The organism is Candidatus Omnitrophota bacterium (assembly GCA_041650805.1).
Classification (GTDB): Bacteria; Omnitrophota; Gorgyraeia; order 2-01-FULL-45-10; family 2-01-FULL-45-10; genus JBAZKM01.
This window is the reverse complement of the sequence record JBAZKM010000012.1, coordinates 1-57,671: the sequence shown is the minus strand read 5'-3', so window position 1 is coordinate 57,671 and position 57,671 is coordinate 1. Positions and strand designations below refer to the sequence as shown.

The following is a 57,671-nucleotide window of genomic DNA, read 5'->3' as shown; positions in this document are numbered from 1 at the left end:
CCGGGAAAGAGCTCCGGCCTCGCCGTATTCACCTTATCGGCCGCTATTATCGTGCACCTGTCATCGAGCACCCCCCTTATGATATGCGGCAGTTCCCATTCGTTGCCCGGGCCGCATACGAGATCGATGAGAGCGCTCCTTTCAAGCGCCTTCTCCATATACTTCTGGGCGGTACAGCCGATGAGCCCTATGACGATATCCGGCCTTCTCTTCTTCAGCTTCTTCAGGTCCGCGATATTGCTGAATAAACGGTCTTCGGCATGCTTCCTCACCGAGCAGGAATTGAAGAGGATGACGTCCGCCTTATCCATAGAATCGGCAAACGCGAACCCGTCCTCAAGCAGCAGTCCCGCCACGAACTCCGAGTCGCGGATGTTCATTTGACAACCAAAAGTTCTAATGTATATTCTTTTCATGGCCTGAACTTTTGGTTGTCATGCCGAATTTTAGTCCAAAAAATGTGGAGCTCCCGAAGGAGCGACAGATTTTTTGGACACGTTTTAAAATTCGGCTCCGTTAGTGGCGAGAGAATTTTGGGCCGTTTAGGATTCGGAGTTGACACCGACGAGAAATTGGACCGCCGCTTAGAAGCCGGCACTGACTTTACTATTCTTTTCATGTCTTGAACTTTTGGTTGTCAGTGGCGAGAGAATTTTGGGCCGTTTAGACGTCTGCGTTACCTTCACCATATTTTTCATATCTGACAACCGAAGGTTTTTATGTACACACTAGGCTTAGTCATATGGTTTCAATAAGTTATATGAATTAGACCATGCTTGAGGAATATAACTCATATTATTAATCATGTTTTTGATATTGAATAGTATCTACATACTCACCATTTAAATAAAACACAATCTCACCTGTTTTCCATGTAAAAGCAACCATTACTCCTGGTCTCGTACCTGTCGGTATTAATTTTCTAGTTGTAATAACAGCCCCTGCAAGACCATCTATTGATATTTCCATAGATTTATCTGAATGTTTAATTAAATGAATAGACAAAGGTCCTTTTTTCAATAATCCAAAGTCGTAAACATCTTTGTTGGTGCACCAATCTGGATGAGGGTGATTGATTTGAAAAACTATTGATCCCTCTGAAGGTAAAGCGTTATCATTGCCCTCAAAATCCATATGTTTCGCATCTGAATCATATTTAATTTTAAGATCCGGCATTACTACCCTTGGACGGCTTGTTCTTTCGAATCCGATATTTTGCTTTGCCATAGCAAGCACTCTCTCACCTATTTCTAATACGAGATCGGCTTCGGACATTAAAACCATATCGAGAGCCACTTGATTAGATATAACAGTCCCTTCGAGTTCGACTAAATGTGGCTCTACACCATCATCTTCATGGGCAGATCCCATTTGTTCAGCTACATTACGAATCAGCTTTTCGTGACTATGTCCCTCTCCGGCAACCACAATAGCTTCGCATTCTTTAATAATCATTTTTAAAGAATATTGTGCTGAAGGAAGCTTTGGGTCACCATACCCAGCACGAAATATAGGAATGAATAAAAAATCCAGCCCTTTGCTAAGAGAGTGATTATGATCTACATTGCCAGCAAGATGAACATGTACATCATCGGATAAATGCATTTCATCTATCAATCTCCATAATAATCCTTCTGTTCTGCTTGACTCGCAAACCAAAACCCTTAATTCCGCTGCCAAAGATTTAATATAGGCATTATCGCCAGTCGCTAACTTTGCTAAAGATTCTTTTAAAAAATGCAGATGCGCTTCTAAATCTTTTAATTTGCGATTCAAGGTTTTTGAAATTCTATTTTTTTTAGGCATAATATTTATCAACTAACATAAGCTACTTTTCAATTACGTCCGACTCCTTCTTAATCCTAGACGCCATCTTAATTGGGAATAGCCTGATGGTATGTTTATACTTGCAGCATCTTCTGTATATCTATTGCCATGGCTTCCGCCAAGGCATTCATAATTTTCATCTGCCATTTATGCGGCATTGAATCAAAAACCTCTTTGACTAAATCAGCATCTCCTTTAGAAGCCAAAGCGTTTAATATCTCTATAGCGGCGCTTCTATCTTTATCTGCTTTCTCTTCTTTGAGTCTGCGTTGAAAAATAATCAACTTATGAAGTGCAAAATTGGCGGGATGCGGCAAGGTAAGATAGAAATCGTCAACCTTAACCTTTATAGTATTATCAGACAAGAAATGAAGATACCGTAAGGCAGTTGCATTTATACCCAAACGCGGTATTTGAATTGGAGCATCCGTTCCCTTACCTCTTTCCGGCACTAAAAACTCCACCATCAGTTCCGGATGCTCTAACTTTATGTAACCCTTAGATCCTTTATATCCGGTTACAAAGCCGAGATCTTTAAGCAATTCCGGCAAATTAACATCTTTTTTGAAACTACTGGGAGACGGGATTAAAAAATCCACATCCCTTGTTCTGATTGTTTTACGATATTTAACTTCTGCAAAATACCCCTCATAGAAAGGGATACACCAGCTGCCAATCATTATCATGCCATCCAGCACGCTGGCATCACGCAAGCGACGCAAAACTGCAAGGCATAATTCATACTGCTTCTTTTCCACGTAAAGCTCCTTTTAAGAATCTGATCTGCTTCTTTACTTGAGATAATAACTTTCTATATTTTGCCCTGTACTCCTTAACCTCCTTGTATTTCTGTATGACATCATCAGATACCTTGCCTTTATATTTCATCTTTACCTTGCCGGCTTCACGCACTAAGAGGTAATAATATTCATGCCCCTTGATTTTCTTTTTTATAAGGCTCCCCTTGGGCAATTTTGCCAATTCTCTCTCGTAGTCTTTTTTCATCTGGAGAGAGTTTGCAAGCTCTTCCCTCATCACGCCTTTTATCGCCGCCATATCGCCCTCTTCGTTGGATTTACATATAAATAGTTATCATACAAACTATAGAGTATTGTATATTGTATGGTAACTTCTGTCAAATAAAAAGTTACTATACAAACATGTGAATTACCAATGTTGTATAGTAACTACATTTTTCACTTACGTACGGTTCCCCTACCTTCAATTCTCGTAACTCGTTATATCTGAAGCACTAAACACTATTATATACGTCGTCCAGAAAATGTACGATCAGTATGTAATACTGTAACCAACGGCCATCCGAAAGTTTTGATCTTACGTTCCGCTACTTCTTCGCGACAACGAGCATTTCGAAATCGTCAGTGGCCAGTTTGTCGTTTCTTGAATACGCCCCAAGCTTTGCGCCAAAGATGTCTATTCTTTTATATCCCAGCGTCTTTAAAAGCCACCTTATCTCACTGGGCACATAATAGCGCTCATTGCTTTTGAGTTCTATTTTATTGCCGGAGTCATCTTCAATAACTGTTGTATTATGGTCTCGGAAAGTCATCAGATCAAAGGAGCACTCCTTGCACTGGGATTGGCTTTCTTTCTGCGCCGACTTATAGAATTCACTGACCGAATGGAACAGCGGGAACAACCCGTTTAATGTGGTGAAAATGAACATACCTTTATCTTTCAGCGATTTTGTGGCGTTCCTTAGTATCTCAAAATTCATCTCATCTGTTTCCATAAGAGAGAATCCGCCTTCACATAACATGATCGCCAGATCGAATTCACCGTCGAACGAAAGATCGCGCGCATCCTGTATTTGGAAATCGATGGCCACCCCTGCTTCCCGCGCCTTTTCCCTTGCCCTTTTTATCTGATTCCCGGAAAGGTCAACGCCGGTAACGTTGTATCCCCTTTTCGTAAGTTCGATCGAATGCCTGCCTGTTCCGCATCCGACATCAAGTATTCTTACATTTTTGTTATGCCCTAACTCCTGTTCGATAAAATCGCATTCCCCGAGTGTCCCTTGAACGTAACATTCTTTATCATATTTTTGTGCGTAATTTTCAAATAATGATTCATACCATTGCTTCATTGCTATCCTCCCGTTTATTTCTCTCCGATCACCCGGATCATAGAAGTTATCCACAATGCAGCTGACGTTTAAACGTCAGCTGCTTTCTTAAGCCGTGCCAGTATTTTTTGAAAAGCAGAAAAATCCGCGGCATTTGCAAGCACCAGCAGGACATCGCCACCCTCTATAACCACGGATCCGGACGGTATTATAAATTTTTCTTCCCGGGAAATAAGCATTATAAGGCACTTTTCGGGTACGTTTAACTCGCCGATCCTCTTACCTGCCGCTTCTGAATCGTATGGGACGATGGCTTCCGTCAATTCCGCATCAATAGCCGCCGTCTTTTCAAATTCGATCGGATATTGTCTCCTGTAGGCCAACGGCACATCCAGCCTTAATATCCTTGAAACGACCGGTATGGATGTCCCCTGGATCAGAACAGACGCAAATACGACAAAAAATACGACATTAAAAATGGTGTCTGCCTGCGGGATGCCTGCCATAAAAGGGAATGTTGCCAGGATGATAGGCACCGATCCCCTCAATCCAACCCAGGATATCAGTGCCTTTTTCCATATATTCATCTTAAACGGCAACAGGCATAGTAACACACTAACAGGGCGAGCAACCACCATGAGAAGGAGCGTAAGCAATGATCCTGCCCCCATTAACGGGACGATGTGCGAAGGGAAAACGAGTAAGCCCAACGTCACGAACATAACGATTTGCATAAGCCACGCTAACCCATCATGGAATTTCATGATCATTCTTTTATTTGGAAACTCCGCCTGACCCAGCATCAAACCTGCGATATAGACCGCGAGGAACCCGTTGCCCTTCAGAAAAACGGCGATCGCATACGTAAGCAGAACAAGCGAAATCATTATAACCGGATAAAGCCCTTCATATTCCAGCTTCAGACGGTTAATGAGCAATACAATAAATCTTGCCATTAAGTAACCTGCAAGAGCACCTATCCCCATATCCATCACGAATCTGGGGATCAATGCGGCAATGCCCATGCCTTTCACTGTCAGCATGCTGATAAAGCCGACTGTCAAAAAAACAGCCATCGGATCGTTACTTCCCGATTCGAATTCAAGCAACGCCTTTAAAGGGCTCTTCAGGCTTATTCGTTTTGACCTTAAAATGCTGAATACTGCGGCGGCATCTGTCGAAGAAACGATGGATCCCAGAAGCATCCCTTGAAGAAAAGAGAACTTCAGTATATATATGGCAAAACATCCGGTTATAACAGCGGTCAGCAAAACTCCGAGCGTTGAAAGTATGACACCTGGCCAAACAACCGATTTGGTATCTTTCCAATTAGTATCAAAACCTCCGGAAAAGATGATAAAGATAAGGGCGACGACGCCGATGGATTTCGCCAGCTGCGCGTTGTCAAAATAGATCCTGCCTATCCCTTCCGAGCCGGCAAGCATCCCTATCCCTAAGAATAACAATAGTACAGGTATGGCGAATCGATCCGAGAGCTTACTCGATACGACGCTCACGAAGATCAATACCGCAACCCATAATAAGACTGTGTCGATCGGTATCACAATGAGGGACCCCTTCGTCGCTTAAGACGTTTTCCCATCAGTTCCTCTTTCTGCGCTCTAGTCAGGCCTTTTATCCTTTTCTCTTCCAGGAAAGCCCTCTTAAAGTGTTTATACTCTTTCTTCCATATCAGCTCCACGGGCCGCCTGTCCCGCGTATACTTGGCTCCCCTGCCCGCGTTATGGAGCTTTATCCTATTTTCAATATCCGGGGTATATCCCGTATAATACGTCCCGTCCCGGCATTCCACGATATATACATAGAACCTGCCCGAACGCTTGAATTTGGCTTTCATATATACGCCTATGACCCGGCGAAGATCCTCTGTATCTCCCAGAATATCCCGGAGTAAAATCCGCACCATACGACCGCGCATAGAAAAGCGCAGAAGACGGAATAGAGATAGGCCTTATTTCTCCCTGTGCCCAGCATGAGCATGAGGACCGCGGAGACCATCGGCCCCAGGAACACAGCGGTGTTGAGCACCGCCAATACCTTGCCGCCGCCCACAGCCGTCTTAGCCCCGGGCGAAATGCTATCCTCTTTCTCCTTAAGCCATTCCCGGAAACGGCCGATATTCCCGGCGCCCGATGCGACGTAGATCACAAACCACGATAGTATTATCAATATGAGCGTGACTATCACCGTCGAAAGCGAAAAGCCGAATATCCTGACCATCAGGATCAGCCATCCTTCTGCGAAGATATACCATATGGCGGCGAGCGTAATACCGCCCAGCCAGTACAGGTCTTTCCTGACGCGCTCTTTCCAGCCCATTTAAACCGCCTTTCAGCGTTGCATCGTCTCTCCCGGGCGCTATCCCTGCTAATTACTAACGAATAATCCGCGGAACATGAAGAAGGCCGCCAGCATTATGAAGACCGCCGCCCACAGATAATCCTGTTTCAGGCCTTCCTTCATGTAAAATAGCGAAAAAGGCACAAAGATGGAGAGCGTTATGACCTCCTGGAGGATCTTAAGCTGTCCCAGGTTCAAAACCTGATGGCCTATCCTGTTGGCCGGGACCTGTATCAGGTACTCAAATAACGCAATGCCCCAGCTTATGATGGCCGCTACGATCCAGGGTTTGTGGTTATAATTCTTCAGGTGACCATACCACGCGAACGTCATGAATACATTGCTTCCTGCGAGCATCAATGTCGTAATTACCAATTTATGCATCTATCATCTCCTTTACCTTTCTTTTATCCATTATTTTACCTCATTCTACCTTATATAGGACTATTTTCTTTGGTTCCCTGATCACGTGCACCCTGCTCAACCCGTCGTGTCTCCCGGCATCGTCGAGAAGCGGACGCAGAAGCGGACGGACACCCGAGGTGAACCTTTCATCGATTATCAGGTAATCGATGCCTCTGCTCCTTAAATATGACGGCAGGCTCTTATCGTCCTTGCTGAATGGTATGCCCTCGCGCGCCCCGCCCGAATAGAACGGGACCCAGGGCTTCCTGGAAGCTATCTTCCTGCTCTCAATCCCCTCGATATTATCTTTCATCCATAACCCCATCTCTTTATGTTCATACGCGAGGCCGGTATTTTTGCCGAAAAATAAGAACCTGGCCGTAGGCAGGGCGAGCAGTACCACAACGCAGCAAACGACCGCCGCAGATTGCCTGACGGGACATTTGAGGCGCCCCTTCATAAGCAGATAAACGTTCTCCAGGCCCCTGCCCATCCATACCATGAATACCGGCACGACGCTCAAAAAATATCTCACCCTCATATTGCCGAAAGGTACGATCACCAGGGGAGAGAGGCAGGATAATAGCAGCACCTGGACCTTAAGTTTGTCCTTGTCCAGCTTCTGCCAGAACAATCCCAGGCATATTAAAAGAAACCCGGGCGCTCCGAACAGAATACCGCTCAGGACACCGGGCAGCTGCTTCGCGCCCTGAAGATATCTCGCCGCGAGCGCCTCCTTCTCTTTCTTTATGTATCTCAAAAGGTCAAAGTCGGAAACGCGGGCTTTGGTCATCTTCTCCCTGCCCAGGGGATCATTGGAATAGAGGTACTCATAATGCTGCAAATTTGTGACCTTAGCGGTAAGGGTCCATTCGCCGGTATGCCTATGGATAAAATTGACATAAGGAAATACGGTGATGCCGAAGGCCAATATCAGGCAGGAAAAGGCGGCCAGCCTCCTGAGGAGACGGCCGCCTGTCTGAAAAAGAAGGCAAGATACAACGGCTACGGATAAAATTATGTTTTCAGGACGGTTCAGGCTGGCCCCCGCCAGGACGATGCCCAGCAGGACAAAATACCTGAAAGCCGGCCCATTCTTATTTATGATGGTAGCGGCAAGACAGGCGGCTGCGGTCACGAGGGCCATATCCAGGGAATGAGCCATGGTCGCGTGCGAATTTTCCAGTACGGACCTATTCACCATGAAAAGGATGACCGCAAGCAGGGCCGCGGACCGGCCATACACCATACTGGACAGCCTGAAGAGTAAGAGCGTGGAGATCAGGAAAGATACAATGGAGACCGCGTGAGCGGCCAATTCCGGGTCGCCCGTGATGAGATAAAAAGCACCTATCGCCAAAGGGTAGCCCGGCGGGAACCACAGGTGCGGGCCTCCCCATGAAGTATACCCGAGGCCGCTTGCGAGGTTCTTTCCGAGTAAAACATACGCACAACCATCCGTTGAGACGAAAGCATCGCGCCTGAAGAGAAATAGAGAGAGCGCTAAACCGAGCACAAGGCACAGGCCCAGCATCAACCGGACATTATCGACACCGTCTTTTTTTGCCATCACCATAACCCGCTGAAATCGCACCGGGCGCAAAGAGCGTTATTCGCCCGGTCAGAGTTCAATAGACCGTTCCTGACCCTTACATACTTCTCGCCGGCCCATATACCCAGAAGCGTCTCACCGGAGAGGTCCCCCATTACCTGAGAAAATTGCCAATCCTGGCAGCATAGTATCGCTTTACCGTCATAAGCTATGGAGATCTGCCTGAACGGTTTAATACACGGGATCCTGAGCGGTTCGCCGGGGACGGGATATATGCCGACATTGCCGGCCCGGTTCGACAACCGCTCTTTGAAAGAACGGCCCTCCGGGGTGATATGCGCCCGATAACCCTTACCCAGAGGCATACTCGCCAGACGGTCCAATACTACATGCCCTTCCGTATAATCATTGACGTATATCTCATCCATCCCCGCGTCGATGAGCTCCATGATCAGGCTCCTGTCCAGCAATGAACCGTTCGTTTGAATGAACAAGAATGCGCGGGGACATCCTCTCTTCAGTATAGAGACGAACTCGACCAGCCTTTCATCCATCAGGGGTTCGTTCAAGAGATCGGGCGAGATCCTCCCCCTGAATCCCGATCTTGACAACTGCCCGGCGATATCCTTAAGGATTGCGGGATCCATCTCTGCTCCCGGCGGCGCCCCGCCGTATAGGCCCCGGCCCGGTTTATTGCCCGGGCAGAATGGGCAGCTATAATTACAACCTGTCTTCGTCTGGATGGAGACGACATCGAAGCACTTATTCCCGGGGTCAAAACTTCTATACAAACCTTTTAGCACCCGGTGGGCAAAGATCATCCCGGCATCAAGGTGCCTCATATCCACCGACTCATACCTTGCCCTGAGGAATCTCCTCATGGAACGGCGCATCCTCTTTCTCTTAAGAGTAGCCAGAGAGACCCTGTTAAACACGCATCCCTCCCCTCCCCCGGGATAGCTTAGCGGCGATCTTGAGACGATAGATGACCCGCCAGTAACTCCTGATAAAGTTTATGGTGTAAGCGGCTATCTCCACGTTGGATCTCCCGGCCCTTCCCGAATAGCCGACCTCGACATATCCTATCTTATGCCGGCCCAGGAGCATTGCCAACGTACTGCTCGCCGTGAACGAGAAACCGTCGGATAGCACAGATAGGTACTTCTCCACGACCTCCCGCTTCATAACTCTCAGCCCGGAATTGATATCGGGGACCTTCTGCCTGAATATAGCCGCCATTACCGAGGTGACGAACCCTTTGGCGAACTTTTGATAAAAAGGAAAATGACCGAGGTCGCGCACCCCCACCACCATATCATACCCTCCGGCCTCAAAGGATTTCAGCAACCGTTTGATGTCACCGGGGGAGTATGTATCATCGGCATCAAGAATTATGATGATATCGCCGCGCGCATATTTTATACCCGTCTTAAGCGCCGCGCCATATCCTCTCCTCGTCTCATGCCTGATGACCTTGACCCGGAGCTCCTCTGCCAGAAAGCCGGTCTTATCGGAAGAGCTGTCATCGACCACTATGATCTCTGGATACCGCCGCTCATCCAATAAGCCGCTGATGACCTGCCTGATCGTCGGCTCTTCATTATAGGCAGGGATTATGACGGAGGTCGGGCTCTTTACGCGTTCGGACATGGCGATATCTCCGGGATCCATTGAATACCCCGCCTATTGCAGATAACCTAATGATCTCAACTCTTCTTCGGTCCGGGCGTCCGGCCACACAGACGCGGCAAGCCCCCCGTACACCGGGGACCCTTTGATGAATGCCTCCAACTCCTTCCTCAGCTCCGAAACGATATCCGGTCTGGCGCCTGAGAGATCCATCACCTCATTAAAATCCGCATTCATATCATAGAGCTCTTCACGCATCACATTGTCATTGTCCGCGGGACGCATGCAACTGGCGGTCTTATTCTTCAAGTCGATATAATACTTGTATCCGCCCCTGATCACAAAGCCCCTGCCGTACTTACCGCCGCCATATACAGGACGATGGCCGTCATCCTCTCCGTTTATAACGGGCAGAAGGGTCATGCCCTGGAATCGGCCGTATCTCTTCCGATCGATCTTCAGGATATCGCAAAGGGTCGGGGCGATATCGATAAGCCCGACATACGCGCCTATCCTCTTCCCGGCAGGAAGTCCGGGTATGGACATTATGAGCGGGACATGTATCAGCTCATTGTATAAAGTCCTGCCGTGGCCCCCCGGGGAGCGTTTATCCGGCGGAGGATCATCATAAAATTCCTCGCCGTGGTCTGCCGTGACTATGATAACAGAATTCCTGTTGTCGATCCCGTATCCTTTCAGCAAGGTAAATAGCGCCCTGATACTATTATCCGCGTACCGTATCTCTCCGTCATATGCGGAATCCGGCCCTGGGAATACACTGTCATAAGGCGGAGGGGGCATATACGGGCCGTGCACATCCCTGTAATGGAGATATAAGAAGACGGGCCTTTTGCCGCCGGTCCGCTCAAGATATCTTTTCACCTTGGCTGAGATCTTCTTCGCGGTCTCATGTGAACCCGGATCCCGGAGCACGACCTTCAGGCCTTTCCCGCCGTCGCTGTAGAGATCGAACCCCTGGCCGAAATTGAATATCGCCTTGAGGTGCGGGTTAAAGACGAAGGCCGCGGTATCGTAACCGGCCTCTTTTAATATCTCCGCGATAGTTACAAAGGCCGGGTCCAATACATCTATCATAGGTTTATCGTAAAGGACTTTATTGACCCATGGATATGTGGATGTAAAGAACGACGCCACGGACGCCTGTGTATATGACTCCTGGCTGAAGGCATGCTCGAAGAGGATGCCTTTACCGGCAAATCCATCGATGAACGAGCTCGTATCCCTTCCGTAACCGTAACACCCCAGGTGGTCGGCCCGCAGCGCGTCTATGACGATCCATACTATATTCGGCCGCTCTCCCCGGGGAACATTATTCCTGGCAATAACAACAAATATAACAAACGCTGAAAAAAGAACTAAAAAAAATAAAGGATTTATATATCTTTTTAAAGTCTTAGTCATCGATCTTCCTGAACCAGAAGAAACCGTTCGGATGCCTGTAATAGTCCTCTTCCAGCTTATATCCCTTGATCGTCCTCTGCAGGGGTCTGCCTTTTACGCGCCCTCCGCTTATTTTATAGACCATAAAAATTGACGTAAAGTTACCGGCGGAAACGCTGTTTTCCATATCCCTGATATATTCCAACGGTTCTATCCTATAACCCTTAATGTAGTACCTGAAGACCGGGGGAAGGTCCGTAACTATCAATGGATCGCTGCCGGCCCTCTGACGTATCTCATTCGATAGGTTCCTCCAGTTATCATCGAAGACCACGCCGCGAAAAGTGAAGGTCATCTTACAATCGGCTTTATAAAAAGGGCGCAAATGGTAAAGGAGGGTCATGCCAAGCAGAAGGACCAATATGACGGATATATATCCGGCTTTGTATTTAGATATCCCCCTGCTCATCAGTATGATCAAGGGGATATGTATAACGCCGATATATCTGTCCGAGAACTCGCTGAGAATAGGATATGCCGAGATATAGGTCAGGTAATATACAAAAACGGGCACTGCTATCCATGCGAAGAGCAGGCTAAAACTGATAGAATATCTTTTTTGCCTATCGCCTGCCAACTTTACGACCGCGGATATTATCAGAAGGGAGCATATGACCAACTCCGCATAGCCCGGGTTCCCGAAATAACCCGTCAGCATTCTCGGGAAGACAGAGCCGATAAGTCTTATATAATTATCCACGGCGGGGATCCAATCCAACCCTGTCCTGTTTATCGCGTTATATTGGAATATCCCCAGCCATGGCAGGAAGAATAAAAATATCAACGCCTGGCCCAATAACCATCTCCTGACCTGCCTCTCCCTGTTAAAGCAGAAGAAGAGTATATTCTGGGTCAGTATGAGGATGAACCCTATATATGTGGTATAGATCGATAATGTGGTAAAGATAACGTACAATAACAGGCTGACTCTTCTTTTATCTCTCGTGAACCTGTGAAAAAAGAGGAATGAGAGTATCGCGAAGAACCATGACATGGAGTACATCTTTGCCGTCTGGGCAAACCAGATGCTATATGGTGAAACGCTCAGGAATAACGCGGAAAAGAACCCCGCATCCTCATCGAAGAGTTCCCTTGCCAGGTAAAATACGGCTATGACCGATCCTACGGAAAACATCAGGGACGGGAGACGCAAAAAGAATTCGCTGTTCCCGAAGGCCTTTACCCAGAGGTTCATCAGGATATAATAGAGCGGCGGAAAAGGAGATATGAAGAGGTTCCTGACCACCTGGACGAGCGGATAGTCGATACGGCTTACGGTCATGAGTTCATCCCACCATAAACTGGAATTGCCCAGATGGTAGACCCTCAGGAGGAACCCGAGGGCTACTATGGAACATAGGCCGGCATATTTAAAAAATTTCATCGTCTCCTTATTATCTCTTCTATCTCATAACCATTTCCCTGCCGCATCAGGTCATCCATATCCGATCCGGCTATCCTTATAAGATCCGTCACCCATCCGAGCCTGTTCAGTATGCCGTACTTTGACTTCCCGGACTTCCTCCGGGAGTGGCTGACCTTCACTTCCCCTATACTGTAACCGCGCCTGGCCATTATCAATGTAAAGAACCTGTGCATGTTTTCAGACAGGCGGACATCTTTCAGAACGGATCTTTTAAAGACCCTGAGGGTGCATCCGGTGTCATGGATCTTCTCTCTCGCGGCGATACGGCACACAAGATTAGCGATCCTTGACGCCGCTATCTTATGCCATGGGTCTTTCCTGTCATATCTCCATCCGCAAACGACATCATATCCCGACTTAATCTTATCCAATAAGCATGGTATATCTCCGGGATCATTCTGAAGATCTCCGTCAATGGTAATGATCGTCTCCCCTCGTGCTGCATCAAACCCTGCCTGGAGGGCCGCCGACTGGCCGCTGTGTCTTCGTAAACTTACGATGGTTAAATGAGCCGGCGCGGCGTCAATATTTTTCAGGGCCTGCAGGCTCCCGTCCCTCGAGCAGTCATTAACGAAAATTATCTCATAAGGCTCTTTCATCCTGTCCATGACGCTTTTCAAAGAAAGGTATAACGGCTCGACCGAGCCCTCTTCATCATATATGGGTATAACGACCGAGAACTTTATCATATGACTATCTCGTAGATATATAATACGTCTAACCCCGCCACGCTGACCGTATGGATCCGCCTGAGTGTCCCGTTCTTATCCGTCGGGCGCCTCTTCAACAACGGCGAAACGGCCAGATAATCATATGCGTCTATCTTTTTCGTATCAAAGGCGTAATCATACTCTATCGTCCTATTCCTGGCATGGATCCCGGCAACCCACCGGAAAAGATAGCCGGCAAGATGGTCGTTGATCGGCCTGAGATTAATGAAGAATCCCACCCTTGAACGGTCCGGTATATTTTTTTCAAGCCAGGCGATGGCGTCTTTTACGCCCTCCGTCGTCAGGAACGACGGCTTATTCAGCCCTATAAACCTGCTCCCGAACCTGTAGCCGTCTATCTGATAATACGGCGATATCCTTAAAAGGTTCGGCAGCTGGAGGGCGATAGAGACGGATATCAGAAAGAGAGCGACCGGATAAGCAGTCTTTCTCCGTAATTTTTCAATCCATAGAACGGTAAAATGCGAACTCATGATAAGCGCGAGCGGCATAAGGGGCATCACATACCAGCTCATAAACCATTTAAGGCTCGATAGGAACGCCAGATACAGAATGAAGACCATTGAGATCAACAGATCGGAGCCGTTCCTGGAACGGCTTACAGTATAGAGAAAGGCCGGTATGAATATAAGGTTGAACGGCGGCGCCATCCTGAGGAAAATGGTTGCTATCGGATTTAAAAAATATAAGGGCCCTGTCTCCAGAGAATTGTTATACCCAAATTCACCGAACCATCTTAAAGCACCGGTCAGATTGGCGGGGTCGAGATGTACCGGTGATCCTATAAAGGTAAAGGCCGCGCATGTTAAGACCATATTAAAAAAGATGGGCAACGCGTCGTTCTCATCGAAAAGGCGGCCCGTCCTGAATATGGCTATGAAAAGAAGGGGCAGATAAAAGAGAACCGCGGATAGGAACAGGATGAAGATCCTGTCCGCAGATAAGCCGCCCGGCGCGTGACCATACAGATTAAAAGAGATGAATGCAAAAGAGATGATAACGGCAAGATTGAGATATGTTATTCGAAGCAGTATTTTGTTTATACGGCTTATCTTGAAACAGTTGCCTCTGAAAAGAGATAACATGTATAAAAAAAATACAGGGATGAGGAGTGCCATGCTGAATTTTGAAGCAATGGCAAGGCCCGTCGTTATCCCCGAGAATAGGATCGGCCTTGTCTCTCTCCCGGTAATACCTTTAAAAAAAAGCAAGAGGCTCAGGAGAAAGAAGAAGAGGTCATGACTTTCGCCTGTCGTTGCGGAAAATCTCGAGAAACCTATATGATAAGTGGATATGGCCAGAAGGAGAGCGCTCAATATACCCGTCTTCACATCATAAAGCTCTCTCCCGATAAGATACGTGATCAATACTGCGAGGACGCCGAATATGGCCGACGGAAGCCTTGCCCTGGATAACGGGTCGCCCGATAAGCGGAGGCTCAATGCTGTTATATAATAAGGCATCCTTGCCTGCGATATGTCGTCGTTCTTCTGGACGCCCGGTATGAACGGATTGGGATCCGCCGCGTAGGCCCTGGCCGCGGGTATATCGCGATATTCATCCGCTATCATCTCCACTGCACCTAAATGATAGAACCTGAATACGGAAGCGGCGGCAATTATGAGAAATATGACCGTGTATAGACGAACGCGGGGAATGGCATACATTAGCGTTTTATAATTTTAATTTCGCCGGATCACGGCACTATCGTGAAATTGAGCAGCGTCCCTACAATGATACTGATAGCCACCATGATCGTCGTAGCTTTCATCAGATCTTTAAAACCCAGCTCTTTCCATATCACTACGAATGTCGCTATGCACGGGAAAGAGATAGCCAGTAACGTTGCCCCTATGAAGAGCTGTTTGGCCGAAAGTCCCAGCGGCATGAGCATGCCGACCGCGACGTCTTTTCTTATGAACCCGATGACCAGGGCGACCACCGACTCTTTGGGCAACCCGAAGAGGCCGTGGATCACCGGCGCCGATATCCCGGTTATGAAATCGAATAGTTTGAAATAGATGAGCAGGTTAACGAATAGGACACCCAGCATGACGACCGGCACCGCCTCTACCAGAAAACCTTTGACGCGCAGGTAGAGTTTGGCGAGGAGCGTGGCAAGCGGCGGAAACCTATACGGGGGTATCTCCAGAAGGAACTCCGGGCTGTACCCGGTCAGGAGACGGTTCAGGATGACCCCCAGTATTATTATCAGTGAGAACAAGACTAGATATACACCACATACGTAAAATCCGCCGAATTTGCCCAATAGCCCGAATATCATCGCCTGCAGCGGCACGCACGGCACGCCTATCGATATTATGGTAGCTGCGATAAACCTTTCCCGTTTCGATTCCAGGGCGCGCGTCGCCAGTATGCCCGGCACGTTACACCCGAAACCCAAGAGCACCGGTATGACCGCGAAACCGTGCAGTCCCAGGCGGTGCATCAGGTTATCCAGCAATATCGCAAGACGCGGCAGATACCCTATATCTTCTAAGACGCTGAGTATAAAATAGAACGATATGACATACGGGAGGACCATACCGAATTCTATGTAAGGGGCCGTGGTCAATACACCCAGCGACTGCTTGAAATCTATCTTACCGTCGATCAGGTCGCCTATTAAGAGATGGAACCAAAACCCGTCTTCCTTCCAATATCGCGTCAACCTTTCCAATACCGGCCGGTAAAGATCTATGAATATAGGGTCCGTTATCCTGCCGATGATGAATTCGCCGACAAAACGTACGATCTTGAACGAAGCATAGATGACCGCCGCGGCCATCACCAGCCCGGTAAAAGGCCGGACCGATGCATCCTCTATCATCTCCCTTAAAGTATGATGCCTGTGTTCGAGGAGCTGGCCCTGTTCAACTCTCCTGCCGACCTCGGCCCACCTCTCCCTGCTGGCGATCCTGTCCCTTGAAACCGGGGCTGCACTCTGTATCCTCTCTATCAGCGACTTTATCCCCACGCCGGTTACGGCGCAGGTGGAGACCACCGGGATCTCCAGCAGCCTTTCCAGGGCTTCGGTGTCTATATGGACGCCCCTGTGGCCGGCCTCATCGCACATATTAAGACAGGCGATCACAGGGAACCCTTCTTCTATCAATTGCAGGGTCAGGAGCAGGTTGCGCTCCAGGTTGGTCGCATCGAGAATATTGATCACCGCTATCTCGCTTTTGGAATTCTCTTTTAATAACGAGACGGCTACACCTTCCGCGTGCGAAGTCGGCTCCAGCGAGTAAGTTCCGGGCAGGTCAACGACCTCGATCTTCTCATCCCCGAGATCGACATACCCTTTGTATATCTCTACGGTCGTGCCCGGATAATTAGACGAAATGACATTGACGCCGGTGAGCCGCGAGAAGACCACGCTCTTACCCACATTGGGGTTCCCTATCAGGTATATCTTCTTTATCATTCGACCTCGACCATCACCTTTACCGCTATGCCGTGCCCCAGTGCCAGGATGCTCCTCCCGGCCCTGATGACGACCGGCCCCCTCAAACCGATATGGCTGAGCTTGGTGACATCCTTGCCCTTAAAGACACCCATATGCATAAGCTTATTATGCAGATTTGAGCCGCCCTGTATCTCGGCTATCCTGCACTTCTGATCCGCTTTAACCTGTGCCAGAGAGATCTTTTTCATAATTGAGCGCCCGCTCCGACCTTTCTCTATTTCTATAATAAAGGCAGCATTATGGTGAACGTTGCGCCCTTATTGACTTCGCTTTCCGCCTCAATAGTGCCTTCGTGATGACGTATTATATTATAGACAACGGATAAACCGAGGCCGGTGCCTTCACCCACTCTCTTTGTGGTAAAGAACGGCTCAAATATCTTTTGCAGGTTATCTTTTGGGATGCCTACCCCGTCATCCGAAACGACGAGGCATGCCTTCTTTGAGCCGGGCTCGACACAGGTCTTGACGGTTATCGTGCCCGCGCCCTGTGCCTTTTTCTCTATTGCCCACATTGCGTTGGAAACGATATCCAGCAATGCATGCTGGAGGAGTTGAAAACTACCCCTGGTCCTCGGCGGTTCTGGCGCAAGTTCAAGACGGATATCGATATTCCGCCGCTTCATCTCCTGCCCGATAAGCGCCACCGACTTTTCCACGACCTCGTTCAGAGAGACCCCGGAAAACGTCTCTGCCGAGATACGCGAAGATTCCAGGAGCAATTTCGTTATATTCTTACAGCGTAGGGATGACTCCTCTATGATATCGATAAGTTTCCTGAACTCCTCCATTTTGAATTCCTTTTTCTGCTCGGCCGTCATCTTTATCAGCTGGACGTTATTCAGGATACTGGTGAGCGGATTATTTATCTCGTGGGCGACGCCCCCGGCCAGGACACCGACAGATGCCATCTTGGCCGCCTGGACGACCTGGGCCTGGGCCTCTTTGAGCCTCTCGTAAGCGCTCTTCAGCTCCTCTTCTGCGACGGTCTGCTGCACTACGAAAGAGACGGCATTGCTGAGACCGTCAAGTATCGTGTCTTCGGTAGGGGATATCGGATGCTTCGCAAAGAGGGCCATGACCCCGATCGTCTTCCCGCCGGGGACCTTGAGCTGGTAACCTGCGAACGACACAAGCCCCAATTGGCGCGCCCAGTCATGGTTATGGACACGCGGATCGTTCTGCACGTCGTTTGTCAGGAATTTATGCGCTTCGCCGGACGCGACAAGGCCGATCTTGTAACAGCCGAACGGGACCCGGGCATGGCCTTTTCCGTCCAGGTGGGTATACCTCCCCGAGCTTGCCAGGAGATGCAGGCACCTGTCCCTGAAACGGCAGACATGAGGCCCTTCCGTCACTTCGGCATGGACACATCCCTTCTCGCACAGGTCTCCCGGGCGGATCAGCCAGATACGGCAGAAATCGGCGCTGAAGAGACGAACGACGCTGTCTGTTATGGTCTTGAGCTTGGCCTCGATCCGGGCCGGCGCAAGCAGGGCTCGCTGGAGCAGGTTTACGCCATCCTGCCACAGGAGCGTCTTCTCGCGTTCCTCTTCCGCTATCCTGCGCTCGGTGATCTCTCTGTTCAGGTCGTCGATAGAAGCGGTGGTGCGCTTTATGTTTTCAGTCATTGCATCAAATGCGCGCGAGAGCTGTCCCACCTCATCCCTGGCGTCAGTGCCTACCTTGTAGTCCAGGTTCCCTTCGCCGATTATTTCGGTCCCCCTGTGCAGCCTGTGGAGCGGTCCGGTGATCAACCTGGCTATGGATATCCCCAGGAGCCATGCGGAGAGAGGCACTATAAGTAAGATCAGGATAAAAACGAGGCGCAGGAAAACGAGCGGGCGGAGCGCCTCTTCTTCGTCTATCTCAGCCAGGACCCCCCATCGCATCCTGGGTATGTATTCGTGTGTCCCCAGGACGGGCACTCCTCGGTAATCGGGGAATACCCTGAACATCCTGTCCCCGGACATCACATGTTCTTTGGTCTTATGCGAAAGCGCCATCTTCGCGTTCTCGGTATCCACCTTCTGCTTTAAGAATGTGTTCACTATAAACCTGGAAGGGGTGATCATATAACCGTCCTTGTTGATTATATAGATCTCGCCCGTATCGCCCATGCCGGCCCTCTCCATAACGATAGCGTTCAACTCATCCAGCTTAACGCTCGCCTCAAGCGCGCCCAAAATTTTACCGGTCTGGCTGTCCAGAAGCGGCGCCGCCACAGCCATCAAAGGCATCTTCGCCAGCCCGGAAAAATAAGCGTCCTTGATGTATACCCCTTCCCTCGCGCCGAGGAGGTAAATATCCTCTGATTTATCGACTCCGAGCATGCCCTCGTCGCTTGAAGCCACCACCTTGCCGGCCGCATCAAGCAGCAAAAACTGGAATATCGAAGGGTTGGCATCTTTTGTCCTCTTGAGCCTCTTCATCGCCTGGCGGAAGGCGTCGTCCCGCTGGGGTTCTTCTTTACCGCCTGCCTTCAGCAGGTTCTCCAGGACGACGCTTTTCGATAACTGCCCCACAGAGGTCTCCAGCATCCTGAGGTAGGTCTCTATATGGTTGGTCCGGTCTACGACCGCTGTGCCCAGATTGTTATAGATAGATCTCCGGAGGCTCTCTTTCGCTATAATATAAAAAATAGACACGGCGACGGTGGCAATGATCAGGGCAACGGCTAAGAATGAAAGGCCTATCTTATTTGCCAGTTTCACAGCATCCCTCCGTGACCGGATGGTCTTTGGCCCGTATCATCGCTATTTCTCTCCCTCGGCATACAACGTCTCAAGCCCCCTCCCGGGGTCGGACGGTTCCAGTAACCCGATATCGGGGATACTGCTGCTAGACTGTATCTTCTTCGAGACCCTGACGAAACCCGCCCTCTCCATCATATCCTTAAGCGACTCAAAGTCATAATTCCACTTATGGCTGAAGCCGTGGCATTGCCCCATGAAGATATCGCCTTTGGTCCTTGCGGGGCTATCCTGCAGGTAGATGGACCTGTACGTATTGAAAAAATCCTTATCGTTTTCGTAATACTTCTTTACCCAGAGCTCCAGGTCTGGGCACGCCAGACGGATGACCCCGCCTTTGGCCATCGCCCTATAGGCCTTCTCTAACAATGCCGTCGCTTCCTCATGCGTCAGATGTTCGATCAGGTGGCTGGCATATATGTACTTTATATCTCCGAAATATGACATACTCACTTTATTGATATCGACGTTCAGGACGAGAGAACCTTTATCGTCCTTTCTGACCATGCCGGCCGGGTATTGCCTCCATGAAAAGAGACCTATATTCAGCCAGCCCTCCACAGGCCGGTCGCCGCATCCGATATTCAGCTTATCGGCCTCTTCAAGCCGCCTTCTCTGAGAGACTAGGAGAATCTCCAGTAACTTTGCCGATATGACACCGTTACATCTTTTTATCTCACCGGAGATCTTGTCGATCACCTTTATGACGTAAAGGCAGCAAACGACCGGCCATCTCAGGAAATTCATAGCTGTAACCATAAATATTTCAATGCGTTATAGTCATTATATACCCCATGATAGAAAGAGACAATCATTTTTTGACGACTCGCTCTGCGTCTTCTTTATGGGACAGTATAAAATCGAGGTTCCTCTTCGCATTTTTATGACCCGGGTCGAGTTCGAGCGCCTTCCTGAAATATCCTTCGGCCCCGGCCACATCGCCTTTCAGGTAATAGGAGAACCCCAGGTTGTTATAGGATTCGGCGTATGACGGGTCGAGCTCCGCGGCCTCCCTGAATAACGCTATAGCCTTATCGATATCGTTGGACTGCCCTTCCGCCAGGCCCATCTCATTCAACAACTTAACCTTTTCGCCGGCATCTTTTGCGCCCTCAAGCCGGGCCTTGAAAGCGGGCTCTCCCTCTTCCCTGACCGCCCTAAGACGCTTATCTTCCATAGTGCTTGCGAGGTTCTCTTTGGCGGCCTTATAGTCAGGGTAAAATGCGAGCGCTATACCGAAACACCTTATCGCCTTATCGAGGTCGCCCCTCTCGGCGAAATGGGCCCCCAGGTCATTATATAACGGGGCGCGGTCAGGATATCTCTTCAGCACATCCATATATAAGGTCTCTGTATCTTTCCATACTCCGCATCTCTGCCACGTCAAAGAGGCCAGTATGATAATAACGGCGCTCAGCAGAAAGACGGCACCCCATCTTGCTATGCCGAATTTACTTTCCAGCAGGCGCCCGAAAAATACCGCCGCGAGATAGAATACCCCGATGGACGGGATATACATATACCTGTCTGCCGCAAAACAGTCGCCGGCCGGCACTATCTTCAGGACCGGCAATACGGTCATTAAAAAAAAGAGGGTGCCGAATATCGCCTCTTTTGAGCGCCTGCCGAAAAATATCACCGCAAGGAGGAGAAGGGCCAGGACCGCCAAGTAATATTTCACTTCCGCCGAATGGGCGGCGTTTATATTATGATACAGGTACATGGCCGACAGGTTTACAGGAGCGAAGATCTTTGCCAGATAGAACGGGATCGCTTTCAAAAGAAAATATATCTTTACCCCGGGCGTTGCTACCAGGCCGGTCGCGCCGGAGGCCGACTGAAAAGATATGTTGATAACGGTAAATACGGCTGAGGCGATAAAGAACGGCGCCTTTTCCAACAGGCTGCGTATACTCAGGAGATCCCGGCCGCAAAAATGGTCAAGCAGTATGAGCACCAGCGGAACGGTCACTGCCATAGGTTTCGAAAAGAGAGCAAGCACAAAATATAAAATGGAGAGGATATAATGGCGCCGTCTTTTTATGTCAAGATAGCGGAGATAGCTTATCAGGGCAAGGATATAGAAAAGCGCGCAGAGCAGGTCTTTCCTCTCCGATATCCAGGCGACGGACTCTACATGCATAGGGTGTATGCCGAATAATACGGATACGATGAAAGCCGCGCGCCGGCTGGCGGAGAGCTTATATATGAAAAAGAAGACCGCTGCCGTCACGGACAGATGGAGCAGATAATTGGTGAGATGGTAAAAAAAGGCGTTCAGCCCGAAAAGGCGATATTCGGCAGAATAAGATATGACCGCCAGCGGGCAATAGCACCCCACAAAAGCGCTCCTGAATATCCTGTCGAGGTTCGCCGGGGAGAAACTTCTGATAAGAGTGTTATTGATTACGTAAGACGGGTCGTCGAAATCTACGAATCCGTTCGACAACGATGGCAGGAAGGCGGCGGCCGTCAATACCAGGACTACGAGGAGATAAAAAAATCCCGACTTAAATGATCTCTCTTTTCTGATGATACCCATTATATGTTACAGACCTGCCTATCTCGCCTTATATTTGCCGGCCAGGTCCAGGGCGCTGGTTATGCTGTCGACTTCGTCCTTGAGGTCTCCCGTCTTTACGATAAAACCGGAGGCGCTCAACTTATTTGCCACCTTAAAGCGTTCGTCGCTGGAAAATGCCGTGATCATGAATACCGGCAGCTTCTTGTCCGTCTTCCTTATCTTTTTGAGGACCTCGAGCCCGCTCAGGTCGGGCATCAATATATCGAGGAGCACCGCGTCCGGCCTGCCGGATCTTATGATCGCCAATGCCTCTTTGCCGTTTGAGGCCGTAACTACTTCGTAGCCGCTTGCCTCTAACCGTATACTCATTATCTTCAAAAAATCGAGCTCATCATCTACCACCAGTATCTTCTTCTTTGCCATAAAGGCCTCCGTTTTGCCGCTCACTGCCCCAGGGGCAATGTAAACGTGAATTTTGTACCTTTACCGGGCTCGCTCTCCGCCCACATCTTACCGTTGTGCATCTCGATTATCCTTTTGGCTATCGAAAGTCCCAGCCCCGTACCCTTCTCCCCTCTCCCGGCAGTACGCCCGAACTGCTGAAATTTATTGAACAGTTTCGGCATATTTTCGCCGGCGATACCTATGCCTGTGTCCGCTACAGAGCATCGCACTTCATTATCCGATATACCGGCGGCTATCACTATATGCCCTTTTTCGGTGAACTTGACCGCGTTACTGAGGAGATTTGTCAGTACCTGCACTATGCTGTCGGTATCCACGTTTGACCGCATCGCGCCCTCCGGCAGATCCGTCCTGATATCCAGGCCTTTTTTCTTAACTGCCGGCTCAAATGAGGCGACGACCTGCTTTATCAGGGCGCCTATATCGGTCAGGCTCTTCCTCAGCCCTACTTTACCGGATTCGATCTTCGAAATATCGAGGAGACTGTCTATGATCCTCGCCAGACGGTCTATATTGCTCTTCGCCACCGTCAGTATATTACTCTGCTTTTCATTTATCTCACCCGGTATGCCGTCCAGTACGAGGCTTATACCCTCTTTTGTGATGGAGAGCGGTGTGCGGAGCTCATGGGAAACGGTAGAGACGAATTCGTCTTTGAGCCGCTCCACCTCTTTTCTCTCGGTGATATCTATGAATATCTCCATAACGGATTTCTTGCCGTTGAAGATGACTCCCGTATGTATTATCTGGAACGTCTTCCCGCCCAGCACTCCATCCGCTTCCGCGTTCCTCATCTCCCCGACTTCAATACCGCCCTTGAGAGGGCACTCTTCGCACTGGACCCAGTTATCCTTGTAAAGGGACCAGCACTTCTTCCCTATGGCCTCCTTGCCGAACATCGATTCGAACTTATCATTGATATAGAGTATATTGCAGTCCTCGTCGACGATATCCATGCCGAACGGTATGATCTTAAGTATGGAGCTGTTGAAATCGAATAGGGCCCTGTACTTCTCTTCGGATCGCTGTAACTCGGAGGTCCTCTCTTTGATCAGCGTCTCGACCTTGGCGGTCCGTGTCAGGACGCCGGACAGGTAGACGGCCAATAACAGAGAGAGCAGGACGCCCACGAACAGCACAAGCCACGATGCCCATCTCCTGTGCGCGCTTATAAATTCTGACGTAGGCAGGCAGCTGACCGACCATTCCCTGTCCGCGAGATATATTATCAGCTCTTTCGCAAAACCTGACCGCCTCTTGAGTTCTTCCGGATCACCGGGCGGAGGAGGTATATTATCTTTCGTGATACGCGACCTGTGAAAATATATAAATTGTTCTCCCCTGCCGGAAGACCTGTCATATATATAGATATTGACGCCTTCAGACCTCACCTTATTCAGGGCGATCTCGACGAAATCGGGTATATATATAAGCGCCGAGACGAAACCTGCAAGGTTTGCGCGTCTCTCTTCGACGCTCTCATGCGGTCTTCCGTTGCGGTATATTGGCAGAAAGACGCGGAGGGCAAACCCTTCTCCGGGTCTTCTTATAAGGCGTAGGCGGCCGGTAGCGACCGGAGATCCTGTATCGCGCGCCTTCTCGATCGCGGCCCGGCGCGCCGGGTTCGTGGAAACGTCAAACCCCGATATCGTGCCAGCCGCATCATTTGAAGATTCCGAATAGTAAACGGGAAAATACTCCTCGCGCTTCCCCGACCTTATGAAACGGCCGTCTTCATCCGGTTCACTTATGAAAAAGCCGGAGAGGCCGTCTCTTTGCGCTGCCTCTTCATAGAGGAGCCGCTCCGTATCCCGGACACGCGGCAGCCACTCTATCTCGAAGATGTACGGGTTTTTCGAAAGCAGTCCCTGCACAAAGATATGGAACTCATCGCGCTCTATCTCTTCGCTGCTTTCGTATAACGCGGAGATGACATGCAATGCCTCTACCAGGTCTTCGCTCTTATCCTTTAACAGGTCGGTGCGGTCTTCCGCATGCAGATGGAATTCTGCCGCGATCTTTTCTCTTTCCCATTCGGATGTAACCCTGAAGAGGGCAAAAGAGAGCGCCAGGCCGGCTACGAGCGCGGATATCGCTACCCTAGAGACGCCCTGTCGATGGTTCTTATTCACTGCCATGATCCCGCCTTTTCGCTTAGCCACTTAGCATGATAATACATAAATCACCATCTGTAAAATGATTTGTAGCCATATCAGAAGATGGAAACACCCGTCTTCTCCAGCATCTTCGCCAGTTTTGCCAGCGGCAGGCCCACTACGTTATAGAAACAACCCTCTATCCTGTCTATGAATACCCCTCCCAGGCCCTGGATATCGAAACTGCCGGCCTTATCCAGGGGCGAGACCTTCCGGAAATAACTCATTATCTGCCGACCGGTCAGGCGGTATACATATACCTTCGTCTTCTCGTATCCGGTGAAGACCCTATCCTTATCTATATCTATAACGGCGATCCCGGTATAGACCCACTGCGGCCTTCGCGAAAGCAGTTTCAGCGTATTGAAAGCGTCTTTCAGGTCCTTCGGCTTCCCTACGATCTTCTTCCCTACCAGCACCACGGTATCGGCGGCGATCACGACACCCGACCTGAACCTCTTTGACACATCACGCGCCTTCGCAAGGGCATTACCTGTGACAAGGCTGCTGCAACTGCCTATCAATTTACGCCGTTCCACTGCATCCGATCCGGCCGTTATGAACTTCAGCCCTATCCGCTTAAGTAACTCCCTCCTCGCCTTCGACCTTGACGCCAAGATTATCCTGCGCATATCCTTATTCCCCCTTATCCTGTTCAGCACTCGCATTGTTCTGCAAAAGAAATATGCCGACCCTCTCCGGCATCAGCGTCTCCCTCTTTAATATCTTGAATTGCTTGAGCCGCGCTATCTTACCTTCCGCCGTCGCATTACCGGACTTATTCATCGATTTTACCAGGCCGGAAAAATCCGGATCTTTCGAGCGTCTTGCAAATGCTATTAAAAAGTCGAACCTGTCTACATCCGACAAAAATTTATCGCTCATCTGCGGAGGGTCGGAGCCGCCGTTACTCAAGAAGACCGAATAGTTATCGCCGCAGGCAACTCTCAAAAAATTGCTTAACCGGATGCACCTGTCTCCGGACATATAAAATTCTTCCATAATACCGATGGTCTTATCTACCGGTCCGTATCCCCGGATGATCGAATCGAAACTCTTTATAACGGCATAGTGGTTGTTGATCTCGGGCATGTAATAATACTCTGGAGAAATATAATTAGGCGGCGGCGTTATAAAATAACTCAGGACGAAATATTGCAAAAATCCGAATATCACGGCCAGCGCTAAAATGTATCTTGCCGTTTTTTTGAAAGGTGACTCCATCAATCCTATAGAAGATATCAAAACAACGGCGCCAAAGACCGGGAACAGGTATCTCTCCCTACGCGCGAATATCAGAGAGAGCAGTATATGCGAGACGAAGAGCCAGTAAAGCGGGATGGGCCAATTTTTTCTGTTCATCTTTCTTATATAAAAAAATAGCCCTGTCAAAAAAATAATAAAAAATACGGGAGAGATGTTCAGCACCATAGCTTTTGCATAATAGAAGACCTGGTCCCAAAATGGCAGGTCACTATACTTCAACACGGTGTTCATACCCTCGAATAAGAACATGCCTATATATCTCGGGTCCGGGCGATATGGGGCCAGGACCAATCTTGACCACCACGTCCATGATATGAAGAACGCTATCAACATCGAAAAGACGACATTTTTGATCGTCCGAGACCTCCAGGCACCTTCTTTTGATCCTGTAACGAGAATATATAGGAGCGGCCCTATTATAAAAAATAGGCAGGTTGCTTTTATAAGCAGCCCGATACCGAAACATATCCCGAATATCGCGCTATATCCCTTACTGCGGAACCTGTCCGTCTTTAAAAGAAAATAGACCCCCGCGCATACTATAGACACCAGCGGAAGGTCCGTGCCGAACTTACGAGAGAGATTGAAGACCGCCGGATAGAGGGATACAAGATAAGCGGCTGCCATACCCGCTTCCCGGCTATGGAGCGCCTTCCCGAGCAGATATATGCTTACTATAATGACGGCCATGTAAAAAATATTCGAAAACCTGATAAAGAAGAACAGCGTTTCGCCATCGAAAGGTATGGATATGAACGCGGTGACAAAATGTACAAAGAGCGGCCAGTGGGGGTTATATAAAAACGGCGAGGCGAAAGAGAAATAGGAAGAGGCGAGGCGCTGTGTCAGGAAGATCTTACCGGGGATGCTTCTCCCGGATGATAATATCTCACTGAGCTTTCCATGCATATCGACGACTACGGCGATTTGAGGAGCGACATCCTCTCCCAGGCCTTCATGATCAAATCGTATCCAGAAATAATTGCTCAGCGCGTGGAAGAGGATAAGCGCCGAGATCAAAAAGAGATACTTTTTTGTCCGCGGGGCCTGTATGGCATTATTCATCTGGCCGCGCTCTCTCCGGCAAGGTACCCGGTTGAAAAGGCCTGCTGCAGATTGTATCCGCCGCTTGAGGCCGCGCCTTCTATGATCTCTCCGGCAAAATACAATCCGGGCACGATCCTGGACCCCATCGTCCGCGGGTCTATCTCTTTCGTTGAAATACCGCCCCCGGTGACCATCGCTTCCTCTATCGGCAGAGAGCCGGTTACGGTGAGGGGAAAGGCCTTGAACGTCCTTATCATGGCACGCCGTTCGTCCTGGGTCACCCGGCTTCCTTTCCTGTCCGGGTCGGCGCCGGACAGATCGAGGAAGACCGTTATCAGCCGTTGCGGCATAAGGCCCTTCATTATGCTCTTTAAGCGGGCGCTGCCGCCCGCCTTAAATTCGTTCAACAACCGTTTCTCGAGCTGCTCTGCGGTGAGCCCGGGCTTCAGGTCTATGAAGAGCATTATCTCTTTATGCCCGTCCAGGACCGTTACGATATCGCCGCTCAGGTCGAGGACCAGGGGGCCGGATACGCCGAAGTGCGTGAATATGAATTCTCCGATATCCGATACTATCTTATTATTGCCGAACCGGAACGTGAGCCGTATATTCTCGAGCGAGAGCCCCTGAAGCTCCTTGACCCATCTTTCTTTTGTAACGAGAGGCACCAGCGCCGGCTTAAGCGGCTCTATCCTGTGCCCAAACCTGCCGGCGATGGAGAAACCGTCCCCTGTAGATCCCGTCTCTTTATATGAAGCACCGCCCGTCGCCAGTATGACCTTTTTTGCCGTTGCCTTTCCGGCCTCCCCCAGATCGATCCGAAAGAGGCCATCCCCGGCGCTTATATTCCCGGCCCGCGCATTGCAAAGCACCTCTACCCCGTTCTCTTCAAGGCGTTTTTTCAATGCCTCTATCACGGAGCGGGACCTGTCGGTCACGGGGAAGACGCGCCCCTGCCTCTCGATCTTCATCTCGAGCCCTGTCGATCTGAAGAGGTCTATCAGGTCGTCGTTCGAGAAGGCGGTAAATGCCGTCCTCAGAAATCTCCCGTGCCTCCCGAACTTCTCTATAAAGGTATCGATGGGGGCGGCGTTGGTGACATTGCACCTTCCCTTACCGGTAAGGAGGATCTTCCTGCCGATGGCATCATTGCGCTCGACAAGGAGGACGCTCTTTTTGAGCTGCGAGGCGCGTATCGCTGCCATAGTGCCCGCCGCGCCCCCTCCGATCACCGCAACGTCATAACACTTCATAGCATCATCATCACTCCGTAAGCCCCGCCACGAACCCCGACGCCCATGCCCACGCCAGGTTATAACCGCCCCTCACGCCGTCTACATCCAGGACCTCACCCGCAAAGTAAAGCCCTTTCTTCATCATGGATCCCAGGGTCGACCCTATCACTTCCCGCGTATCGATGCCGCCTGCGGTAAACTCCGCCTCATTCCATCCCCGCGTCCCGAGTATCCTGAAACGCAGGTCCTTAAGCGTGCCTGCCGCGCGGCCTGTCTCTTCCCCGGAAATGATATCCTTGAGGGCCCTTCCGAATTTATTCGGCAACAACCCGGCCAGCAGCTCTTCGTCGACCACATCCCTGCGCCTGCGCTTGTCCAATTCCTTCTCAAGATCCTCTTTACTCATGAAAGGCACCAGGTCGAGCGATACAGACACCTCCCTTTTGCGTTCCCTGTTCATCGCTATCGAGATATTCCTGCTTATGTCCAGGATGGCCGTTCCGGACAGGCCGTATCTTGTGAAGAGCACTTCTCCGTCCGCTTCGACTACCGCGGAACCGCCTATGACCCCACGGGCGAGAGCACTGACCTTCTGCCCCTGCAGGAGATGTATGATCTTATCTTTCGCCACCAGCGGCACTGCGGACGGCACCGGGTCCAGAACGGTATGGCCGAACCGCTCTGCCAGCCGGTAAGACCCTCCGTCCGAGCCGAGCGCCGGATACGTCTTTCCGCCGCCGGCGATCACGAGCGAGCGGCATGAAACACCCTTGCCGTCTTTTGAAGTGATGATAAGATCCGCGCCGGAGTCCGCGATGCCTTTAGCATCAAAATTCAGTTCTGTCACTGTGCCCAGGTTCTTCAGTTCCATCTCCAGGACCTTCAATACGGATGAGGACTGGTTGGTGAACGGGAAGGCCCTCCCGTCTTCGTAATATATCTTCAACCCGAGGTCCCCGAAGAAATCCTCTATCTCCTCTTTACCGAACCTGGAGAGGACAGACCTGACGAGCGGCCTGGCTGCCGGGTTATAATACGATTCGCCCAATTTTTCATTATAGAGATTACACCTGCCGGAACCGGAGATAAGGAGCTTCTTGCCGATACCCGGCATCTTTTCGCATATTACGACAGAGTTGCCTTTTCTGGCAGCGCTTATTGCTGCGGTAATTCCCGCAGCACCCCCGCCTACTATCGCAACGTCGTAGTGCTTCGTGGCCATGCTCATGACGCCCTGCTCCCCGCCCTATAAATAGCCCCGTCCCCGAACTTCCCTTTTATCTTATCGAGCGCCTTATGGATCTCTTCTTTCCTGCCGTCTGACGCATCGGCAAAGAGGCTCTCCCTGAACCCTGATCCGGAAAGGTTAGAGACCTTCACGCCCACAAGACGCACCCTCTTCCCTTTCCTGTCGAATCCGCGATAGATCTCACTGATCTTCCCGTAGATCACATCGAAGAAGTTCGTCGACTCGGAAAGGGTCGACGCCCTCGTATACGTCTGGAAACCGGTAAGCCGTATCTTAAGGGTTATCGTCCTCCCTTTCAGCCCTTCCCGCCGGAGACGGTCGGAGACCCTCTCCGAAAGCCACATAAGGGCACCGTCTATAACATCGTCGTCCGAGAGATCGGCCTCGAAGGTCGTCTCATTGCTTATCGACTTCGCTTCGGCATCCGAGGTGACTTCACGGTCGTCTATGCCGTTTGCCAGCGTCCAGAAATGGGCGCCGTTCTGCCCGAAGAGAGATACGACCTCGTCCCTGTCACGGCAGGCCAGGTCGCCTATCGTCCTTATGCCCATTTCGTTCAGCGCCTTTTCGGTCTTTTCGCCCAGCCCCCATATCTTCCGCACATCGAGCGGCCGTAGAAAATCGAGGAGCCCCCCGGCGGTCACTTCGACGGCGCCGTCGGGTTTCTTCAGGTCGGATGCGATCTTCGCCGCCATCTTTGTCGGCGCAAGCCCTATGGATGCGGTTAACCCCGTCTTATCTTTTATGCTCGATTTTACAAGGAGGCAGGTCTCGAACGGCGTACCGAAGAGATGATAACTCCCGGTTATATCCAGGAACGCTTCGTCGATGCTCACCGGCTCTATGTCAGGGGTGAAATCATATAATATGCGGTATATCTCGCCGGAGACACGCGCGTATTTCTTCATATCGACCGGCAGGAAGACGGCATCCGGGCACATCTTATAGGCGGTCGAGATGGGCATTGCCGAATGTATGCCGAACTGGCGCGCCTCGTAAGAGCATGTGGAGACCACCCCCCGGCCCCTGCCGCCTTTAGGGTCCGACCCGACGACTACCGGCTTACCGCGTAAACGCGGGTCATCGCGTTGCTCTATGGCGGCAAAGAACGCGTCCATATCGACGTGCGCGATCGATCTTCTATTCTTCATCTTTATATATTGGAAGACGCGGCCACGGAGGCGATTATAGCGGCGCCTTTCCCGGAACCGTCCTTTGTAAGCGATATCTTTATCCGGCGCGCCTTGATCCCGAAGAGTTCATTAAGGGCGGTCCTTATATGGCCGGCAAAATTGGGGTGTTTTTCGTATACGGAACCGTCCATTGCGACGGTATGTCTTCGCGAAAGCGCGCCGTCCATCCTTGTTATGACAGCGGCTATGGCCGCGGCGCTTATACGGGAGGCACGCAGAGAGACAAGACGGCATACCTCCAGAACCAGTATCCTATCCGGGACGGTCGATCCGGTCACCCCCAGCTCCTTCAACATCGAACCGACGTCCGACAGGTCCCGTGTCCTGTCACGCTCTATCCTTGACACATATTCCGATCTGAACCCTTGGGCCTCGAAGAAGACGGGCGTCCTGCGGCCTCCGAAAAGCCTATTATCGGATATCAGGGCCCCGCAGACCAGGCGCACTATCTCGCCCAGGTACATACCGGATACCATCTTCTCCATTATCTGCTGGCCCCGGTTGTCCGATATCCTGTCTACGGCCTTATCATAATATGTGCGTTTCACCTTATTGAAATTACCCCATTCCGTATTTATTATCATGCGTCCGCCCGGCGTATCGGTCCCGCGCCATTTAGGTACATTCGAGAGATATTCAGAATAGCATGCATTCGTCCCGGTGCCGAGTATCACGCCCATATCGCATGCCGGATCGGCGTACGCCCTGGAAACGAGTGTGCCGACCGTATCGTTGGCCAGCGCCTTTATGGAAACGTTCCTGATCCCTTTCCTGAGCATGGCTTCGTATAAAAGCATTACAACATCTTTGCCCAAAACGCCTGCGGCGCTGAAACCTTTCGTCCAGTGCGACAGCGTCCCCGACGCGACGCCCGTCTGTTCCACCGCGAAAGAGAAGGTGAATCCCATATCCAGATGTCCGCCGGTATTGCTCCCGAGGAAAGACCCGATACAGGAGGCTATGAAATCGAAGAATGCCTTACCGGGACCGGTGATGACCTTCTTATCCAGGACGAACTTCTCCGCCTTGATGACCTTCGCCCCGCCGCGTCCGTCCAGTTTCAGCATCAATATCCTGAAGTTCGTGCCGCCCAGGTCGAGGGCGAGGAACGTGCCTTTCTCTTTCCCGGTGGGGCGGTCCACATAGGTGGGGATCATCTTTAATGAAGAGGATCTGCCGGCGAGGCCCCTGGCCATCTCCGAATGAAAATCCCTGATGAAACTTTTCATGTCGTTTTTGGAGACGGAAAAGGACGCGGCAAGGCGCGCAGGCAATACGCTATTTATATTACCGGGATTTCCCGCAGGCAAGAGAACACCCGTCTTTTTGTGTGTCACAGCAACTTTTAGGTCCGGGGCACTTTCCGGTCCAGCAGTAAAGGCATAACCGCTCTTTCGGCAAACCGACCGCCTTCACCATGTCCTCGACCGTCTGGTACCTCAATGTCGTAACGCCTATATCTTTTCTTATCCACTCGACCATATCTTTATATTTCCCGGAAGCGTTATTTACGTATTCCGAGACATCTTCGAGGTCATGCCCCTCGATGCTGCGGATGGCCCGGCGGGCGGCGAGCTCTTTTATGCTCCTGGTCGAGAGGTTGAACCTGCACGGGAACATGAGCGGCGGGCATGCCGGACGGACGTGTACTTCGCGCGCGCCCGCATCCCACAGTTTCTTGATGGCAAAATTCTTGAGCTGAGTCCCCCTGACGATAGAATCCTCGCATACGACTACGCTCTGTCCCTCTATTATCTCCTTTATGGGGATGAGCTTCATCCTGGCTATCAGGTCGCGTTTCTCCTGTGAAGGGGGCGTGTAACTCCTGCCGTAACCGGGGGTATATTTGACAAGGGGCCTGCGGTACGGTTTCTTCGACTCCATCGCGTAACCGAGGGCGTGGCCCACACCCGAATCGGGAACGCCCGAAACGACATCGACATTTATGTCCTTATCATGCTTCGCCAGGAGGCGGCCGCTCCTCTCCCTGACGATCTCTACGTTCACGTCTTCGTAGCTGGAGGCGGGGAAACCGGTATATATCCACAGGAATGTGCATATCTGGCTTACACCGTCACCTGCCCTCTTCTGGACGACGCCATCCTCGTTGATCAGCACTATCTCCCCCGGGGAAAGATATTTCACCGTCTTAAAACCGTTATTGGGAAAGGCGCTCGTCTCGGACGTTACCGCCCATGCGTCATCGCGCTTTCCTATCACGAGAGGGTTATAACCGAACTTGTCCCTTGCGGCATATATGCCGTCCCTGGTAAGGAGGAGGAGAGAAGACGACCCTTCGACCGCATCGAACACCTTCTCTATTCCGTCTATGAAATCGCGCCCTTCGACTATCAATTTCGCTATAAGCTCGGTCTCGTTGACGGCGCCCCGGGTGACCTCGCTGAACGATGTGCCTGTCGACAGAAGCCGCGCGCTCAGCTCCTCCTTATTCTCGACAAAACCGTTGGTCACTATGCAGAACGGGCCCAGGCGCGAATTGAGATAGACAGGCTGTTCGTCGGACGCACTGATGACGCCTATGCCTTTCGTGCCCTTCATCTGCCTGGAATCCTCGAAGAATTTGGACTTGAACTGGGTGTGGCTTATATTGTGTATCTGCCGTACGAATTCGTCGCCCAGCACCGCCATGCCGCCGTATTCCGTCCCCAGGTGGGAATGGTAGTCGGTGCTGTAAAAAAGGGTCTCTACACAATCTTTCTTTGAGGTCACTCCGAAGATCCCGCTCATCTGTTACTCCTTATTTTTCTCCAAAAAATCGTTCATCTCTTCCCAGAGCGGCGCCGAGAGGCTCAAATTCTCTTTAGTGACCGGATGGGTGAATTCCAGAGACGCGGCATGAAGCGCGAGGCGTTTAAACCGCAACTTAAAGTCCCGCCTGAACGCATATACATCCTCGCCGACCAGCGGATGGCCGAGCCCTTTGAAATGTATCCTTATCTGGTTCGTCCTGCCGGTAACGGGCTCGACCTCCACAACGGTAAAGGCCTTACGGCGCTCGATGACCCGGTATGCTGTCACCGCCGGCTCTACCCTTCTCTTGTTCCTATTATATATGAAACTCTTTATGGTGTCTAAGTTTTTTCTGAGGACCCCTTGCACGAACGCTATGTATCTCTTCCTAACAGAATGGCTCCTGAATTCTTCCATCATGAGCTGTTGCGCCTTCTTTCCCTTTGCGTAGATGACGAGCCCGGAGGTCCCCCGGTCGATACGGTGGCACGGATACGCGTTGGCCTCTATGCCTCGCCTGTCGAGATCTTCGTTAAGGAGGGACGTTAAAGTGACCGGTTCTTTATTCGGCGTAGGTATGACGAGGAGGCCTGACGGTTTATTTACGACGATCAGATATTGGTCCTCGTATATTATCTCATATCTTTTTTTCTCCATAGTGATTAGATTATAACAAAAAAGATAATCTGCTACAACCTATATTTCGGCCGGAGGTTTTAAATATTTTTCTAACGACCCATCTCATTTTTTCAGCCGCGCAACTTTTGGGGGGTTAATAAGTTATGAAATTGTTAGACCATAAAAAAGTGTGTTATTAGTTCTTGCTTTTTATTATATTATGTTATATACTTTATGGTGCCTATATGGGGCACTGTTTTTTTATGATCTTTTTAAACAGGTTTAAAAAGTTAGTTCCTAATATGAAAAAGCTACCTTTAATCCTAAAGCCCCGGATGACCGTGCGCGCCGCCCTAACGACGGCTGTATTCGCTTTTATCCTGATGGTCTTCCCTCTTAATGTCGAAGCTGCACTGCCTCCTAATGTAACGGCTATACCGGATAAGACACATACACCAAAACCTTACAATAATAGCGCATATACGTTCTCGGTCACCGTCGCCGCCACCGACCCGAATACACCTGCTCAGACGCTCACCTATTCGATCACCGGCTGGAAGAAAGACGGCGTCACGGTCAACGTCTCAAGCTCCCTCCCCTCCGGGGCTTCGCTCGATACCGTTACCGGCAAATTTTCGTGGGGAGTGACCCCTGCCCTCACGATGACCGTCGGGTCATCGCAGGTATTTACGTACGGCCTGCACGAAATAACATTTACGGTCAAGAACACCTCGAACCTATCGACGTCTACAACGATGAAGCTGACCATAGTGAAGCCTGCCATAGCCACGCTCACGGACGCATCGGCAACCTTCCTCAAGACGAAATGGACCCTTGGCGAGGTCGCCGGCAATATAGGCGACTGGTACGATAACTGCGACGGCTTCCATGCGGGCCTAAGCATGGGATACTATCCGCAGGCGGACCTCATGACCGGCAGCGATGGAGTTGTAGTGGAAACCAAGACGCTCGTCGGGAACGCGTCGCATGTCTATGTCACTCCTGACGGCAATTTGAACGTAGTCCATTATAAATATATGAACCCCACAAGGTCTGACTACTGGAGCGGGAATACCGGACCGGAGGACGCGTATAGAGCCTACATATCGAATAACCACTACTGGCATCCGATGGTGGGGCAGGGCGGCGGCGGCGAGGGAACGGACCTCTCTTATGCCATGTCCGCCTACGCAAGCGGCTCTAAAGGCGCGTCCGGTTCCGAAACGGATGAGCTCCAGAAGTTCATATATACCTTCGCGGCGTTCAAGCCGGAGGTCAAGGCAAAGTTGATCGAGCGAAGGGCCAACCCTTACCACGCAGAACGCCTTGAGTCGCTCCTCATGCCCACGGTACAGATGATATACAGGCGGACGCGCGTCAAGGATGACGGGGAGTATCTCAGCTACAAGGCCCATGTAAACGAATTCCATGATGTCGCCAATTCGCTCGATATGGTGACGATGGCTAACGGCATAAACCTATCCGACATACCTCCTATGGTCCAGCTTAAGGTCATAGACGAGACCTATAAGGCATATCTCCCCGGCGACGCCATATTTGAAGATATAGACAAGAGGACCACGGAGAAATATTTCGATACGCCGGCGTCGATATGCCGCGTGTGGCGCGACCGCGCGTATACCAAGCGCATGGTGGTAAGCGCCGAGGAGAGCTACGATATCAATAATAAGCCGCTCACATATCACTGGGCGGTGATACGCGGAGACCCTGCGCATGTGAGGATAAATTACCTCAATGAAGCGCATTCGATCGCCGAGATAGAGATCGACTACCATCCAAAGACCAAATTTCTCTTCTACAACCCCAATCCGGAGATCGCGTCTTTCTACACAAATTCTAATCTTGTATCGATAGGCGTATTTGCCAATAACGGCATCTATTATTCCGCCCCCGGTTTCGTTACATCGTTCACTCTCGATCACGAGGTGCGGACATATGATCAGGCGGGACGCATTCTGCAGATAGATTATAATACGAACACCGTTTACTCTTTCGTTTCGAAGAAAAAGATATGGACGAGGGACCTCTTTAAGTACGCTCTGACGGGACAGCTTGCCGGCTGGAGAAGGACCGCCGGCGCCGTGAACACTGACTATACCGCGGAAGGCCACCTGGTGAAGACCTCTGACCCGGGCGGGAGGGCTCTGACAGCGGCAGAGGTCACATATAATGATACAAACTCCGACAATAAGGTCGAGGTCATAGAATCCGCTACCATATGGACATACAATTATCTGACGCTGGCGGGCGCACAGGACACACCGGTTACAGGGACACCCGTCGGCGCGGGATACGCCATCCTTGAGTATCCGGTGAACGGCACGCTGGCCTTCACCGCTTCGACCGGCGCATACACATATACGCCTAAGGCGGGATATGCGGGCGCAGATTACTTCTCTTTCAAGAACACGGTTACACGCGTCATCACAAAGGTCACCGTGGCATGTTCGAACCCGGTTGCATACGATCAGGTCGTCTCGACCAATCAGGAGACGTCCCTGGCCATCGCCTTAAAAGGCGAGGATATATTAACCCCCGCAGCGCCGCTCACATACCGGGTGATATCATCTCCATCGCATGGGTCACTCTCCGGAACGGCGCCGGCGGTCACTTACCTGCCCGACACCGGTTATTTCGGACCTGACACCATAACCTTCGTCGTCAATAACGGCACGGCCGATTCAAATGTCGCTAACGTCAGCATAAACGTAAAGCGCGTCAGTTCCAAGAACGTGGCGCCTGCAGTGCAGGATATTAACGTCTCAACCGATGAAGATACCCCGATAGACATGACCCTCGATGCCGATGACGCCGAGGATGACCCGGTCACATTTGCCATAACAAAATATCCTTCCCACGGCGCCCTGGAAGTAACGGGAGAGACGGTGAGATATATACCGTGCAAGGATTTCTCCGGTATAGACACGTTCACCTATACCGCAAATGACGGCATCTCCACATCTTCTCCTGCCACCGTGACGGTCACCGTAGATCCCGTAAATGACCACCCGCCTGTAGCGCTTAACGGGCAGCACAATACGCGGGCGGAGATCCCCCTGCCCGTATCATTATCGGCAACGGATGGCGATAATGACTTCCTCATATATTCGATAGTACAGGGGCCGGTCCACGGCACCCTGTCGGCAATAACGGACGGTTCACTCGTTTATACGCCTGAGGCCGGGTACGCCGGATCCGACTCTTTTGTATTCAAGGCCCTTGACGGCACGTTCGATTCGAATACGGCGACCGTTTCGATAACGGTAAAGTCGGCCGTCCTCCCCTTTGCCGTGATAGAGACGAGCGCTCCCGGCGGTGAGGCGCCGCTTACGATACTCTTTGACGGGTCGGGATCGACCCCGGGGTCCGGGAACATAATATCATATGCCTGGGATTTCGGCGATGGGACTACGGGGGCCGGCCCAAGGAATGTCCATACCTTTACGAATAAGGGCACTTATCACGTAACCCTATCTGTCACGGACTCCGGCGGCAATACCGACACGGCGGCCTGCGACATAGATACGGCCGGATCGCTCATCCTTGATCTGCGATTTGAGGATGATTACAAGGATAGTATACCCATGACGAACGGCGTCACCGACAGTTCGCCGTATCTCAACCACGGCATGCAGTCGAATAATCCTGTCATCGACTACACCGGAGTGGACGGTAAGGCATACAACTTCGCCGGTTCGCAGGGAATAAAGCTTGACGCCATACGCGATGATATAGGACAGGTATTTACGGTGTCGTGCTGGATGAGGAAGCCGGCATTAAGCGGCGACTCGTCCGGGGCCATCATAAGGGTCCTCGGTGCGGATGGCGCCACGAAGTTCGCGCTCTATGACAGCGACCGGACCACCCCGAACTCGAGCCGTCTCGTCGCCTACGACGGCGGAGACCAACGATATGAGGCTTACACCAATACGGTAATATGTGATAATACATGGCACCATGTGGCTTATGTTTCGGACGGCGTAGTCGGCCGGCTCTTCGTTGACGGCCGGCTCAAGGGGTCCCATACGGTCGATTATCAATTTGATCCCGCAGACATATGGTATGTCGTCGGCTTCACGAACGGGTGGGGCACCAACATCACCGTGGACAACTTCAAGATGTTCAATATCGCGCTCGCAGACGATGAGGTAATGAAGATCTATAAGGAGGTCGCCAATCCTGATCAGATATTGAATATGAAATGCGATGATGATCCGTCTGACGGCACACAGGACGATTCTTTATATACAAACCATGGGACCGCTTCCGGAACGCTTGTCCGTGATACCGACCGGCGGGAGAACGCTGGGGGGACCTATACATTCGACGGCAGCCAGACCATAGACCTTGGCGCAATGATCAACGATATGAGGAGCAGCTCCTTTACGTTTGCCGCCTGGATAAAGGCGCCTCCGTCCGACGCGCCCAGCACCATATTTTCGACCGACAACATAACCGGCGGATCGAGCAGTACCGTGGGGTGCGCGCTCGTCATCGGAAACGGCTTAGCGTTCAACGAAAACAAATTACTCCTCTTATATCGCTCCGCATATTCAGGGACTCCTACATTCATTGCCCAGACATTAACGACGGTCGCCGATGACACCTGGCATCACATCGCCTTTACCTATGACGGCAAGGCGGTTCGGCTCTATGTAGACGGGATAGAACGCGGCAGCGCTGCCATATCGACCGGCATCGGAGGTACCGTCAAATGGACGCTCGGAAAGAATGTCTACACGGACACGGCGCCGTACATAGGATCTATCGACGATATCAAGGCGTGGAGCAGAGTGCTTTCGCTTGAAGAGATAGCGCAGCTTTTCGCGGACCGGCTGCCGCAGGCGGCATTTTCGGCGGTGCCGGGATCCGGGGAACAGCCGCTCACCGTATCATTTGACGCATCGGCCACGGAGGCGACGACAGAACGGAAGATGATTAAGTATAACTGGGTCTACGGGGACGATACGGCCGGTGAGGGCATGGTCTCGTATCACAACTACCCGACCATTTCCGGCAGTTACAACGCGACGTTGACCGTCATGGATGAATTTGGGGATACCGGTTCCCTGACAAAAACTATCACGGTAGAAGGATGCGATGCACCGCCGGTCGCCGACTTCGCCGCCAATGTGACCAGGGGCACCGCGCCTCTCACAGTGCAATTCACCGACCGGTCCGCCAATACACCGACGGCGTGGTCCTGGACATTCGGGGACGGCATTAATGAGACGATACGCGACCCGTCTCACACGTACACGGCGGTCGGCAACTATACAGTCGCGCTGACCGCATCCAATAGCTACGGCCAGGCCACCGATACCAGGACAGGATATATCAATGTGACGGCCAACCACGCCCCGGCGGCAACGAACCAGACCGTATCCGTAACCGAAGATACGGCAAAGGCGATCACGCTCGGCGCCGCGGATGCCGATAACGAAACGTTATCGTTCATGCTGGCTTCGACCCCCGTACACGGCACGGTGACCGGCCTGCCATCATCGAAGATCACATATACACCGGCCTCCAACTATACGGGGGCCGACAACTTCACGTTTAAGGCGACGGACGGCAAGCTCGAATCTAATATAGCCATGGTGACTATCAATGTGACCTCGGTCAACGATGCACCTGTGGTCTATAGCCAGTTTGTGCGGGTGATCAGGAACGGTTCGGCCACGATCCCGCTCAACATAACCGATAACGACGGCGAATCGGCCCTCTATTGTTCAATATATCCCTATGCGACGAACGGCACTATCGAGTGGATATCGTCGACTCCCCCTATCGTTCTTAAATATATCCCCGCTGCCGGATATACCGGACGCGACTCTTTCCAGTTCAAAGTATCCAACGGGTCCGTTACCAGCAATAACGCAACGGTGACGATAAAGGTCGCCCCGTCGGCCGTAAATACGGCGCCGGGGGCGAACGCCCAGTCGGTCACTACCGCGGAGAATACGGCAAAATCGATCACGCTCAACGCTACCGACGCTGACGGCGATAGGTTCGACTATATCATAGTAACAAAACCGCTTCGCGGATGGATCACCGGGACCGCGCCTAACGTGACCTATACGCCGTTCACCAATTACAACGGTCCGGATTCGTTCACATTCAAGGTGAACGACCTCGAAGCCGACTCCAATTTAGCGACCGTCTCTATCACAGTAACGGCCGTACAGACAGCGCCCATAGCGAACAACCAGACCCTTACGGCAGAGTCCGGATGCGCTACAGCGATCAGGCTCGTCGGATTCGACCCGGACGGTAATCCTGTCACGTACGCGGTGTTGTCACAGCCGTCGCACGGCGCCCTCGCCGGGACCGCGCCCGATATGTCATATACATCGGATGCCGGATACGCGGGCGACGACTCGTTCACCTTCCGCGTCAACGACGGGACGGCGAATTCGAATAATGCCACCGTAGCGATAAAGGTGATACCTGTCAACCGCTCTCCTGTTGCCTACCCCCAGACCATTTCGGTTTTTAAGAATACGCCTACGGCAATAACTTTAGGCGCGACCGATGCTGACGGAGATAACTTAACCTACACGATCATAAGCGGTCCCCTCCACGGGACATTGTCCGGGACCGGGATGAATGTAACATATACGCCTGATACCGGTTATACGGGGGACGACTCGTTCACCTTCAAGACAAATGACGGCCTGGCCGACTCCGCCCCTGTTACAGTATCGATCGACGTAATCACGGCACCGGCCAGGACTTATTATGTCGACGCGACTTCCGGCGACGATGCCAACGACGGCCTCTCGGAAGAGACGCCATGGAAGACGATCGCTAAAGTTAATTCTGCTTCCTTCGTGCCGGGGGACAGCATATTGTTCAAACGGGGAGAGGTGTGGCGGGAATCGTTAGACATAACCAGCGGGGGCGACGAAACCGCGTATGTCACCTTCGGCGCTTACGGCAGCGGCGAAAAACCGCTCTTCCAAAGTAAGGCGGCCGTTCTTGCAGGCGGCTGGACGAACTATAACGCGACTATCTGGTATACGGCTAATCAGGGCATTAAAGATCCTTATAAATTGATCATAGACGGCACCAGAGGCGCCAGGAAGTTCTCGATAGCCGCCCTTATACAGGAGTATGACTGGTACTGGGATTGGCATAACGACACCATATACTTATATGCACCGTCAGATCCGCAGATCGCATATAGTTCGATAGATCTCTGCGACTACTCGGTAATACAGTCGTGGCGGGAACCGGGCAGCGGGGATGAGTTAACGAATAACGACTACATCATCATAAGGGACATAGGGATAGAGAATAGTGACTGCAGGTACGGCATAAGAATCGACCATTCTTTCAACTCAATGATAATCAATATGACCATCGAGACGAAAGGACGCGGAGGCATGGGCATAGTCGTGGCGAACAGCGGGAATGTCACCGTCAGCCGCAATACGATAACCACGCCCCGCGACCATATCCCTGACCAGACCGACGGCATCCAGACGAACTCTAACACCGGCAATATATACGAATATAACCTTATCGACATCAATAACCTTGACCCGCTGGAACACTGCGACTGTATACAGATGACGAACGAGACAAACACCACGGTGCGATATAACCGCCTGCACCAGGACACCCCTAAGGAGTATAACTCCCAGGGATTATACTGCACCTCTTGCCACGGCACCTATAACATCCACAACAATATAATATACCTTCCGAATTCGACTTCCACCGTAATGGGCATATATCGCGGAAGCGGTGACAGCATACCCGAAGGCGAGAACGACCTTAAGCTTATAGCATTCAATAACGTGGTCAAGAGCAAATCACAGCATCTCTTCCATCCCGATACGCCGGATGTAGTGGTAAAGAACAATATCTTCATCAACACCGCCGGATATGCGGCGGCGTGGTTCGGGGACGGCGTGCTCGATTATTCCAGTATAGACAACAATATATATAGTTCGACCCTTGATATGCCGGTTAAGGATGCCGGTAACTATTGTCCTTCGTTCGCGGAGTGGCAATCCCGAGGGGCGGATGTTAACGGCATCAACGGGGACCCTCTTCTCGATGGGGAATTCAGGCCGCTTGCCGGTTCCCCTGCCATCGACAACGGTATCGACCTATCCCCGATGATAGAGTCGCTTGACATCGAAGGGACTGTAAGACCTGCAGACGGGGACGGAGACGGTGAAGCCATCTGGGACATAGGCGCCTATGAATACGCATATATTAAAAGTGCCTTCCCCTCCATCCTAATCGCGAACCTCGACGGCGACAACCTCGGCGATATAGTGATAGATTTCGGCACCGATTACGGTATATGGGCCAGGTACGGCACTGGCACCTGGGCATTACTCAGCTCCGCCACCCCCGAATCTATGGCCTCAGGCGACATTGACGGTAACGGCAAGGACGATATAGTGATCGACTTCGGGCCTGATTACGGCATATGGATACTCGGCGATAGCGGCCTATGGACCAGGGTGAGCGATGTAGACCCCGGGTCTATCGTGACGGGAGACCTGGATGGCGATAACCTCGGCGATATAGTGATAGATTTCGGCACCGAGTACGGTATATGGGCCAGGTACGGCACTGGCACCTGGGCATTACTCAGCTCCGCCACCCCCGAATCTATGGCCTCAGGCGACATTGACGGTAACGGCAAGGACGATATAGTGATCGATTTCGGGCCTGATTACGGCATATGGATACTCGGCGACAGCGGGGTATGGACCAGGGTGAGCGATGTAGACCCCGGGTCTATCGTGACGGGAGACCTCGACGGCGATAACCTCGTAGATATAGTTATCGACTTCGGCACCGAGTACGGTATATGGGCCAGGTACGGCACTGGCACCTGGGCATTACTCAGCTCCGCCACCCCCGAATCTATGGCCTTAGGCGACATTGACGGTAACGGCAAGGACGATATAGTGATCGATTTCGGGCCTGATTACGGCATATGGATACTCGGTGATAACGGCCTATGGACCAGTGTGAGCGATGTGGACCCGGGGTCTATCGTGACGGGAGACCTGGACGGCGATAACCTCGGAGATATAGTCATCGACTTCGGATCGGAGTACGGTATATGGGCGAAGCATCAGGACGGCACGTGGGAGAAGATACACGACCTGAGCACGTAACGGAAAATGGAACATGACATTACGGAGGCGCCAAATGAATAACAGGATATACAAAAAAAACGCAATACTGCTTCTGGCCTTGATCTTCTATTGCCAAACAGCTTCTGCCGACGTCGCGGGCACCAAAGAGTGGACATACGTCATATGGGACGGGGAGGCGGACGCCAGGGTCGATTGGGGAGACATCCTCCCCATGGATCCATATGAGGGAGAAAATTGCCTGGTGGGAAGCCCCAACGCGAAGTGGGGCCAGGTACCCGCCCTGATACTGAGCGGCCTTCCGTCTAATGGAGCGAACATATCCGCGTATGATGAAGTATGTTTTTACGCAAAGTGCGACCAGGAGGGTAAGACATTCGGCCTTTCTGTATACGGTTGGCCCAATATGAGCAATGTGGTAAGCATAGACCCGTATATCGAGGGCGGTCCGCTCGATACCGCATACCGTCTCGTACGGATCCCCATAGACCTTATGAAGAAATCGGAATACCGCCTTGACGATATCGAACAACTTCATTTTATATCACCGAATGACGGCATAACAATATTTATAGACAAGATATGGGCGGTCCAAAAAGGCGTCGATTTCGGCGCCGTACAGATAAATAACGCCCTGGAAAATACATATACGCTCAGAAATTATAGAGAATCGGAGATGGTCATCAATACCGTAGGATTTGAAGGCACCGGCAGCGGCGCCTTCTCCACGACACAATCGGTGCCTTTCACGGTGGCCCCGGGAGGAAGCACAGATATATGCGTCAAATTCTTACCCGCGACTGTGGGCGAAAAAGAGGCGGCGCTTGTACTTCAAGGCACCAACGTATTCGGCGATTACCAGAAGCACATACCTCTATACGGAAAGAGCATGGGGTCCATTTTCGAACTTTCAGACGACTCAGTCTGCTTCGGCAAGATCCCGATAGGACAAAGTATCCACTGGAATATCGAGGCCTTTAACGGCGGAAACCAGGACCTCCACCTGGACCTCTCCGCGGCATACAGCGTATTCAGCGCTCCCGCTAGCGTGACGATACCGCCGAACGAAAGCCGTAAGATCCCTATAACTTTCACGCCGGTAACTGAAGGGACGGCGGATAGCATTCTCGTCATTTCATCGGACGATATAAACGCTACCAGGAAAACGGTGGCCCTGAAGGCAGAGGGTCTGCCGTACGGGGCCACATTCGTATTGCCGGCCAGCGTGAACAGCTCCTCAAGCAAGATCGCTATTTCGTGGGGCCTGGGCGCCGAGATAACCGGCACAAGCATATACATAGGACCGGAGCCGGGCGATACCGAAGACGGCCCCCTCCCGGGCAGTATAGAAGTGGCTTCGCTGAGCCCCGAAACGGACACCTATACCATAACAGGCGTATCGGCCGCCACAGACGTATTCATACGGATAGAACAGAGATCGGACAGCGGCGTGGTTGCCGTAAAGAACCTTCATGTGCGCACAGACGGCGGCCCGCGCGCCTCACTGGACACTCCGCTCAGGGAGGTACATCTCGCCGCGCCGAATATAATCATGCTCACCCTGGAAAATAAACACGTCCATTCATTCTCGCCGGATAATGACTGGTATGACCAGGGAGTCGATGAGATCATAGGTTATGAAGGCCCTGAGTGGCAGGCCGGGCCCTGGACGGTGACGCGAGCCAACGGAACATCGATAGGGGTAAGCGCCATATACAGGAACTCCATACCGGTCGCCCAGCTTTATCTGGATAACTGGCGCGATGAGTGTTACCTTGATGTGGACCATATCATATACCTCGTCCTGGACCAGGAAGTGGGAAGCCGCGATCTCCTGCGCATTACAGGCCCGAAGGACCTGGGCTTTTATCTGCCGTTCAGCGACCGGTATCTCGAGACACCGGTAATACAGATCAACCAGGTAGGTTATTCTCCGCGCGCTACGGAAAGGTACGCTTATGTCTCGTGGTGGCTGGGTGACGGCGGAGCCCTCTCTCTGGACTCCTTCCCTTCGACCGTTGAGATACTGACTGAACCGGCCGATCCCATCTCAAACAGGGCGGCGTTGCCGGGGCTCAATCCCGCGCTGGCCCTGAGGCAGGAATCGGACACGGACTCGGGCGGACAGGTAAAAGAGATAGACCTGAGTTCACTGCCGCATAATGAGGACGCGGTCTACCGTATAAGGATACCGGGCGTAGGCGTCTCATGGCCCACAAAAGTGAGCGAAGCCGCTGTCTTTAAGGCGTTCCTCACAACCATAAGAGGCATGACATACAACCGCTGGGGAAGGGAGATGAAAGAACCGTTCACCGGTTTCGGCCCCAGGCCGCAGGACCATCCGGTCGTTTATGATGCCGAGCAGAGCGATCCGTTGAGCATGTTCGCCGAAGACACTCCTGCAACCGTAACGAGGACCCTGAGGGGCGGCCACCATGATGCCGGAGATTTCGATATAAGATTATTCCACTGGCTTATACCTCTCCCCCTCTTACGGACCTATGAATTGTCCCCGGAAAGATTTACCGATAGTCAATTGAATATACCGGAGAGCGGTAACGGGATCCCTGACATACTGGATGAAGCGCTCTACAGCCTGAAGGCATGGGAAGAGTTGCAGGATTTCGAATATAACGGTTTCAACCCTGAGCCGGAGGCAAAACGACGCAATGACGGCGGCATACGCTTGGGTGTGGAATCGTACAGACATCCTCCGATCGAGTATGCGGACGAGAATAATGACCCGTACTGGACATACTCCAAGGACAGGAAACATTCCGCGCGCGTTGCGGGGATGTTCGCCCTGGCGGCCCGGATCGTCGCTCCTTTCGATGCCGGGAGATCGGCTGAATTGAGGGCCCGCGCCATTGCCGCTTATGATTTCGCGCTCATGGACGACGAGACGACCAATTCGCTCTATGGCGCGCCGCTGGAGCCCCGTTGCGGGAACCCTCTGATATTCGCGGCGGGGGAGCTCTTCGCCCTGACCGGTGAGACAAGATATAGGGATATGGTGAGGGCCGTGTGGGACGCGTGGGATACCTGGCATACAGGGTGGGTGGAGGTGGTCGAATTTTTCCCGTGGCCCGGTTCCTACTCTGAGGCCGGCCAGCAATTTACCGCTGATCAAATGCTGAGCTACGTTATGGCCCCCGGGGCTGACTCCGTCATCGCCGGGCACGTGCTTGACCAGGTCGATAGCCACGCCGCTGCCGAATTGTTCAGGGTAGACAGCAACCATGCCCACAGGAACGGCCGCTACACATCCGCAAACCCTGACTGGGGGGCCGGCACAAGCGCCGGCGCTCACCTGAGCTCAATATATTCCCGGCTGATGGCCGAGCCACGCCGGGCGCTCAGCGCCGAAGAGAGGCAGAGATATATCAATGCCATCAGTTTATCGGCTGACTACGTACTTGGCGCAAACCCGTACGGAACGGCCTGGATCACGGGACTCGGTACGCGTCACCCGCGGGAGCCTTTACACTCTGACAGCCTGGCATTGCTCATGGACGGGCAGGGGCTTCTTCCGGGGATACCCGTATATGGTCCGGTGGGGTATCTGCCCGGCAACGCATATTATGACTTCGGAGAGTATATGTTCTACCCGCAATTCGGTGACCACCCGCTTATGCGAAGGTATGCCGATATACACAGCTTTGTCAACACCAATGAATTCGACATAGGCGTCCAGGCCGGACAGAGCACGCTCTTCGCGATGTTACTGGATCCCGGCACCTCCGCTGCCGGGCCGCGGATGATCACCGCCGTCCTCGATCCTCTGGACGACATAGTAATAAACTTCGGGTCGCAATACGGCTTATGGATAAGGTACAATGACGGTACATGGACACAGCTCGCCGGGTTAAGTCCGAATACGATGGCCGGGGCAGACACAGACGGGAACGGCATAGATGACCTGATCATCGACTTCGGCTCCCCGTACGGTATATGGATATACAGGAACAATGCTTCCTGGGAACAGCTCACCGGTGTAAATTCCGAAATTATCATCACAGGCGGGTTCGATACCGATGACCTTGACGATGTAGCTATCGACTTCGGCGATGCCTACGGCATATGGATAAGACACGGTGATGGTACATGGGAGATGATAAGCAACGTAAACCCCGAATGTATTGTCGCGGCAGATATGGACGGTGACTATATAGACGACGTGGTGATCGACTTCGGCGCCTCTTACGGCATATGGGCCAGGCACTACGACGGGACATGGGACCTGGTGAGCGATGCAAGCCCGGAATCTATTGCCACGGGAGACATTGACGGTAACGGCAAGGATGATATGGTGATCGACTTCGGCGCCTCTTACGGCATATGGGCCAGGCACTACGACGGCACGTGGGACCTGGTGAGCGGCGTAAGCCCCGACTTGATGGCCGCCGGGGACCTTGACGGAGACGGCAAAGACGACCTGGTCATCGACTTCGGCACGCAGCACGGCACATGGGTCAGATACGGCAACGGCAATTGGGCAAAGATAAACGACCTGAGCCCAAATTAAAAAGGATGAAGATGAATAACGATAGTTCCATACAACACAAGGTCCTGCGCGATATCGTAATGACGGCCGTATGCGTCATAACGCTGTACCTCTTCCCCATACCGGCAGCGTCCGCGCTCCCGCCCGTATTCGACCCGATCCCGGATAAGGTCGTCGCCGAAGGAAGCGCCCTTACCTTTGATGTAAGCGCCGTTGATGCCGATAATGATACCATCACATATGGCGCAGCGGACCTGCCTTCCGGGGCAACGTTCAGCGGCAACACCTTCACCTGGACTCCCGACTATACCCAGGCAGGTACATATACGATAACGCTCACTGCGGATGATGGGAACGGCGGGATCGATACCAAAGGCGTGAATATCACGGTAACCGATAATAACAGGGTACCGATCGTGCAGGACCTTGCCGTCTATACGGATGAAGATATCGCTGTGGCCGTTACTCTTACCGGCAGCGATGCGGACGGGGACCCTCTCGTCTACCGGGTCACATCCGGTCCGCAGCATGGTACCGTATCAGGGTCCGCCCCGGGTCTGACATACGCTCCTGCCGCTGACTATAACGGCACGGATACATTCACCTATGCGGCGAATGACGGTAAGGGGGATTCGATTGAGGGAACGGTGACGGTCACGGTCCGGCGTGAGGGAGTTGCGCTGAAGGTGAAACCGGGCTTCCTCCCCATATATGACGGGGAACCCGGCTCATATACCACGCCGAACAGCCAATACGTCATACAGAGCCCGGGGGAAGGGCTCGACGGCAGCGTCGGGTTGCTCTTGACGCCCGACAACTGGCACTCCCCTGCGATCAAACTGCAGAGCCCGGCATACCGCTCTAATTTCATGCTTTATGATGCGCTGGAGTTCTACTTCAGGTCGCCGTCCGCAGACCCCGGGGACCCGACCATTCGTCTGAATAAATGGCCGGGCATGAATAGCAACACGCTTCCGATCAAACAATATATAGAAGGCGGCGTTATAGATAACACCTATCGGCTTGTACATATCCCTCTATCCGACTTCGTCACGGACACCTGGGACCTTGCCGGGGGCGAGACGATATATTTTAATCTGGATCCGTTAAAAAGGACTTACTATGTCGATAAGATGCAGTTAAGGGACACAACGCCTCTGCACATCGAAAGTATTACGGTCGAGACCGAGCATATCATCCGGATCACCACTGACGGACGCTATGATCTCTCTGCATCCCGTATCAGGTCGAATTATCTCCTCGCGAGCGCGGATGACCCTGCGTACGCCGCCGGGGCCGTTCCGCTCGACACAGGCGCGCATATCCGGTACCTCGGCCATGAGCCCGGCGCCGATATCACCAATCCCACGAACAGGTACGATATCCTTCTATACTTCCGCGATGCCCTAAAGGAGGGAGGCCTTTACACATTGAGCGTGAACGGCATAAATGACACTGCCGGCAACGCCCTGGTCCCGGTGTCGTTCGACTTCACCTACACCGATGACCGCACTGTTCCGTTCATCAAGATCAACCAGGAGGGGTACATACCCGGCCATCCGAAACATGGATACGTCGGATGGTACTTTGGCGACCTCGGGGGCGGCGCCTGGGCGGTCGGAGAGGAAGGGTTGATCTTCTCATACGACAAAGAGCTCGGGTGGCAGCGTATGGCAAGCCCTGTCACGACGACGCTTCGCGCAGTCGCCGCTACGCGCGAGGATGATATCTGGGCTGTCGGTGACGGCGGGACGATAGTCCACTATGACGGTACGGCCTGGAGCCAGGTAGCCTCTCCGACAGGCCAGGACCTGTACGGCATATCTTTCAGTATGACGAACTCCGGATGGGCGGTCGGTGCCAACGGCACGATAATACGATACCGCGATGGCGCATGGGAAAACGTAACAAGCCCCGTCTCCGTCACCCTGCGCTCCGTCTGGTTCGGGAGTGACAATGACGGGGTCGCCGTCGGGAACAGCGGCACCATCATCAGGTATGACGGCACGACATGGAAAAGTTCAAAGACCATCACTACCGAAGATCTCTATGCGGTCGCAGGCCGGAAGGGTTTCGGCGTACAGACGATCGTCGGGGCCCGCGGGACGATCATCGTAGATCAATGGGGGCTTAAGATCGCCGCATCTTCCGGCATGGTAGATGTGACGCTCCGCGGTTTGGCTATCAACCCTAACCGTCCGCCTGCAAATACCTACGCCGCAGGGGATAACGGAACGCTCTTATCCATAAACCGCGACGGCCTGACATATAAGGTAGAATCGAGCGGTACAACCGAAACACTCCACTCTGTCGCGTTCCTTGAGAACCGGCAGTGGTGGGCGGCCGGCACGAACGGCGCGATGGTCTCCGTAACCGATAAAGGCATAGGTACGCAGTCACTCGATGACGCGACGATCCTCGCCGTCACGGCGGTCCCATTCGGCGAGATGCGCCTGCCGAAGGTCACGCCGGAGATCGAGATCCGCGATGCCGGGACGGGCCATACGGTCAGGCGCATCCCGCTTGTGCTGCAGGCGGCCAACTACTTCCTCTCCGGAGAAGATGTATATACGTTCGACTTCAGCGACATCACCGCGAGCGGCACCTACAGGGCATACCTGAAGGGATACGGTTACAGCTATCCCTTCACGATAGGGCCCGCCGCGCTTAATAAGACCGCATACCACACTTCGCGCGTATTTTACTATGACCGGAGCGGTCAGCCGCTCGAGACACCATATTCGGATCCGAGATTCGTCCGGACGATGGACCACGATGCCTCGATCGACGCCGCATTCCATGAATCCCTGCTCGACTCGCCGCTCTATAACGGCGAGACCGTCTGCCCGCTCATCATCAAAGACCGCGCCGCCGTGCCCGCAGCCAGCATGGTAGATATGACAGGCGGCTGGTTCGATGCCGGCGACTACGGAAAGTACGTGACGTCCGCCTGCGCTCCTGTATGGCGGCTCCTAACCGCTTACGAGATCGCGCCGAATAAGTTCAAGGAAGACTGGAATATCCCGGAGAGCGGCAATGGCATCCCCGATATCCTCGATGAGGCAAAATGGGAGATCGACTTCTTAGTAAAAATGCAGGCACCTGACGGCGGCGTCTATAATAAAGTCGTTGCGCAAACCTGGGAGGCAGGCACGCCGGAGGCGTCGGACATCGGCGGATACCCTGTCCGCTACATCATGGCGAAAACGACCGGAGATACGGCACTAGCCGGGGCGATCTACGCCAATGCCGCACGTGTCTGGAAACGGTTCGACAAGGCGCTATCGCTGGAGTATCTGCGCCGCGCCGAACTTGCCTGGGAGTTCCTGAAACAGCATCCGACCCAGGTGCCGGTCGGGGGATACCAGGTACCGGCCGGTCACCATTCCGGACCGTATCCCGATCCCGAGGATATCGATAACCGTGCGTGGCTCGCGGCTGAACTCTACCGCACCACCGGAAAAACGGAGTACCGCGAATACTACGAAACCCTTTACAACACCAGTACGCTCGTCAGCGGATGGGGATGGAACGATTTCCAGCATTCCGGAAAGGAAGGGCAATGGGCATACCTGCGCTCTACGTGGCCGGATGTCAACGAGTCGACCCGCACAAGTATCAGGAATACGTTCATAAAGAATTCTGAGGATCTGAGGAAGAAGACGGAGGCGAGCGTCTATCGCGTAAGCGCCCGCCATGACGTCCCGGAATGGGTAGGGTGGGGAACGCTCGGCCAGAATACCTGCGAGTCATATATACTCCTTCTCGGTTGGTTCGTCTCGGGCGATCAACGATTTTACGACGCGGCCTGCATCAATGCGGATATCGTGCTCGGCGCAAATCCCTTATCAACATCATTCATCTCCGGGGTCGGCACCGTATACCCGAAAGACCCCCTGCATAATCAATCGAGATTTGATAACGTCGATGATCCTATACCGGGCATCCACGTCTTCGGCGCCTATGCCCACGCAACATTCTCAAACGCCTGGTATGCCGAGGCGCAGAGCGACAGGAACAACTATCCGTCGATCGAGCAGGTCGGTGAGCCGTATCCGGTCTTCAGACGCTGGGCCGATGAGAACACGCAGGTGGGATACAATGAATTCGGCATCGGCAGCCAGACGGCCACCGCCGCGGTCTTTAATATCCTGAGAGGCGACACGGCGCCGAACGAACCGCCCGTAGCACAGCCCGATACTATAAAGACGACAAAGGATACGGCCGTTCCCGTTACGCTCAACGCCAGCGATGAAGAGGTCGCCCCGCTCACCTATACCATCACGTCAGGGCCTTCGCACGGCACGCTGAGCGGGATAGCGCCCGAACTCATCTATACCCCGGATACCGACTACTCCGGCACCGACTCATTTTCTTTCAAGGTGCATGACGGATATACTGATTCAAACGTCGCGGTGATATCGCTCGCGGTAGGCATGGAGAACGCGCCCCCGGTCGCCTATTCCCTATCGCTCACCATGACCGGGAACGAACCGAGGCCGCTCATCCTCTCCGCCTCCGATGCCGATGGAGATACTCTCTCCTATATCATAGTTGCCGATCCCCGGCATGGGTCGTTATCAGGCACGGCGCCTGACCTTACATATATACCGGACACCGGCTACGAAGGGAGCGATACCTTTACCTATAAGGCAAATGACGGCGCGGACGATTCGAATATAGCAACTGTATCGGTCACGATATCTGCAATGAACGGTCTCCCCGATCTAAGCGGTATCCCGTCGACCCTTGTGAAGAATGAGGCCGATACGATCACGTGCGCAGAGCTCGAGAAAGCCACCGATATAGACGGTGATGCCCTGACCTATACCTATAGCGATTGGGTGACAATGCTACCTTATACTACGACATACACCGATAGCGGCACTCACATCATCCGCGTAGAAGTATCTGACGGCACAGGTTCGGTTAGCAAGGATATCGAAGTCACCGTAAATAATATCAACCGCGCCCCTTCTGCATCCGACCGATCGGTCTCGACTGCTAGAAATACGGCAAAGGCGGTCGCTTTAGGGGCCGCCGATGACGATAACGACCCGCTTGTCTATACGATAGTCTCGGACCCGGGGCACGGGTCATTGACCGGCACACCTCCTGATATCACCTATACTCCGGCAGTTGACTATAGCGGCACCGATTCGTTCACCTTTAAGGCAAATGACGGCCTTGACGATTCCAACACCGCTACCGTTTCGATCACAGTGATCGGCGAAAAGGTCCACTATGTCGACGCCAATTCAGGCAACGATGCCAACGACGGCCTCTCGGAAGGGACTCCGTGGAAGACGATACAGAAGGCCGCCACTGCCATGCCTGCGGGCAGTACCTGTCTGGTCTCTGCCGGCACCTACACGGAAAGGGTGGCTGTAAATAAATCCGGCCTATCCGCGGCCTCCCCCACCGTCTTCAGGGCAGCGGGTCCCGGCGCAGTGGTGAACGGAGGTTTTACCGTCAAGAGATCCTCCGGCGTGATCTCATATATCGTTATAGACGGGTTCGAAATAACCAACCCGGCGGCGGATGATGAGCTCAACGGTTCCGGCATAACGCTATTTGACGCGCAATCCTGCGAGGCCCTTAACAACTATATCCATGATACCGTGTGGCCCGGCATCCAGTTAGACACCTGGTCCGGAAGCGCGTCCAATAATCTCAGCAACAATAAGATCACGAATAACCGTATCGTGCGCGCGGGAACATACTGCGGGATCCTGGTAAAGGGACGGAATAACAGGGTAGAGAAGAACGATATAAGCGGGGTCGTGCAGAACCCTCTATGGCCCATCATCAGTACAGTGGACGGGTCGGATGCGGACGGGATCAAGGTGGAAGGCATCGGCCATATATTCAAAGATAATTACATCCACGACATAAGGTTCAGCGACCCGGGGAACAGCAATATCGCGGGCGCGCCGCACATAGACGGCATCCAGCTTTGTGAGACGGGATCCAATCTCACATTTGACAAAAACCGCATAATTTTACTGGACCCGGGGCCATCCGGCAATACAGAGATGTGCACACAGGGGATATATATAGATGCGCCCGGCACCGTACAGAATGTGACCATCACGAATAACGTGATCCAGGTCATCCAGCCGATCAATCTGATAACCGTTAAGAACGCGACCATCGAGCATAACACGCTCATACCCGGCACATCGCCCGTAGTTTGGGATAATACCCGCACTCCTCACGGAATAGAGATCAACGGCTGTTCCGGCACGATAAAAGTAAAGAATAATATCATCTACGGTAATTGGAACCTGACCAACCATTATTATCTGACGGTGGACGGCTCTCAGCCGGTCATGGATGTAGGATATAATGCCTATTTCCGGATAAAAGGCACGAGAGGCGCATCTGCCGTAAACGATAAAAATACGGACCCGAAATTCGTTCTCATACCCTCCGGCGACAGGGATCCGTGGGACCTGCACCTGCAATCCACCTCGCCTCTCATCGACGCCGGCATTGCGCTGAGCGAGATCACGGACGATCTGGATAGTAACACAAGGCCGCATGGTGCCGGGTTCGATATAGGCGCATATGAATATGTCGACACCGTATCTTCCGCATACCCCCTCCCTCTCTTCATCGGCCGCTTAAATGCCGCTGGCAAAAATTCCATGGCGATAGACTTTGGCTCAGAGTACGGCACATGGATAAGGTACGATGACGGCACCTGGGCCGGACTCAGTATAATGAGCCCCGAGATTATGACCGGGGCCGACACGGACGCAAACGGCATAGACGACCTGGTCATCGACTTCGGCCCCTCCTGCGGCATATGGCTCTACATGAATAATGCCTCCTGGGAGGAGCTCAACAGCCTCGATTCAGAAGCTATCACCACGGGAAGGTTCGATGACGATGACTTTGATGACATAGCGATCGACTTCGGCCAGGACCACGGCATATGGGTTAAGCACGGGGACGGCACATGGGAGATGATAAGCGATATAAGCTCCGAATCGATGGTCGCCGGGGACGTGAACGGTAACGGCAAGGATGAGATAGTCATCGACTTCGGCCAGGAATATGGTATATGGGTACGGCATGATGACGGCACGTGGGACCTTATAAGCGTCGTAGACCCGGAATGCCTGGCCTCGGGCGACATAGACGGCGACTCGAAAGCAGAGGTCATCATCGACTTCGGCCCGAATCACGGCATATGGGTCAGGCATGATGACGGCACGTGGGACCTTATAAGCGTCGTAGACCCGGAATGCCTGGCCTCGGGCGACATAGACGGCGACTCGAAGGCCGAGATCATCATCGACTTCGGCCCGAATTACGGCATATGGGTCAGGCATGATGACGGCACGTGGGACCTTATAAGCGTCGTAGACCCGGAATGCCTGGCCTCGGGCGACATAGACGGCGACTCGAAGGCCGAGATCATCATCGACTTCGGCCCGAATCACGGCATATGGGCCAGGCACGATGACGGCACGTGGGACCTGGTGAGCGGCGTAAGCCCCGACTTGATGGCCGCCGGGGACCTTGACGGAGACGGCAAAGACGACCTGGTCATCGACTTCGGCACAGAGAACGGTATCTGGCTTAAGTACGGTAATGGTGATTGGGAGCGGCTCCATGACTTAAGTCCCTAATCTATAGCCGCTCAAGATATAGACGAAAACGGCCTCGATGAGATGGCGGAGATAAGCTTATCATCAATTTCGGCGGGATACGGGGTACTGGAGTTCCATCCGCATGACCTTGCCGCACAACAGGGTTGAGGCAATTTATGAAACGTACACTTGTAAAATTTGTTAACGGTTTTGCAGTATTATGCGCCCTGGCGTTATTTGCCGGATGGGCGGAAGCTGTGACGTACCATGTTAATAATACCGACCCTTCTGCGAGCGACAGCAATCCGGGGACAGCAGCCCTTCCCTGGTTAACCATCCAGAAAGCAGCCAATACCGTGGTAGCAGGAGATATCGTTATAGTAAATCCCGGCGATTATAACGAAAGGATATCATTTACACAAGGCCACTCAGGAAACGCGGAAAATAAGATAATTTTTAGAGCCGAGCCGAGAAGAAGCGTGACCATCCAGGGTTTTTACACCCTCTTTTGTAATTATCTGCGCATCGAGGGTTTTAATATCACCAACTCAAACCCGGGGAATATCGAAGGCCCCGGGATCCTTATACGCAGCCACAATGTGGAAGTTGTGGATAATTATATTTACGAGATTAAAGGTAATGCCGCGATCGGCGGATATTGGGGAAAGCCGTGGTTTAATAATTGCTATATAGCCGGCAATAAGATATACCGCTGCCAGGCCGGGATCCATGTGCAGGGCGATAATTGGGTGGTGGAACACAACGAAGTGGAACGGCTCTATGAGTGGTCAACTATGGATCCTGCGGGGGGCTGGCATTTTCTTGATTGCGATTATTCCAGGTTTTTTGGAAATAATATAATCATTTCATCGAATCACTTTCACGGTGCCGTCCTATCTGAAGTGGGCGCCTCCCATGTAGACGGGTTTCAAACCTTTACGAGAAACGGAGAGTACGCAAGCAATGTAACAATAGAAGGAAATATAATTGAGGGTTTTTTCAATCAAGGGGCAATGATCATGGACGAGGGCGAAGGTACGGGCTATGTAAACAACATCGTCATCAAAAACAATATATTCAAGGACGGTGTTTCATGGGGAATATGCGTGATGAAAAACGTAAAAGATGTGCTTGTCGCCAATAATGTGTTTTTCAACATAGAGACCGTTGTGAACGGCCACCCGGAAGGTATCGGTGTCGGCATAAGGGAAGAAAGCAGCGGCAGAATATATAATAATATCTTTTATTCCACTGTTACCGCAATCGGCACCGACGCCACTTGTACGGTGGAGGAGGATAACAATTTATTTTATGATATATATTCCGATTTCCCGGATCGCGCACCTCATGACATATGGAACACCGACCCTCAATTCCTGAATCCCGCAGACAATGACTTTCGTCTGCTTTCTACCTCGCCCGCTATAGATAGCGGCAGAACGGTGGATATCTCAACGGATTTTGAAGGCACCTCCCGGCCGCAAGGGAGCAGATACGATATCGGAGCGTATGAATTCGCTATTGATGATTATACCCCTTATCCTATCCTTATCGCAAACCTCGACGGCGATAACCTCGGCGATATAGTAATAGATTTCGGCACCGATTACGGCATATGGGCCAGGTACGGTACAGGCACATGGGCGCTACTTAGCTCCGCCTCCCCGGAGGCGATGGCCTCAGGCGACATTGACGGTAACGGTAAGGACGATATAGTGATCGATTTCGGGTCTGATTACGGCATATGGATACTAGGCGATAGCGGCCTATGGACCAGGGTGAGCGATGTGGACCCCGGGTCTATCGTAACGGGAGACCTGGACGGCGATAACCTCGGAGATATAGTTATCGACTTCGGCGCTGATTACGGCATATGGGCCAGGTACGGTACAGGCACATGGGCGCTACTTAGCTCCGCTACCCCGGAGGCGATGGCCTCGGGCGACATTGACGGTAACGGCAAGGACGATATAGTGATCGACTTCGGGCCTGATTACGGCATATGGATACTCGGTGATAACGGCCTATGGACCAGGGTGAGCGATGTGGACCCGGGGTCTATCGTAACGGGAGACCTCGACGGCGATAACCTCGTAGATATAGTTATCGACTTCGGCACCGATTACGGTATATGGGCCAGGTACGGCACTGGCACCTGGGCATTACTCAGCTCCGCCACCCCCGAATCTATGGCCTCAGGCGACATTGACGGTA

General features: G+C 52.1%; 35 protein-coding genes (1 of these 35 running past the window's edge). 4 read left to right on the top strand and 31 right to left on the bottom strand.

The genetic code is table 11. The features are described 5' to 3' along the window. The 31 genes from miaB to WC515_07925 all read right to left on the bottom strand — a co-directional run. Positions 1 to 416, bottom strand: partial view of a tRNA (N6-isopentenyl adenosine(37)-C2)-methylthiotransferase MiaB gene (gene miaB, locus WC515_08075; protein ID MFA5147317.1) — the 5' portion only. 916 nt of this gene lie to the left of the window's left edge; the window shows 416 of its 1,332 coding nt (coding positions 1–416); its start codon is at positions 414 to 416; its stop codon lies off the left edge, out of view. 382 nt (positions 417 to 798) lie between these two features. After that, positions 799 to 1,806 carry a hypothetical protein gene (locus WC515_08070; protein ID MFA5147316.1) on the bottom strand — a complete coding sequence of 336 codons (1,008 nt, stop codon included), beginning with the start codon at positions 1,804 to 1,806 and terminating at the stop codon, positions 799 to 801. 95 nt (positions 1,807 to 1,901) lie between these two features. After that, the gene (locus tag WC515_08065; GenBank protein ID MFA5147315.1) at positions 1,902 to 2,585 is read right to left on the bottom strand and encodes a GSU2403 family nucleotidyltransferase fold protein; all 684 of its coding nucleotides are present in this window, start codon (positions 2,583 to 2,585) and stop codon (positions 1,902 to 1,904) included. Further along, complete coding sequence (locus WC515_08060; protein MFA5147314.1) at positions 2,566 to 2,883, bottom strand: hypothetical protein; 318 nt, start codon at positions 2,881 to 2,883, stop codon at positions 2,566 to 2,568. Before WC515_08060 ends, WC515_08065 begins: the two co-directional genes overlap by 20 nt. A gap of 289 nt (positions 2,884 to 3,172) precedes the next feature. After that, the gene (locus WC515_08055; protein MFA5147313.1) at positions 3,173 to 3,934 is read right to left on the bottom strand and encodes a class I SAM-dependent methyltransferase; all 762 of its coding nucleotides are present in this window, start codon (positions 3,932 to 3,934) and stop codon (positions 3,173 to 3,175) included. Between the two features lie 68 nt (positions 3,935 to 4,002). Then, on the bottom strand, positions 4,003 to 5,478 hold the full coding sequence (locus WC515_08050; GenBank protein MFA5147312.1) for a potassium/proton antiporter: 1,476 nt from the start codon (positions 5,476 to 5,478) through the stop codon (positions 4,003 to 4,005). Continuing rightward, positions 5,475 to 5,771, bottom strand: a complete 297-nt coding sequence (locus tag WC515_08045; protein ID MFA5147311.1) for a GIY-YIG nuclease family protein — start codon at positions 5,769 to 5,771, stop codon at positions 5,475 to 5,477. The genes WC515_08050 and WC515_08045 overlap by 4 nt, the downstream gene beginning before the upstream one ends. A gap of 8 nt (positions 5,772 to 5,779) precedes the next feature. Next, positions 5,780 to 6,253, bottom strand: a complete 474-nt coding sequence (locus tag WC515_08040) for a hypothetical protein (protein ID MFA5147310.1) — start codon at positions 6,251 to 6,253, stop codon at positions 5,780 to 5,782. 48 nt (positions 6,254 to 6,301) lie between these two features. Then, positions 6,302 to 6,658, bottom strand: coding sequence for a DMT family protein (locus WC515_08035; GenBank protein MFA5147309.1), 357 nt, complete (start codon positions 6,656 to 6,658; stop codon positions 6,302 to 6,304). A gap of 40 nt (positions 6,659 to 6,698) precedes the next feature. Continuing rightward, a complete protein-coding gene (locus tag WC515_08030) occupies positions 6,699 to 8,249 on the bottom strand; it encodes a glycosyltransferase family 39 protein (GenBank protein MFA5147308.1) in 1,551 nt (516 codons plus the stop codon). After that, complete coding sequence (locus WC515_08025) at positions 8,249 to 9,112, bottom strand: radical SAM/SPASM domain-containing protein (GenBank protein MFA5147307.1); 864 nt, start codon at positions 9,110 to 9,112, stop codon at positions 8,249 to 8,251. The genes WC515_08030 and WC515_08025 overlap by 1 nt, the downstream gene beginning before the upstream one ends. Positions 9,113 to 9,158: 46 nt before the next feature. Then, positions 9,159 to 9,902: a glycosyltransferase family 2 protein gene (locus tag WC515_08020; GenBank protein MFA5147306.1), complete on the bottom strand. Its 744-nt coding sequence runs from the start codon at positions 9,900 to 9,902 to the stop codon at positions 9,159 to 9,161. A 12-nt stretch (positions 9,903 to 9,914) separates the two neighbouring features. After that, positions 9,915 to 11,282: a sulfatase gene (locus WC515_08015; GenBank protein MFA5147305.1), complete on the bottom strand. Its 1,368-nt coding sequence runs from the start codon at positions 11,280 to 11,282 to the stop codon at positions 9,915 to 9,917. Next, entirely contained in the window at positions 11,275 to 12,705 is a 1,431-nt protein-coding gene (locus tag WC515_08010; GenBank protein MFA5147304.1) for a glycosyltransferase family 39 protein, read from the bottom strand. The genes WC515_08015 and WC515_08010 overlap by 8 nt, the downstream gene beginning before the upstream one ends. After that, the gene (locus tag WC515_08005) at positions 12,702 to 13,436 is read right to left on the bottom strand and encodes a glycosyltransferase family 2 protein (protein MFA5147303.1); all 735 of its coding nucleotides are present in this window, start codon (positions 13,434 to 13,436) and stop codon (positions 12,702 to 12,704) included. The genes WC515_08010 and WC515_08005 overlap by 4 nt, the downstream gene beginning before the upstream one ends. After that, entirely contained in the window at positions 13,433 to 15,145 is a 1,713-nt protein-coding gene (locus WC515_08000) for a glycosyltransferase family 39 protein (GenBank protein ID MFA5147302.1), read from the bottom strand. Before WC515_08000 ends, WC515_08005 begins: the two co-directional genes overlap by 4 nt. A 29-nt stretch (positions 15,146 to 15,174) precedes the next feature. Then, positions 15,175 to 16,905 carry a ferrous iron transporter B gene (locus tag WC515_07995; GenBank protein MFA5147301.1) on the bottom strand — a complete coding sequence of 577 codons (1,731 nt, stop codon included), beginning with the start codon at positions 16,903 to 16,905 and terminating at the stop codon, positions 15,175 to 15,177. Then, positions 16,902 to 17,135: a FeoA domain-containing protein gene (locus WC515_07990; GenBank protein MFA5147300.1), complete on the bottom strand. Its 234-nt coding sequence runs from the start codon at positions 17,133 to 17,135 to the stop codon at positions 16,902 to 16,904. Before WC515_07990 ends, WC515_07995 begins: the two co-directional genes overlap by 4 nt. A 32-nt stretch (positions 17,136 to 17,167) precedes the next feature. Next, positions 17,168 to 19,660, bottom strand: a complete 2,493-nt coding sequence (locus tag WC515_07985) for an ATP-binding protein (protein MFA5147299.1) — start codon at positions 19,658 to 19,660, stop codon at positions 17,168 to 17,170. Positions 19,661 to 19,702: 42 nt separating this feature from the next. Further along, positions 19,703 to 20,446 (bottom strand): hypothetical protein, encoded by a 744-nt coding sequence (locus tag WC515_07980; GenBank protein MFA5147298.1) that lies wholly within the window; start codon positions 20,444 to 20,446, stop codon positions 19,703 to 19,705. A 64-nt stretch (positions 20,447 to 20,510) separates the two neighbouring features. Beyond that, complete coding sequence (locus WC515_07975; GenBank protein MFA5147297.1) at positions 20,511 to 22,241, bottom strand: tetratricopeptide repeat protein; 1,731 nt, start codon at positions 22,239 to 22,241, stop codon at positions 20,511 to 20,513. An 18-nt stretch (positions 22,242 to 22,259) separates the two neighbouring features. Further along, positions 22,260 to 22,646 carry a response regulator gene (locus WC515_07970; protein MFA5147296.1) on the bottom strand — a complete coding sequence of 129 codons (387 nt, stop codon included), beginning with the start codon at positions 22,644 to 22,646 and terminating at the stop codon, positions 22,260 to 22,262. Positions 22,647 to 22,666: 20 nt separating this feature from the next. After that, a complete protein-coding gene (locus WC515_07965; GenBank protein MFA5147295.1) occupies positions 22,667 to 24,826 on the bottom strand; it encodes a CHASE domain-containing protein in 2,160 nt (719 codons plus the stop codon). A gap of 74 nt (positions 24,827 to 24,900) precedes the next feature. Continuing rightward, positions 24,901 to 25,476: a nucleoside triphosphate pyrophosphatase gene (locus WC515_07960; GenBank protein ID MFA5147294.1), complete on the bottom strand. Its 576-nt coding sequence runs from the start codon at positions 25,474 to 25,476 to the stop codon at positions 24,901 to 24,903. 4 nt (positions 25,477 to 25,480) lie between these two features. Continuing rightward, positions 25,481 to 27,175 carry a glycosyltransferase family 39 protein gene (locus tag WC515_07955; GenBank protein ID MFA5147293.1) on the bottom strand — a complete coding sequence of 565 codons (1,695 nt, stop codon included), beginning with the start codon at positions 27,173 to 27,175 and terminating at the stop codon, positions 25,481 to 25,483. Continuing rightward, on the bottom strand, positions 27,172 to 28,410 hold the full coding sequence (locus WC515_07950; GenBank protein MFA5147292.1) for an NAD(P)/FAD-dependent oxidoreductase: 1,239 nt from the start codon (positions 28,408 to 28,410) through the stop codon (positions 27,172 to 27,174). Before WC515_07950 ends, WC515_07955 begins: the two co-directional genes overlap by 4 nt. 10 nt (positions 28,411 to 28,420) lie before the next feature. Then, entirely contained in the window at positions 28,421 to 29,620 is a 1,200-nt protein-coding gene (locus tag WC515_07945; GenBank protein ID MFA5147291.1) for an aminoacetone oxidase family FAD-binding enzyme, read from the bottom strand. Next, the gene (locus WC515_07940; protein ID MFA5147290.1) at positions 29,617 to 30,792 is read right to left on the bottom strand and encodes a DNA polymerase IV; all 1,176 of its coding nucleotides are present in this window, start codon (positions 30,790 to 30,792) and stop codon (positions 29,617 to 29,619) included. Before WC515_07940 ends, WC515_07945 begins: the two co-directional genes overlap by 4 nt. A gap of 2 nt (positions 30,793 to 30,794) precedes the next feature. After that, complete coding sequence (locus WC515_07935) at positions 30,795 to 32,171, bottom strand: hypothetical protein (GenBank protein ID MFA5147289.1); 1,377 nt, start codon at positions 32,169 to 32,171, stop codon at positions 30,795 to 30,797. Next, entirely contained in the window at positions 32,122 to 33,582 is a 1,461-nt protein-coding gene (locus tag WC515_07930) for an amidophosphoribosyltransferase (GenBank protein MFA5147288.1), read from the bottom strand. Before WC515_07930 ends, WC515_07935 begins: the two co-directional genes overlap by 50 nt. Before the next feature lie 3 nt (positions 33,583 to 33,585). Then, positions 33,586 to 34,242 carry an RluA family pseudouridine synthase gene (locus tag WC515_07925; protein MFA5147287.1) on the bottom strand — a complete coding sequence of 219 codons (657 nt, stop codon included), beginning with the start codon at positions 34,240 to 34,242 and terminating at the stop codon, positions 33,586 to 33,588. A 302-nt stretch (positions 34,243 to 34,544) separates the two neighbouring features. On the opposite strand from WC515_07925, the gene WC515_07920 reads away from it, so the two are divergent. The 4 genes from WC515_07920 to WC515_07905 all read left to right on the top strand — a co-directional run. Further along, the gene (locus WC515_07920) at positions 34,545 to 43,373 is read left to right on the top strand and encodes an Ig-like domain-containing protein (GenBank protein ID MFA5147286.1); all 8,829 of its coding nucleotides are present in this window, start codon (positions 34,545 to 34,547) and stop codon (positions 43,371 to 43,373) included. Between the two features lie 34 nt (positions 43,374 to 43,407). Then, a complete protein-coding gene (locus WC515_07915) occupies positions 43,408 to 47,877 on the top strand; it encodes a glycoside hydrolase family 9 protein (GenBank protein ID MFA5147285.1) in 4,470 nt (1,489 codons plus the stop codon). Positions 47,878 to 47,888: 11 nt separating this feature from the next. Next, complete coding sequence (locus WC515_07910; GenBank protein MFA5147284.1) at positions 47,889 to 55,496, top strand: Ig-like domain-containing protein; 7,608 nt, start codon at positions 47,889 to 47,891, stop codon at positions 55,494 to 55,496. A gap of 137 nt (positions 55,497 to 55,633) precedes the next feature. After that, a partial coding sequence (locus tag WC515_07905) for a choice-of-anchor Q domain-containing protein (protein ID MFA5147283.1) occupies positions 55,634 to 57,671 on the top strand: 2,038 nt, incomplete at its 3' end.

Bases quoted from the DNA above. Each gene is read 5' to 3' on its own strand.
- WC515_07960 (MFA5147294.1), bottom strand. From the start codon at position 25,476: ATGCGCAGGATAATCTTGGCGTCAAGGTCGAAGGCGAGGAGGGAGTTA.
- WC515_08025 (MFA5147307.1), bottom strand. From the start codon at position 9,112: ATGAGGAGATTCCTCAGGGCAAGGTATGAGTCGGTGGATATGAGGCAC.
- WC515_08005 (MFA5147303.1), bottom strand. From the start codon at position 13,436: ATGATAAAGTTCTCGGTCGTTATACCCATATATGATGAAGAGGGCTCG.
- WC515_07980 (MFA5147298.1), bottom strand. From the start codon at position 20,446: ATGAATTTCCTGAGATGGCCGGTCGTTTGCTGCCTTTACGTCATAAAG.
- WC515_07915 (MFA5147285.1), top strand. From the start codon at position 43,408: ATGAATAACAGGATATACAAAAAAAACGCAATACTGCTTCTGGCCTTG.
- WC515_07965 (MFA5147295.1), bottom strand. From the start codon at position 24,826: ATGGCAGTGAATAAGAACCATCGACAGGGCGTCTCTAGGGTAGCGATA.
- WC515_07975 (MFA5147297.1), bottom strand. From the start codon at position 22,241: ATGGGTATCATCAGAAAAGAGAGATCATTTAAGTCGGGATTTTTTTAT.
- WC515_08030 (MFA5147308.1), bottom strand. From the start codon at position 8,249: ATGGCAAAAAAAGACGGTGTCGATAATGTCCGGTTGATGCTGGGCCTG.
- WC515_07970 (MFA5147296.1), bottom strand. From the start codon at position 22,646: ATGGCAAAGAAGAAGATACTGGTGGTAGATGATGAGCTCGATTTTTTG.
- WC515_08015 (MFA5147305.1), bottom strand. From the start codon at position 11,282: ATGACTAAGACTTTAAAAAGATATATAAATCCTTTATTTTTTTTAGTT.
- WC515_08070 (MFA5147316.1), bottom strand. From the start codon at position 1,806: ATGCCTAAAAAAAATAGAATTTCAAAAACCTTGAATCGCAAATTAAAA.
- WC515_07930 (MFA5147288.1), bottom strand. From the start codon at position 33,582: ATGAGCGGGATCTTCGGAGTGACCTCAAAGAAAGATTGTGTAGAGACC.
- WC515_07940 (MFA5147290.1), bottom strand. From the start codon at position 30,792: ATGAAGAATAGAAGATCGATCGCGCACGTCGATATGGACGCGTTCTTT.
- WC515_07945 (MFA5147291.1), bottom strand. From the start codon at position 29,620: ATGAGCATGGCCACGAAGCACTACGACGTTGCGATAGTAGGCGGGGGT.
- WC515_08020 (MFA5147306.1), bottom strand. From the start codon at position 9,902: ATGGATCCCGGAGATATCGCCATGTCCGAACGCGTAAAGAGCCCGACC.
- WC515_08010 (MFA5147304.1), bottom strand. From the start codon at position 12,705: ATGAAATTTTTTAAATATGCCGGCCTATGTTCCATAGTAGCCCTCGGG.
- WC515_08000 (MFA5147302.1), bottom strand. From the start codon at position 15,145: ATGTATGCCATTCCCCGCGTTCGTCTATACACGGTCATATTTCTCATA.
- WC515_07990 (MFA5147300.1), bottom strand. From the start codon at position 17,135: ATGAAAAAGATCTCTCTGGCACAGGTTAAAGCGGATCAGAAGTGCAGG.
- WC515_08035 (MFA5147309.1), bottom strand. From the start codon at position 6,658: ATGCATAAATTGGTAATTACGACATTGATGCTCGCAGGAAGCAATGTA.
- WC515_08060 (MFA5147314.1), bottom strand. From the start codon at position 2,883: ATGGCGGCGATAAAAGGCGTGATGAGGGAAGAGCTTGCAAACTCTCTC.
- WC515_08045 (MFA5147311.1), bottom strand. From the start codon at position 5,771: ATGAAAGCCAAATTCAAGCGTTCGGGCAGGTTCTATGTATATATCGTG.
- WC515_07995 (MFA5147301.1), bottom strand. From the start codon at position 16,905: ATGATAAAGAAGATATACCTGATAGGGAACCCCAATGTGGGTAAGAGC.
- WC515_07950 (MFA5147292.1), bottom strand. From the start codon at position 28,410: ATGAAGTGTTATGACGTTGCGGTGATCGGAGGGGGCGCGGCGGGCACT.
- WC515_08055 (MFA5147313.1), bottom strand. From the start codon at position 3,934: ATGAAGCAATGGTATGAATCATTATTTGAAAATTACGCACAAAAATAT.
- WC515_08040 (MFA5147310.1), bottom strand. From the start codon at position 6,253: ATGGGCTGGAAAGAGCGCGTCAGGAAAGACCTGTACTGGCTGGGCGGT.
- WC515_07925 (MFA5147287.1), bottom strand. From the start codon at position 34,242: ATGGAGAAAAAAAGATATGAGATAATATACGAGGACCAATATCTGATC.
- WC515_07955 (MFA5147293.1), bottom strand. From the start codon at position 27,175: ATGAATAATGCCATACAGGCCCCGCGGACAAAAAAGTATCTCTTTTTG.
- WC515_07910 (MFA5147284.1), top strand. From the start codon at position 47,889: ATGAATAACGATAGTTCCATACAACACAAGGTCCTGCGCGATATCGTA.